Below are 57,671 nucleotides of genomic sequence, written 5' to 3'. Positions count from 1 at the left end.
GACGGCAGGCTGATACCGGCGATCGAGAAGTTCAACGAAGCCTTGGCGTTAAATCCAAACCATGCAGATGTAGCTGCACGATTGTCCCTTACACTGGCTTTTAACGGTCAAGCGGACAAAGCCATAAAAGTTGCACAGCAAGCTATTACGCTGAACCCTCATTATCCGGGCTGGTATGCTGGCGTTCTGGGATTGGCCCTTCGGCTTGATGGTCGTTATGAGGAGGCCAAAGCCGCATTCACAGAATATGGCCAAAGGGTAGAAGGCTTCGGGCACCTCGACCTCGTGATCGTCCACGTGGAAATGGAAAATGTTGAGGCCGCGCGAGACGAAGCACGTTACGTGATGAAATACCGTCCGAAGTTTTCCATCTCAGAGTGGGCCAAAACCCAACTTTTCTCTAACAACGAACAATTGGAAAAAGACTGCGCATCATTGCGTTTAGCCGGCTTGCCCGAATAGGTAAAACGCTTATCTAAGACATGGTCATTTGCATAGAGAGCCGACCTTCGTAGTGTTCGATTGGCGCTGCTTACAGTGAATAACACCAGACTGCCCTGTGGACAGAGCTGGCTTTGGCTGCGTAAGTTCGAACGTTGTGGCGGTCACGGTACCCTCGTTTACTTGTCCGTTCGACCGTTTCTTGCTTAGCTTTTGCAGAGCCGGTAATTTTTGACCGGGATCAAAGCATCAACCCCGTCAGAGCGATTACTTTAAAACATGAATCAAAGGAACATTGTCGCAAATGAAGCTTTATCTGGCCTTGCTCCCACTTATTTTTCTTGGTTCTTCCCTTGCAGCACAAAGTGTTGGTCAATCGCTGTATTCGTCAAACTGCGTCCCGTGCCACGGCATAGACGGAAAAGGTGACGGTCCCCTCGCAGCGCAGCTGGGGACACCGCCAGCAGACCTGACGACGATAGCAGAGCGTCGCGACGGCGTATGGCCTATGCTTGAGATCATGGCGATACTGGATGGGTACTCTCGGAATACCCTACCCCGTGAGGATATGCCGGTGTTCGAGAACTTTTTGGACAATGAGATGAGCGAATTCGATACCGGAAATGGTCAAATGGTATTGGTGCCCACCAAGCTCATTGAAATCGTCAAATATCTTGAAGAAATACAGGATCCCGAGCCTACGTCCTATGTTCCATGACGCGGCCAGCTAATAAGATAAAACTCCAAGGATGCTGAATATCAAGTGCGTGGATACAGCCCTTGACAACCAGTGTATTGCCAAGGTGTTAACCGCCTGTGTCGGTACTGCAACCAGCCGCCAGGTTTAATTTACGCGATAAATGTTTTTCCCGCGCCTGCTTTGGATGCGGCGCAGTATCTGCTCCGGGCCTCACCGACCGAATATTTCAAGCCCCCGCACACGAAACCGGCTTAGCGAAACCGCGACACAGTCCGCCAACCCGGTTTTCACGTCGGGCTTGCCCGACCCCAACAGGGTTCTCTATTCACTCACGCCACGCGCAGCCTGAGGGTGCTCAGCCAGAAACCCCCGCAAAACAGCAAACAAAGCCTGCGCATGTTGAGCATCATCCGCATGCAAAGCGGCGCGAATATCGTCGCAGATCATTTCGTGTACTTTTTGTGGCCCGTGGTGAACCTGCATCAGGTAATTTCCCATCAGCGCAGCGTCATATGTGGTTAAATGCTCGTGCTCAGCGAGCGCATCAATCTCTGCCCGCGTGAGCGCGGACATGTCTTCGATATCTTCTACCGAAATCATGGTTCTCAGCCTCCTCACCCGTGAACACTAACCATCAAAACGGCATAGTACCTTGATTTCGCTCAAGCGCCGGCCAGCCCGATTTTTCATGCGAGATTAGTTTTGGCCTCTCCGCCAAAAGCGGTTAGCTAGGGTTACACTTTGTGACAAAGCACCTTTTAACGAAGCCAAGCTCGGAGGCATTACCATGCAAACAGCAGTTGTGACCGGGGCTGCAGGAGGGATGGGGCAGGCTATTAGCCGCCATCTACATGCAGATGGAATGCATTTGATCGGACTGGACCTTGACGCAGAAGGGTTGGGGGAACTGGCGGCTGAACTGGGTGGAAATTTCACGCCTATCTCTGTTGACCTGACTGATCCTGAGGCCATTTCCCGCACGTTTGCTGACATCAAGACAGAGCATGGCGGATTGGATGCTTTGGTAAACAATGCAGGAACCTGCCTCATGTCAGATTTCCCGCACATTCCCGCTGAGGAATTAGACAGACAGATGGCGATTAATTTTACCTCTGCGTTCCATTGCTGCCAGCAGGCGGTTCAATTGATGCTGGACCGTGACGGCATCAAGAAAATCGTCAATATTTCGTCGAACGGAGCCTATAATTTTGATGTTTTTGACCCGCCACACTACCGCGCGTCCAAAGCGGCGTTGGACACACTGACCAAAGACCTTGCCCGGCGCTATGCACGCGACAAGATCTGCGTGAATTCTCTGGCTCCGGCCATGACCGAGACACCGCTTTTTGGCGTCCTTACCGAAGATGTTTTGCAGTCAGCCATTGATGCCATGCCGCATGGCAAAGCGATGCGGCCTGAACAAATCGCATCTTGGGTCAGCTTTCTTATCTCGCCAGCGGGCGATGTTTCCAGCGGTAACGTGATTATCCTGAATCAGGGGCGCGATGTCAGATAAGCCGTTTGCACTAGGCACGCTTACTGAGACAGGAGCGCCTAATTCTATGGGTTCAGCTATAGACCTCTGGTGCTTTTCTCAATTCGGGCCACTGCCTTGGACAATGCCCATAGATCACAAAAGCATCTCGCTTGGATGCCAGACGCATGAGCCGGTCCGCGCTGGCAATTGCGGCGTCTTCGTCCCAGGATCCGGCAAATTTCTCGTCGATTTCTTCCGGTCGAGAGATCGCATCACTGGTTAGCAAAAAGGTGCCAGACGGAAGATCCACCATCACTGCGATCTGGCCTGGCGCGTGGCCAGGTGCCATCAGGACCGTAAGGCCCGGTCCGATCTCTACATCGCCTTCAATTTCCAGATAGTCCTGATCAGGCCATTCCAGTGGTTGTACGTCACCCCAATATAACGGGCGCGGCAAAGCGCGCTCCGTGGCCGAGATCAATATGGGTGAGGCAGGAAAAGCGCCCAATGCACCGATATGGTCGATATGGGTATGCGTACAAACCTGCAGTGTGATGTCCGACGAATCCAGCCCCAGCTTTGCCAATTGTGATTGTGGTAGATTTTCGGGGCCGCAGTGCAAGACCTCACCAAACTCAAACAGACGATCCTCCTGAACCGCAGCTTCGGTGTCGGTTGCGTATTTTTCGGGGAAACCCGTGTCGACCAGAATCGCCTCTCCGGCATCGGTGCGGATCAAAAACCCGCAAATCCCGATGATGCGGCCATTGGAATTGACCTTGAACAGCCCATAGTTCAGCACGGCCAGATCGCGTGGACGCCCTTTGACAAATCCTTTTGCTTTCACACACTCTCTCCTTGTTTGGTCACAAGGATTTCGAGCGCGGCATGAAAGTCAAGATACACACGCTTTTTCAGTACCTGCTGGATACAACAGAAGCGGACCCCGAAGCCTTCGTCGGGTTTTCTTTGTCCGAGTCTCCGCGTCTGGGCGAGTTTTGGGATGCGCTGGACCCAGCGCTGCCGCTGGATTGGAACCAGAAAAGCTTTCGCGGCTTACCTGCCCTTAGGAACCATGTATTGGATAGGGCTGGTCTTGCCGGCATATGTCAACCAGACGATGTTCTTATCACGGCAGGCGCGGCTGAGGCCAATTACCTTGCATTCATGCAATTGGTCCAGCCAGGTGACGAAGTGGTGACTGAACGTCCGGGCTGGCCGCAAGCGGGTGTGCTGGCTGAAGCAGTCGGCGCAACTCTCAAAGTGGTGGATCGGGATGAGGCCTCGGGCTGGTCCTTGCCACTAGATGCTGTTGAGGCCGCAGTGACCCAACGAACGCGTCTTATCTTTCTCACCAACCCAAACAATCCGACCGGACGCCTGATGACCCGCGGCGAACTTGAAAGACTGGTGCAAATCGCGGATCGCGTTGGCGCGTGGCTGGTTGTGGACGAGGTGTATGCAGATTTGGAATGGGAAGGTGCGCGTGCGCCTTCGATTGCCGGGATGTATCCGCGCGGCATCACAACAGGAAGCGTATCCAAAGCGCTTGGTCTGCAAGGATTACGCACCGGTTGGATGATTTGCCGTGACCCGGATTTGATCTGGGATGCAATCATTCTGCGGGAAAACTCCAGCGAGATTATGAATATTCTTGGCGAAGTCATTGCTGAAATTGCGCTGAGGCCCGACAGGTATGATCAGGCGATACAGACGGCGCGGGCAGCGGGGTTAAGAACGCTTGAGCGACTTGATGAATTTGTCTTGAGTCAACCGCGCCTGGAATGGGTTAAACCGCAGGCCGGGTTGATTGGCCTGGCACGGCTCGACGGGATTGATGGCAACGCGTTTGCCAAACGTTTGCTGGCCGATCCCTACCGCACGTTCCTTTTGCCGGGCTCCTCTTACGGCATGCCCAACCACATCCGACTGGGCGTCGGAGGAGGCACCGCAGCCAACCTGGATCTCGGGTTGGAACGTATGGGCGAACTTTTGGCGAACTGGCAGAGTTGTTAAACTCAGGCTTTGTGATGAAGCTGGGAAAACAAAGCAGAAGTACGCAACCTGAACTCCGTTTGGTGCGGGAGATATATTGCCCCCCAGCCCCGACCGCACGCTATCAAACAGCGGGTTAAAGTTCTGGGAAGGTCCGCTGCTGTGCAGGATTTCCGATCGGTCAGGAACCCAGATGAATCTCATTCATCCATGCCGTGAGAAATTCGCCTTCGCCATGGGATTGGCCGCTTGATAGGCAAAAACCTGCAGTGCAGAAACTCAGGAGATTTCCCATGCCCACTCTGTTGCGAATTGACGCAAGCGCCCAGCTTGAAGACCGTTCCCTGACCCGCCATTTGACCGGGCTGTTCACCCAAAGCTTTCTGGCTGAAGCTCCGGAAACCAAAGTGGTTACCCGCGATGTTGGGTTGAACCCTATTCCCGCAATTGACCATAAATTCATCCATGCCGCCTTTACCCCGCCCGAAGAGCGTGAGGCCTGGATGGACGAGCGTCTGGCCCTGTCGGACGAGCTGGTCGACGAAGTGATCGCGGCGGATATCGTCGTTCTGGGGGCGCCGATGTACAACTACGGTATGCCGACCGCTTTGAAAGGCTGGATCGACCACATCGCGCGGATCGGTCGGACCTTTTCCTTTGATCTGGCGCGCGGCGATACGCCGATCGAGCCGATCCTGTCGGGAAAACAGCTGGTGGTGCTGTCGTCGCGCGGTGAATTCGGATTTGAGCCGGGTGGTGTGCGGGCTCACCTCAACGCGCTTGATCCGGCGCTGGCGGCCTGTGCGCATTACTTCGGTGTAGCGCAGGCGGGTATCGATACGATCGCTATCGAATATCAGGAGTTCAAGGACGCGCGTCACGATGCGTCGGTTGAATCGGCTGAGACCCGCACCCGCGAACTGGCCGCGAAACTGGCCGGTGCGGCGGCGCAGGCAGCCTGAAACACACGTTTGAAACGGTAAAACCTGGGGGCGCGGATCGAAATCCGCGCCCCCATGGTCGAGGCTGCTGGCCGCCACTCCATTGCTCCTCCTTCAATAACCGGAGGGTTTATCCAGAGGTTCCGCGGGCACAGAACGGGTGAAGGGCGCAAACCGATTGCCGCCAGCGCATTAGCAGATTGTCGGTGCAATTGTCGTGATATCCCTGATGCCCAAATTGGGCATACCGGTGAATATCGCATGTCGTGAACACCGGGTGAGGTATCCTCGACCAAAGTCAGGATCGGGCGGCGCCTGTTAATCCACCCGTTGCCTGCCTGATCGCAGGCCTTCGAGGTCCCGCGGGGACGTGGGTCCGATAATGCCGTGGTCTAGACCGTCGCTGAAACCAATCAAGCACGGCAATGAGATGGGCAGATCGGAACTATATCATGTTGGCAGGCAAGGCGCTGAGCACGAACCGAAGCATGGACCCGAAGGACCCCAATCGAAGGCCGCGACAGAAAGCAGGGCGGGCACGAATTGATACAGCGACACCGCCATCGCGGATAAATCATGCTGCGCAAAACAGCTCGACCGAGACAGCCCCGCTTCCGAAGTCCGGGACCTAAGTCTTTGTCTTCTACAGGAGACTAAGCTGGCACCTGACAAAATCATTCAAATGACCGCCTCGAGCCCAAACCGGAAGCAGTCCGACTAAAATGTCCGCAAATGCAGCAACCTAATTGATCAAAACTCTGTCTGCGATGAAAAAACAACAGCGGCCGTGCGTTCACAGAGCAGGGAGTTTTTAGAAGCTTACGACCAAATTTCCTGCGAAACTGTCCATCGCGGCAGCGTCGCGTCGGACCGACACATCACTCCATGTATTGCATCTTCAGGTTTCGGGCATGTTGATGAGCAAGTAATCTGAATTCAGAGCTTTTTTCCTGCTGCGCAAAAGATTCGCGCTGCGAAGACAAGTTTGCAAACCAAAACACTTGTCTTAAGATTGACATATTCTAAGATATCGATGGGAGAAACGCTATTCAGCATGCGACAGGACTATGTCTGACGCAGCAGTGTAGGCTGTACTCCTTAAAATACACCCGCTCGTACAAGATCAAACAATCGAGGGATAATCCAAGTACTTTTAGGGAGGAAACATGACCGAACACTATAACCGCAGGAATTTCCTGCGCGGCTCTGCTGTTGCAGGCGCGGCAGCACTGGCGACACCCGCGATAGCGCAAGACAGTGGTGAAACATTGAAGATGCAAGCGGCCTGGGGCGGCGGTATCTTTCTGGAAAATGCGCAGTCCTTTGCTGCCCGGGTCAACGAAATGTCCGGCGGTTCGCTCACGATCGAAGTGTTGTCGGTCGACGCAGTTGTAAAAACCAGTCAGATGCAGGACGCTGTGCATCGCGGCGTTCTCGATGCAGCTCACTACGTTCCGGCGTATTGGTACGGCAAGTCGAAGGCAGCATCACTCTTTGGCACGGGTCCATGCTTTGGCTGGTCGAGCCAGGAAGTACTTGGGTGGGTCTATGCCGGCGGTGGTCAGGAACTCTTCGACGAGTTAATGGAAAACCTGCAGCTCAACGTTGTGTCCTTTTTCAACTCGCCGATGCCAGCGCAGCCGATGGGCTGGTTCAAGGAACACATTACCGATGCGTCGCAGATGCAAGGTCTGAAATACCGCACGGTTGGTTTGGCTGCAGATGTTCTGCTCGAGATGGGGATGTCGGTCGTTCAGCTGCCCGGCGGTGAAATTCAACCGGCGATGAAGTCCGGCCTTATCGATGCGGCGGAATTCAACAACCCGACATCGGACCGCGACTTCGGAATGCAAGACGTTTCGAAACACTACCACCTCGCGTCGTTCCACCAGAGCCAGGAGTTCTTTGAAGTCACGATCAACAAAGACCGTTTCAATGCCCTGAGTGATGAACACAAAGCGATTATCAAAAACGCTTCCATGGCCGAAAACTCCGGCTTCTACTGGGGCAACACCAAGCGTTACTCTGACGACCTTGTGAAACTGCAAGAAGCAGACGGAGTGAATGTCTATCGGACGCCGGATTCGGTAATGGCGGCTCAACTCGAAGCTTGGGATGTGGTGACGGCGCGGATCGCAGAAGAAGATCCATTCTTTGCCAAGGTGATGGAGTCACAGAAGGCTTACGCCAAAGATGTGATGAACTACCTCAACCTGAATCAGCCAGATTACAAACTGGCATATAACCACTACTTTGGTTGATCGCGGCTGAATGAAAAGGGGACTGAGCGCCATCTTGGCGCTCAACCTCCCTTTGAAATCAGAGGCACCTCTGGCGAGAGAGGCTGGGGCGACGAGGGAAAAAAACAAGATGAAATTCGTACACGCTATAGAAGGTCTGAGCCTCTGGGTTGGACGGGCCTTCGGTTGGTGCATTCTGATATTGACGCTGTCGGTATCCTACGAGGTGTTCGTGCGTTACGTGCTCAACGCCCCAACGGTGTGGGCGTTTGACATGATGATCCAGATGTACGGTGCGCTGTTTTTGATGTGCGGAGCATACGCCTTGGCGCAGGACACGCATGTGAGGGCAGATGTTGTCTATCGCTTGCTACCCGTCAAGGTTCAGGCAGGGATGGATTTTCTGCTGTATTTCCTGTTTTTCTTCCCGGGTGTGCTTGCGCTGGTCTGGTTTGGGTACGAGATCGCCGCAGACAGTTGGCGCTACAAGGAAGTTAGCTTCAACAGCCCCGCCAGCATTCAGATCTACTTCTTCAAATCGTTGATCCCGGTGGCTGGGGCCTTGCTGCTCATCCAGGGTGCCGCAGAACTGGTGCGTTGCGTCATGACGATGCGTACCGGCATTTGGCCAGAGCGATTGGCCGATGTCAAAGAAACCGAAGATTTGCTGTCGGAGGCCGATCTCAATGAGATCGCCGCCATTCACAGCGACGAAAATCAGTCCCGCTGACGCACTAGGAAAGATCAAGAGATGACGAACCCCGAAGTCGCCCTTCTGATGCTGGGCCTGTTTATTGTGCTTGTGCTGCTGGGCTTCCCGATTGCTTTCACGTTGCTCGCCATGGGCGTCGCGTTTGGCTATTACGCATATTTCCGCGGCCCGATCGATGGCATCAGTGATATATTCAACAACAACATCTTCTATCTGCTGAACCAGAACACCTATTCAGTGATGGAGAACCCGACGCTTGTAGCCATTCCGCTGTTTTTGTTCATGGGCTATGTCGTCGAGAGAGCAAACATCGTCGACAAGCTGTTTTTCTCGCTCTACCAGGCTGCTCGCAATCTGCCCGGCAGCCTTGCGATCGCTGCGCTGATCACCTGTGCAGTTTTCTCGACAGCATCGGGCATTGTTGGTGCGGTCGTGACCCTGATGGGTCTTCTCGCATTTCCCGCGATGGCAAATGCAAACTACAACAAGAGCTTCGCGTCCGGCGTTATCTGTGCGGGAGGCACGCTGGGTATCCTGATCCCGCCATCCATCATGTTGATCGTCTATTCCGCGATCGCTGATCTCTCTCCTTTGCGGCTCTACGCAGCTGCGGTTTTCCCGGGCCTGTTACTGGCGGGGCTCTACATCGTTTACGTGATCGTGCGAGTCTACCTGAACCCTGCGCTCGCGCCGCGGCCCAAGATGGAAGACGTGCCGCCGCCGCGGGAGATTTACTGGAACCTGCTTGTGAGTTTCGTACCGCTTACGGTGCTTATCATGCTGGTCCTTGGCTCAATCCTTGGCGGTCTTGCGACACCGGCTGAGGCTGCTGCCATGGGTGCACTTGGTGGCATGGTGCTGGCGGTGCTTTACCGATCCATGACATGGAAAAAGCTGAAGGAAAGCGTTTTCCTTACCGCCAAGGCAACGGCCATGGTCTGCTGGCTCTTCGTCGGATCATGGACCTTCGCATCCGTCTTCTCTTATCTCGGCGGCCATGACATCATCGCCGACTGGGTTGGCGGAATGGCTCTCGAGCCGTGGCAATTCCTCATACTGGCGCAGCTTATTATCTTTCTGCTGGGCTGGCCCTTGGAATGGTCCGAAATCCTTATCATCTTCGTGCCCATCTTCTTGCCCCTACTCGATGTTTTCGGAGTGAACCCTTACTTTTTCGCGATGCTCGTGGCGCTGAATCTGCAAACCTCATTCCTCACGCCGCCAATGGCGATGTCGGCGTATTACCTGAAAGGAGTGTTGAAAAAACAGATCGAGCTGATGCAGATCTTCCGCGGCATCATGCCGTACCTTGGGATTGTCATTCTGACGATGGTGCTGATGTATCAGTTCCCGGGCATCGCGCTGTGGTTCCCTGATTATCTTTTCGGACCCTACATCCCATGAAGATCAAGCCTCATGATCTCAGCGCGGTGCAGGCGGCGGGTTTCATCGCTTCGGGTCAGTTAAAGTCTGTTCAACTGGTGCAGTCCTGTCTCGACAGAATCGCCGAGACGGACGGCACCATCAAAGCCTGGGCCTACCTCGACCCGGAATACGCGTTGGAGCAAGCGGCGGCGCTTGATCGAAGGCGTCAAGCAGGTCTACCGACAGGTCCGCTGCATGGATTGCCTGTGGGCCTGAAAGACATAATCGACACGCGGGACATGCCCACTCAGCGCGGAACGCCAATCTTCGAGGGCCGCCAGACCGCAGAGGACGCGCGTATTGTGGAGATGTTGCGCGAAGCCGGTGCGGTTATAATGGGCAAGACGGTCACGACCGAGCTCGCCTTCGTGCATGCCAACGAGACGCGTAACCCGCACAACGCGGATCGAACGCCCGGTGGGTCCTCCAGTGGCTCGGCCGCTGCGGTCGCTGCCGGTCATGTGCCGCTTGCAATCGGAACACAGACAAACGGATCGGTGATCCGTCCGGCCTCATTCTGCGGGACATTCGGCTTCAAACCAACGCGCGGCACGATCCCTCGCACAGGTGTTCTTCAGACGTCCAAATCGCTCGACCAGATCGGCACATTTGCTCGCAGGCTGGAAGATGTCGCCCTGTTGGCCGACGCCATCAGCGGCTACGATCAACGCGACCCTGAGAGTTACCCGCATGCACGACCCTCGACCGTCGAAGGCGCGCGTCAGGAGGTGCCGGTCGATCCGGAACTCGCCTGGTTCAACCTGCCGTTCAATGACCGTCTTTCAGAAGCTGCTGCGGAAGGTCTTGAAAGCGTGATCGAAGTTCTCGGATCCCGCGTGACCCGCATGGACCCGGCCGATCAGCTGGGCGAGTTGGTGGCGGTTCAGGCCCGCATCCATGAATATGAAATCGCCCGCCATCAGGCCGAGGTGTTCGACGCGCACTGGGACCAGATCAGCAATACGCTGAAACCGATCATCGAAAGGGCGCGCAAGATCGGAGAGGCCGAGTATCAGGACGCGCTGGCCGTGAAAGCGTCAGCCGAAAGCTTCTTTGCAGAGTTCTTTCAGGATTATGACGCTATCCTCGCGCCCTCTGCTGCCGGAGAAGCAGTGCCATTCGGCTCAAACACGGGCGATCCAATCTTTTGCACTCTGTGGACGCTCGTAGGGTTGCCTTGTGTTACGCTGCCGCTTTTGGTGGGTGAAACAGGATTGCCCATCGGCGTGCAGCTGATCGGCCCCGCACAGAAGGATGATCGGTTGTTACGCACAGCGCGCTGGTGCCAGAACCATATCGCGGCGAAGGCCGCGTAACCGAAGGGATACCCCATGTCTTACATCACGAAACTCATCGTCGGCTTTATCGGCACAGCCCTGCTTGTGATCTTCGTGGGCGAGCTCTCGCACAGCATTTCTACCGGTTTTGCAGGGTTCTGGGGCGGCTTCCCATTCATGGTGATCGTGATCGTGGTTTGCGCACTAGCGATCTATGATTACTGGGATGAGTGCATTCGAAAGAGGGACTGACGATGCCCAAACCCCGCCTTTGGATCACCCGCCGTCTGTCTGATGCCACGATCGAACGGGCGATGCGGGACTATGACACCGATGTAAACTATGAAGATACGCCCGGCACGGCGGAGGATCTTATTGCTGCCAGCGCGGAATACGATGCGATCATTCCCTGTCATTCAGAGCATTTCAGCGCGGATGTGGTGCGGCGCTTTGCACCGCGGCTCAAGATCGTCGCGAACCACTCCGTCGGCGTGGATCACTGTGACCTGCCCGCGCTGGCTGCGCGCGGTATTGCTGTGACCAACACGCCGGACGTGCTGTCCGACGCAACGGCAGAGCTTGCTATGCTGCTGATGCTTGGCGCTGCGCGCCATGCGGTTGCCGGTGACAGGATCGTGCGGACCGGAGCCTGGGATTTCTGGTCACCTTCCTTCATGGTCGGCAAGCAAGTCACCGGGTCCAGGCTGGGCATCGTCGGCATGGGGCGCGTGGGCCGGGCTTTTGCCGCCAAGGCCAAAGGGTTCGACATGGAGATCCATTACTTCAACCGTTCCGAATTGCCGCCTGATCAGGCCTTTGGCGCAACCTACCACGACAGTATCGAGTCCCTTCTCAAAGTCGCGGATTTCCTTTCACTACATTGCCCTGCCACGCCCCAAACAACCAACCTTATGAATCGGGAACGGTTCGACCTCTTGCCAAAGGGGGCCGTCCTCGTGAATGCCGCACGTGGCGCGCTGGTGGATGAGACCGCCTTGCTCGACGCGCTCGCTAAAGGGCAGATAAGTGCTGCGGGCCTCGATTGCTTTCAGGTCGAACCGGGTGGCAACCCTGCCTTTGCGGACCACGAAAATATCTTCATGCTGCCGCATATTGGCAGCGCCACGACCCGCACACGGGACGCAATGGGATTTCGGGCGCTCGACAACCTCGATGCCTTTTTCGCCGGACAAACGCCGCGCGACCTCCTCTGACTTCGAAGGACAGTACCAATGACAAAAGTAGCATTCCTCGGCCTCGGCGTAATGGGTTATCCGATGGCCGGCCATCTCAAGTCCGCCGGACACGATGTGACCGTTTTCAACCGTACGATGGCCAAGGCGGAAAAATGGGTGTCGGAACATGGCGGACGTGCGGCTAAAACGCCAGCCGAAGCCGCAGACGGTGCAGAAATGGTCATGGCCTGCGTTGGCAACGACGACGATCTGCGTGCCGTTTGTCTTGGCGACACGGGCGCATTTTCAACCATGTCAAGCGGCGCGTTGTTCGTGGACCACACGACCGTATCCGCAAAAGTCACGTCAGAGCTTTACGCAGAGGCGAAATCGAAAGGCGTCGCTTTCGTCGATGCGCCCGTGTCCGGCGGGCAGGCCGGTGCGGAAAACGGGCAGCTGTCGATCATGTGCGGTGGGGACGAACCGGACTACGCGCGTGCCGAACCCGTGATGGCAAGCTATGCCAAGCTTTGCCGTCGTCTTGGCGAAAGCGGCGCGGGGCAATTGACGAAGATGGCGAACCAGATCGCGATTGCCGGTCTCGTCCAGGGCCTCTCGGAAGCGCTGCATTTTTCCAGCAAAGCGGGGCTCGACGGGCGCGCGGTGGTCGAGGTCATTAGCCAGGGCGCCGCTGGCAGCTGGCAGATGAGCAACCGGTACGAGACGATGCTCGACGACCACTTTGAACATGGGTTCGCTGTCGACTGGATGCGGAAAGACCTCGGGATCTGCCTGAACACTGCGAATGAAAACGGCGCGAGTCTTCCCGTTACCGCGCTTGTGGATCAATTCTACAAGGACGTTCAGAAGATGGGCGGCGGACGCTGGGACACCTCCAGCCTTTTCAAACGTTTGCAACAACTCTGAAACGCATATCGCAGGTCTGCAATCGGCCACTTGAGGAAGCGGTATGAAATCCATTTTGATTACAGGAGCAAGCTCCGGTATCGGTGCAGCGACATCAGACGTGTTTCTCGATTATGGTAAGCAGGACCGCGTTTGCCTGCGCGCCGCGCCGCACTGCTAGAGAATCTGGCGGCTCGATATCGGCACATGCGTCACCGAAGAAGCCGCGCAGAGACAAACATGAACTGCGTAAAACAGCTTGGCCAAGGTCTCATGGCATGCGACTACGACCAGCAAGTCGCTGGGTTTCAGGTTCGGATCGCGGTGCTCAACCGCCCCACAACTCTTGGCATGCCAGTCACAGAGCCCGCAGGATAAGTCCCTCCGGGCAAAAGAGAGGTCTGCCCTTCAACCGATTTGTGCAACAAAGCCACTACCAGACTGTGAACTGAGTTGTCCACCGCTAGCGATGGAAATAATTCACACCATGTTTCACTGCCGACGTCCTCTACAACTCGTGACAGCATCGGTTCACAGTCCGATGCAAACCTTTCTTCCATTCGCTTCACGGGCTCAATTTAGGCGGGACGCTTAAAGCGACTCTGAAGGAAAGGCGCGAAGCGGTCGTTGCGCTTTGCAGTACAGTGATATGGATGTCGACCAGATTACTTCCGCCACTCACGCCTTGCAAAAGGGGCAAGTCCATTCGGCCATCTTTCCGCTTGGTAGTTCACTCCATTCGACATCAAACAAACGTCACTACGCGGCACGCTTCGGTTTGACGCTGCCAATACGGTTTACATCGGTGTGAGGAAAAAACTCCGCCCAGACATGCCAGAACAGGCCTGCCCGCAAAGTTTCAACCCGGGTGAGTTGTCCTTGATCGCTATTTCCCCGGAAATCACAGCGCTCAACTGGTTTACCACTGTCGTTGTACCAGACACCGAGGCTTTCAAAGTGTGGATCAATTTGCACTACAAGGTCGCGCCCGCCAACGCGCGTGTTCAGCAACCAGTTTTGGTCAACCACGAAATCATCGGTCCAACAGGCGGCATCTGACCCGATGGTCACGCCCCAAACGAGTGCCTTGTTGGGCAAGCGTGTGTCAGGCGGGCGCTCCATGTTGTCCATGACAGGATCAGCCTCTTGATGCTGCCTGGCGATACCCCATCCAAAAATCATCTCCAGCGCCATGTCGAGCAGTCTCAGAACCGGGTTCTTCGACGGTTTGTTCAGAAAGACCTCACCGTTCGGATAGGCTTTCTTGAAGCCACGGAATGTCATACGGAAGGTTGGCCATGGCTTCATCTGGGCTTCTGGGCGCAATGGATAGGCGGGTCCGTCCGACGCGGTGTCCCGGTCTGCTTCGCGGAACCCATAAATGTGTTGAATAGGTTCCCCTGTGTCGTTGTCGCGCAAGATCAGGTTGTTGCCATGCTGAGCAAGAACTTCAAGATTCAACCGTCTTCCTTCGATTGAGGGCGCGTATCCCTGACCAAGATTGGCCATTGCGCAGTAGGTCATGACCACGTCTTCGCCCCCAAGCCCCTTGGCGTCGCCAGCCAAATGGGGCCGCATGATCTGAGCGTCAGGATGCGCACGGGCATGATCGCCGTTTACCATTACGATCACGGGTGCATTGGGGCCGACATACTGCTCCGCTTCAGCAATGCTGTAATACTGCGCGGTGTTCAGCTGGTTTCTCAACCCTAAATGGACCCAGACATAGGGAAAGCCATATAGAACCAACGCCAAGACAAAGCCCAACCACCATATCGCACGCACGCCGCCTCCAAACGCAAAGTGGGCGATTGTGGCAATTGCAAAAGCCGCCAGGCCAATCCCAATCAGCCGAAATTCGTTGCGAATAAAGCGGATCATGTTTTCGCGCTTTACCTTCAACAGCATCTGAGACACGTCGCCGAGGTCTCGAAAGTAGACGAAGCCGATTCCCAAAGAGATAACGAGGCCGGTATAGAAGATCAGGGTAGCAAGCATGGAAGTGCCTCTCGAATGCGGGAAGCCGAGGTGAGGTCAGGACGCAGCTAGCGTTCGATTGCAGCTTGTTTGGTCAAAAAGGCTTTGACAGCGGCAACGGTTTCCGGGCGCAGGTTTTCGACGCCTTCATACGGCACGCCACGCGCTGGCTCGGTGTCAGGATAAAGCTCTTTTCGGGCAAGATGCCGGCCAAGGATGCGTTGGAACTCCTGGCCACCCCATGCGCCAACTTCGGTCGAAACCGGATACTTTTCATGCGTATCCCTATATATGTCAAAGAAATCTGCCAGAATTGCACTTTCTCCAGCACCCGGAAGGTTCAGTTTCAGTTGGTCCTTCACGATCGCCTTCGGAGACGCCACTGAATAGATGATTACGTGATCACGACGCGTTTTCGATTCATCGGCGAACAAGATTGATGCGGATTGGTCCACCCCATCCACCAGCCTGTCCCTTGGAATGAACGCGTCGGCGCCAGCCATGCGCGATAGGGTCGTATACAAATCCGATACATGGATGATGTTGTTCACGATCGAGTCTGCCTCGATCATTCCGGGCCAGCGAATGAAGGCATCCACACGTACGCCGCCTTCTGTCGTATCGCCCTTGCCGCCGCGGAAAATCATCGGGGTGAAACCCGATTGCGGGGAATATTTCGTGAAGTGCCCGTTGTCGCCCATAAGGACCACTATGGTGTTTTCGGCGACGCTCAGCCTTTCCATCTCGTCAAAAAGAACACCAAGATATTCGTCCAGCAGTTGCAGCTTGTCGGCATAGAGGCCGCCGTTCACGCTCTCGGGGCCCTCGCGCCCGGCTCGCGTGTTGTCCAGCGGGATCATCGGCCAGTACTGCAGAAAGAAGGGTGCGTCGCCGCCGGCCAGCCGTTGCAGCTCGGACAGCGCCTTAAGCTGGAACTGTTCGTTCATCTCATCGTATTTTTCGGCGTCCCACCGCTCGCCGGGCTGCATACGAATTTCGCGAATTGGACCGCCGGCCTCTCCTTCGATGACGGTGGCCATGGCGGCAGGGTCGGGGCGGAACCAATTGTCCACGATATAGTCTTCCTCAAAATCCTGTATGCCGACTGAGACCTGCTCGCGGATTGCATCATCGTTGAAGATGGTGAGTTGCCCCTGCTGATGCACGGCATGCTGCGCATAGTCGAAACCTTGGTTCATCGCCCAGCTTTCTGCGATATCGCCCATATGCCATTTGCCCACATGGCTGGTGGCATAGCCGGCCTGTTTCAAAACCTCTGCGAGGGTGACCTCGGCTCCGGGAAGGCCAAAGCCTGCAATGTCGACCGTGGTGTCCCCCATACCCATGCGGACGGGTAGGCGCCCCGTCATCTGGGCTACGCGCGTCGGCGTGCAGGACGGTTCGGTATACATTCGAACCATGCGCATGGCTTCGTCCGAGAACGCATTGATGTTGGGGGTTTCAATCCCGCGCACGGCATTCAGTTCGGGAATACCCATATCCCCAAAACCCAGGTCGTCGATCAGGATGGACACGATATTGGGGGGGTTGCCAGCATTCCCCTCACGAAACTCGGAAAGCGACGCATCCACAGCAGCATCATCTTCGACCCACTGCTCGCCATTTTGTGCTTCCAGTATGTAATACTGTGCGTCGTGAATAATTGGCGTGTCCTGCGCATAAAGCGGGGAAGACAACAGGATCGAAATGGCGGGTGCCAAACAAAAGAGTCTCGTGAACATAAAGGTTTCCCCGCTGCAGGATGGTTGCGATTGCGACAAGTCTAATTATTTCGGCCTCTAAATCAAATTCAGGGGCGGTGGCATGAGGGCCGGTCGCCCCGTTTGAGGGCGAACCACCGGCGTGATCGCTAGGCCGTTTCGAACAGGGCGTCGGTGAGCACGTGTTCCGAAAGCGCACCGGGCGCACCGATCGCTACAAGCCGCGTCTCGGGTTTTCGATCACCCCAGGCCCCGTCCCGCGAGATGTCCATGCGTTTTCCGACGACCTGCACAAGAATACGATGATCCGGGTCCTCCTCGCTGAAAACAAAGCCTTTGAGGCGATAGACGTCACCCGGAAGCTTTCGGATTGCGCTTCTGAGCGACGACAGGCTGATGGGTTGCTCGGCCTTCATCATCGTTGTTGAAAAGCCGTCCGAATGATCAGCGTGTTGGCACCCGCAGTCAGGCCCATGCTCATGATGCTCCGGCACTTCTGTCTCAAGCTGTTCGGCGGCAAACCGTCCGACTGACAGCAATATGTCCAGCGGGACATCTGCATTGACGGCTTCGACCAGGCGATATCGGCGGAAACGCGAGCCGAGCCAGTCGTGCACTTTCTGAACCGTATCCCGGTTTACGAGGTCTACTTTGTTCAGGATGACCATGTCAGAAAACGCGATTTGCCTGAGCTTCAATTCCATCTGTTCCGGCGCGGCAAACAGCTGTTCCGCGTCGACAAGGCACATGAGGCTGTCCAGGCGGATCATGTCCCGAAACTTCTGATCCGTGAAGGTCATCGCGATCGAGGACGGGTCCGACACGCCGCTGGCTTCAAGGACGATGTATTCCGGTTTTTCCGGCCGGGCGAGAACCGCTTCAACCGTTTCGATCAGGTCATCCCGGATCGAACAGCACACACACCCATTCGCCAGGCTCATCACATCGTCTTCCAAGCCAACCACAAGATCAGCATCCACATTGATCGAGCCGAAATCGTTGACCAGCACGGCAACCCGCAGACCATGATTGCCGGTCAGGATGCGGTTTAGAAGGGTTGTTTTACCGGCTCCGAGAAAGCCGGTAAGGATCGTGACGGGGATAGCGGAGGTCGAACCAAACTCGATCATATTGTCACTCCGTTTTCTTTTTGCGGTTCGGAATGACATCGTCGGTTTTAATCACGAAATCGCTGGGCCACTCGGGACTGGGGGCTCGGAATACATCGGCCGGGTAGTATTCCTTGGGGTCAATCTCCATGTCCCGGTATTTTTGGTCCTGTTGTTCGGCACGCGATGACCGCGGTGCAGGCGGTTTGATTTCATCAGGTAACGTGATCTTGCCTTCGGCTTCCATCTTGCCCAATTCGCGGAACGGGGCGACGGATCCCGATTTCCCGGGCAACGTTGCCTTTCGATACCAGATTGCATCTTTTGTGACGTTGACGACAGCGACGTCCAAACCCCAGGCGAACAACCCATCATAGTGGGCCCGGATACCCGCCAACATCTCGGCATCAATGTCTTCGTCCTGCGTGTAATGGGTCACCATTGCAAGCCGCGGGCGTGCTTCGGCCATCATCTTGCCAACCGCATAGTGTGACGTATGGTGCGTATCGATTGTATAGTTGAACAGCTCCTGCGGCAGACCGTATTTGTAGGTCATCAGCTGACCAATATCCTGGCCGGACATTTCGGTGACAAACACATCGACACCTTTTCCGTATTCAAGGCTTAGCTCATCGGGACGGCCATCGCCGGTCCAAACAAAGCTCAGGCCATTCCAATCCAGCCGATACCCCACAGCTCCGTCCTTGGCGTGGCTACGAGGCCAGGACCGAATAGTCACGCCATCTTCGTCGTAAACGATTCCGCCTTCCTGACGGAAATCGAATTCATTGACTTCGATCTCGTAACCATCCCCGATTGGGAACACATCGAAGGCTTCCAAATGCCATTTCAGCATTTGCTTCATGCCCTCCACCATACCCGCCGTTCCAAGCTCGGGTGTCCGACCGGACGGGCCGTGAATCCGCAGCGGAGTATATCCACCCGACCAAGCCCTGAACGGGTAGATGTAAGGAATGTCGGCGTAATGATCCACATGCAGATGCGTGATGAAGATATCGTTGATCAATTGAGCCGGAACCTGCATCCCGATGATGTTGCGCACGCACCCTGACCCGAAATCGAAGAAGAACCGTTTTCCATTGCCCAGCTCGACCATCACGCAGGTGCCTGCCTGATCCTCACGCGGAGGAAACGGTGTGGACCCGCAGAATGATATGCGCATTTCGTCGGGTCCAAGCTCCTCGGAAAGCGGGAAGTAGTTTGCGTTAGACCCGGTCATGTATTTCGTCGGCCGGAAGTATTCCGGCAGAGTGATGCCACCGGCAGGCCTGCCGCCATAGGGGTTCTTCAGGCTTTCACCCAAAGGGCCGTCCCCCTCGTGCGCCTGTGCTGCGCCGGAGCCGTAGCTGACAGCCCCCGTTGCCACCGCACCTGCCGCCAGCCCCTGCATAAGATGCCGGCGCGAAGGGTTTTCGATTTCATCCGGTTGCTGGTTTTGCTGGTTCTCACGGTCTTTGCTCTGGTCTTTGTCGGTCATTGCGATACCCTCAATCAGATGTGTTTCGGAGTTTGCGCTTCGCCAGCCGACGAAGCTCATTCAAGAGTTCAGTTTTGATGTGGGCCCATTCTTCGCGCTCGGACGCGGTGATTGACGTGTCTTTCAACTTTGCACAGACTTTGCCGAGGTCCTCGATGGCCTCGCTTAGAAACGCATGCGGTTCAATCTGGCTGGAAAGCGCATTCAAAAGCTCGGGTAGCTCGTCTTTCAGGTCGTTCGCCACTGGAAAAAGCCCGGTTCCCACTATCTATTCGCAGATAACGATGCGTGCTGTTGACCGGGGCAGCCAAGTGAGTCACCGTGAGTTGGGGGTGAGTTTGCTGTGAACCAAGCCAATGATTTATTGATAGATCAAAATGTTGAGCAGCCATCACCGGAACTGGTCCGACAGGCACTGCGGGGCGTGGTTTCCAGCGTCGAGTTCCGAACTTCGCCCCGCCTCCAGCAGTTTCTCACCTATATCGTCGAGGAAACTCTCGCCGGTCGCGGTGCCCAGATCCGCGGCAAGGCCATCGCGGTCGAAGTGTACGGGCGCAGCATTGATGGCAGCGGTGGACGGAACCTGGTTCGTGTCGAAGCCAGGCGACTTCGCCGCCTGTTGCGTGAGTTTTACGAAGAACACTGGGACGGCAAAGGTGTTCGGATTTTCGTCGATCCCGGCGGATACAAGCCGCGGTTTTCATACGAACCATCGGGGGAAGACCCAAATTCAGACCCGCGAACCCGCAGCCATACACGTGAAAGCAGGCACCTGCGTCAACTGCTGTTGATTGGGCTGGCCGTTTTAGCGGTGATCGCTGTGCTTGGCACATGGTTGATAACCGGCAACAGGGAGGTCCAGGAGCCTTCAAACAGCACCCAGCAGGCTAAACGAGCGGCTCTTGGTCAGCATTCACTTGCAAGATTGCAGGCAGCTAACCTGGCGGACCAGGCCCGGGGCATGTTCTTCCCTGTATTTGATGTCAAACGCCAGCAAATCGCGCTGGGAATGTTCCAGCATGCCACGGAGCTCGACCCGGCGCTGCCGGATGGCTATGCCGGATCAGCTCAGGTTCTGGCCACTCTGGCTCTGTTGTCCCGAGATGAAGAAAATCGGGACGATCTCTTGCGTCAAGCACTCGAGATGTCTGGAATGGCGCTTGATTTGTCCCCATCGGGTGCATGGGCAAACGCCTCGAATGGTTGGCGGTTGGCGGTGTCAAATGAACCAGATGAGGCCTTAAAATACGCGAGACTGTCAGCTGAACTTGCGCCGAAAGATGGCCATGTTCTGGATCTGGTCGGGATCACAGCTCTCATTGCAAACATGCCCGCTCTGGCAGCGGAAGTCAGTAACCCAGCAAGGTCCAGAGCCGGATCTGGCCGATTTGGCGCAAGAAACATTTGGGGGGTATCGCAACTCATGCTCGGGAACTACGAGAACGTTGTCGAAGCGTTTCAGGGCGCGCCGGCAGCTGGTGCGCCTGTAAGCGCGCCTTCTCTCATTTTCCAAGCAGCAGCACATGATCAGCTGGGCAATTTCAACGAGGCACAAAGACTTATCGGCGAACTGCAAAAGACGTGGCCCGAGTTTCCATCTGAGTTTCTTGTGGAACGAATCTTTCCTAGCGACCAAAAGACACGAGAAACGGTACTTGATGCCTTGAGTAGATATTGACGAGACTTGCCGCAACAACTGCTTGAATGAAGCGTTCAAGTTTCGCAGGGCGATGCCTTGCCCAGATTGCAGCAGCTACGCTGAACTCGACAGTCTTTTCAGAATGACCGCTTAGCGGCATCGCCATCCGACTATGAAGTACGGTTTTGGATCGTTCGCGCGATGGCACTTTTTCTGCTCACGCGGGTGCTGTCAGACGGGTTCGAACCAGTCTCAGTTTGCCACTAATAGCGTGAACCTGTGCGGAACAAAGTTGACACCACTCGGCAAGAGCGGCGCTTCGGTTCAGCTTAAAGTTTTGACGTCAGTTGAGATGGCGTTTCTGGTTGAAATGATTGTGCGCAGAGGAAGGAACGGAGGCGAATTGCTGCAGACTTCGCACGCGCCGGACGCGGGGCATCGCACGCTCTCGTCGTCTGAATGGCAGGTTTGAGTTCTCCGCACGGTTGATCTTCCATCGGCCGGTTTCCTGTCGATCCGCGCTACCGATTTCCTTCAACGCGGCCCCGTAGGATCGCAGTTTTTCGTTTCAAAATATGGTTTCATGGCTGATTTCGACAACGCGCTCGTGCATCAAATCCTCAACGGTGCGGAGCGACAAAGGAAATCGGACGTACAACATTACCGCCAGGCGAATGATTTTCGGGCTGCTTTGAAAGCCCTTAAAAGGGTTGGATTTGGTCATGTTCAAACGCTACGAGGCCGCCCGGGCGATCCAACCCATGTCGAAATATCGCTTGAATCGCTGTGGCGTCGTGTTTTCCACGAGCCGTTTCAAAACGCGAAAACGGCCTGAAGATTGTTGAGCGCTGAATTAATTTACGGCATGCTTAATTCATGGGCTTTTTGAAAACTATATCCCTGAGCCTCGTAGCCGTAGTTGTTGTCATACCATCTGCGCGCGCCGATGCCGGACTCGTCGCGGAAACGGCGACATGCGCGGGGCGCTTGTCCGCTGAGGTGCAGCACAAGTGGCTCATGCAGGCGGAAGACGCGATTGACACACAACGGGCGCTCGAAGCTATGCTCCTGCGCCTGGAGGCGCTGACGGGCGCACAAGACACGGCAGCTCTATCGCTGCGGATCAAGGCGAAACATGCCCATGCCATGTTGTTGCAGCGGGCAAGCTTTTCGCACGATGTCGCGCAGGCCAGCCGCGCAGCGAGTCATGCGCGACATCTCATCACACAGTGTGAACGGCTTGTTCAAGGCTACCTGCAAGCGACCTCATCCTGATGCGCGACACGCCCTTATCGGGGCGCAACCGTCCGCAAATTACGTTGCGCAGGAAACACCAAACGGACGTCGCACAATAAAACGGCAGCGCCCTCTTGGGTGATCAAAATTCGGGCGAACTTTCCAAAGTCTGCCGTCGAAAACTCTCAAAGTTATTTCGCACCCGCAGAAAGACTGCATCACTTCTGAAGTGCCAGCTTACCCGGTTGGCGAGAAAAATGCAGTGGTGCTGGCCTTCACTCCAAAACACCACCGCACGACGCAACGTGAATTGCGCAGAAACCAAAATGGGTGCCGGGGCTGCTCTTGGCAAGGTGTAATGCGCGACATCTACGAAGGATTAAGAAATGTCGACAAGGTTCCTGACTACGACAGCCGCTGCCGCGCTGTTTGCCACCACCCTGCCCGCGATGGCAGAGGTGAGCTGCCCGATCAAGGTGGGCGTGCTGCACTCCCTCTCCGGAACGATGGCGATTTCCGAAACCACGCTCAAGGACACCATGGAAATGCTGGTCGAGCAGCAGAACGAAAAAGGCGGTGTCATGGGCTGTGAGCTGGAGGCCGTGGTGGTCGACCCGGCGTCGGACTGGCCGCTCTTCGCTGAAAAAGCGCGTGAACTTCTGACCGTGCACGAGGTCGACGTGATCTTCGGTAACTGGACCAGCGTGAGCCGCAAATCGGTGCTGCCGGTGATCGAGGAACTCAACGGCCTGCTGTTCTACCCGGTTCAGTACGAGGGCGAGGAAAGCTCAAAGAATGTGTTTTACACTGGTGCCGCTCCAAACCAGCAAGCTATCCCGGCGACGGACTACTTTCTCGAGGAACTGGGCGTTGAGAAATTCGCGCTTCTGGGCACCGACTATGTCTATCCGCGCACCACGAACAACATTCTCGAAAGCTATCTCAAGGACAAGGGCGTCGCTGAAGACGACATATTCGTGAACTACACGCCCTTCGGCCATTCCGACTGGTCCAAGATCGTCTCGGATGTCGTGGCACTTGGCGCGGACGGCAAGAAGGTCGGCGTGATTTCCACAATAAACGGCGACGCAAACGTGGGCTTTTACAAGGAGCTCGCCGCTGCGGGTATCTCGGCCGACGACATTCCCGTCGTCGCCTTCTCGGTTGGCGAAGAAGAGCTGTCGGGCCTCGACACCACAAACCTTGTCGGCCACTTGGCCGCATGGAACTACTTTCAGTCCGCCGACACCGAGGCGAACGAGGCCTGGGTCGCAGCATGGAAAGCACGCATGGGCGAAGACCGTGTAACCAACGACCCGATGGAGGCACACTACATCGGCTTCAACATGTGGGTGAACGCCGTGGAACAGGCGGAATCGACAGACGTAGATGCGGTCCGCGTAGCCATGTACGGGCAGGAATTCCCGAACCTCACCGGTGGCACCGCCGTCATGCTCCCCAACCATCACCTCGCGAAGCCCGTTCTGATCGGTGAAATCCAGGAAGACGGTCAGTTCGACATCATCAGCCAGACCGAGGAAGTGCCCGGAGATGCATGGACGGATTTCCTGCCAGAATCCGCGGTGCTGATCTCGGATTGGAAAGATCTCGAGTGCGGCATGTACAACACCGAGACCGAGACCTGCGTGCAAATCAAGTCCAACTACTGATCTGGACCTGACTGCAGAACCAAATCACCGGAGGGCGTTCGCGCGCCCTCCGGCCAGCAGGAAAAGTGGTATGCTCAATATTCTTCGCCTTTTGACGTTCGCGCTTGCAGTAGCTGCGCCGGCCTCCGCGCAGCAGGCCGATGCGCCGATCCAGAAGGTTCTTCAGGAACATGGGGATATCATCTCCAAGAGTTCCCGCCGCACGATCGGGCCGGCCATCGACGCGCTGGCCGACAGCGGCCTTCCGGCAGCTCGCGAGGTGTTGAATCGTTGGCAGGCCAAGCAGATGTGGCGGAACGAGGAAACTGGGCTATACGTGTTCGCCGAGGAGGTGGACAGCGACACGCTGCGCATCTTCGACGTGGCCGACGGGATGGAAATCGGAACGGTGCCCGACGACGACTACGATCAACTCAAACCTAATTCCGGCATTCGCGGCATGATCGGCGCCGCACTGGTGCGGTTCCAATTGACCGACCCTGATCCCGCCATGCGTCTGCAGGCGCTGGAGACCATCGCTCGTGACGCCGAGGCCGCGCATCTGCAGACATTGCGCGGCGCGATCGAAACCGAACAGGACAAGGCCATCGCGGCGGCGATGGTCCGGCTCGAGCGTCTTCTCACCATCCAGTTCGCCGAAGACGACGCCGACCGCATCAAGGCCATCGAGAGTTTCGCCGGTGATTTGGGCGTGGATGTGCGCGCCACGCTTAATCCGCTGGTGCGTACTCGGCTGGAGACGACCGACGCGGTGCCCGAGACCAAGGACGTCGCCCGTGTGCTCAGCCCAGCCAGCGACGCCCTGCCCCGCGAGGACGCCTATGACCTGCTGGTCTCGGCCGACTTCGCCAAACCGCGCATAAGTCGCGAAGACAAGCGCGCCGCGCTGGTGGCCAACCTTGAAAACGGGGCGGTGGCCGGCGTGCAGGTTGCCACGTTGGATACCGAGGCCGCGCGCGACATCGCATATGCCGTCTTAGCCCAGCAGGGAAAGGTCGAGCCCGTCGCCACCGAGGCCGAGATCGATGCGACACTGGACAAGTTCGTTTTCTTCGAACGCTACATCGCGGCCCCGCCGGCCGTGGCGCTGGCCGCGGCAAGTGCCCTCAAGAGTATCGAGAACAAGGTGGCGGTGAACCAGGGTCTTGATCTCGGGCTTGATGCGCTTTCGCTGGCCTCGATCTACTTTCTCGCGGCGATCGGGCTGGCCATTACATTTGGCGTGATGCGCGTGATCAATATGGCGCATGGCGAATTCATAATGATGGGGGCCTACACGGGTTACGTCGTCCAGCAGATCGTGCCGGACTACACCCTGTCGATCATCATCGCGCTGCCGCTTGCGTTTGCCGTGACCTTTGGCGCAGGCGTCGCGATGGAGCGACTGGTGATCCGTTGGCTTTATCACCGTCCGCTCGAGACTTTGCTGGCCACGTTCGGCATATCGATCGCTCTACAGCAGATAGCCAAAAACATCTTCGGCACGCAGGCGCGGCCGCTGACCTCTCCGGACTGGCTCGATGGGTCGCTCATCATCAACGACATCGTCTCGATCAGTTACATCCGCATCGCGATCTTCGTGCTTGCGTTACTGTTCCTTGGCCTCATCCTGCTGGTGATGAACCGCACCCGGCTGGGGCTGGAGGTGAGGGCAGTGACGCAGAATCCGCGCATGGCGGCCTCGATGGGGATCAATCCCGACCGAATCAACATGCTGACCTTCGGGTTCGGATCGGGCATCGCGGGGATCGCAGGGGTAGCAATCGGTCTATACGCCAAGGTCACCTCCGAGATGGGGTCTGACTACATAGTGCAATCCTTCATGACCGTCGTGGTGGGTGGCGTGGGCAATATCTGGGGCACCCTACTGGGCGCGACACTGGTCGGCACACTGCAAAAGGGGATCGAGTTCCTCAACCCGTCCAACACGCTGGCGGCGCAGACCTACATGATTTTGTTCATCATCCTGTTCATCCAGTTCAGACCGCGGGGAATTATCGCCCTCAAGGGTCGCGCAGCGGAGGCCTAGAATGAGTGAGACAAGCCTCACCGGCAGCCACACTCGCACGCCGCTGGCCCTGCGCTTTCCGTCGGCGCTGATCTTCCTTGCCGTGCTGGGGCTGTTCACGCTTGGCGTGACGATCTTGTCCGAGGGCTTCGGGATCGGGGTCATTTCCACCAGTTTCGTCAAGACGCTGGGCAAGACGCTTTGCCTGTGCCTCGTGGCGCTGGCGATGGACCTTGTCTGGGGCTACTGCGGGATCCTGTCGCTGGGTCACATGGCGTTTTTCGGGCTTGGTGGCTACGCCATCGGTATGTGGCTGATGTACGAGCGCACCCGCCTGATTGTGGTCGACAGCCTCGTCGCCTCGGAGTTGCCGCCAACGGCACAGGAAATCTCGGACGGGATCGCGACGCAAATATTTGGCGTGGTGGGCGCATCGGAGTTTCCGCCGGTCTGGGCCTTCGCCCATTCCCTGCCCATTCAACTTGCCTTCGTGGTGCTGATCCCGGGGCTTTTCGCACTTATCTTTGGTTGGCTGGCCTTCCGCAGTCGCGTTACGGGGGTGTACCTGTCGATCCTGACACAGGCGATGACGCTTGCACTGTCACTGTACCTGTTCCAGAACGACAGCGGGCTGCGCGGCAATAACGGCCTATCGGGCCTGCAGAATCTGCCGAGCCTTGATGCCGTGCCGCAGGCCACGGTGTCGCTGTGGTTCTTCTGGGGGTCGGCCTTCGCACTTGGGGCGGGGTACCTGCTGTGCGCCTGGATCGTTTCGGGCAAATTCGGCTCTGTCATACGGGCCATTCGCGATGACGAGGCGCGCGTACGCTTCCTCGGCTACCCGGTCGAGGCGTTTAAGCTGTTCATTTTCACACTCACCGCCGTAATCGCTGGGATCGCGGGCGCGCTCTACTACCCGCAGGCGGGGATCATCAACCCGACCGAGATCGCGCCTATCGCCTCGATCTACCTTGCCGTCTGGGTGGCAATCGGTGGGCGCGGCCGGCTTTATGGCGCGGTGATCGGCGCGGCCTTCGTTTCGTTGCTGTCGACATGGTTCACCGGCGGGCAGGCCCCCGACATCAACATTGGCTTCTACACGATCCAATGGGTGAACTGGTGGACCGTGCTGCTTGGTCTGTCTTTCGTGGCCGTGACGCTGTTCGCGCCCAAGGGGCTCGGTGGGCTGGTAGACCTGATCGTGGACCGAACGTCGCCCAACCGCCACGGCGCGGACCTTGGACCCGACCCTGGCGCCCTGCGCGAAAAGGAGGCCGAGAAATGAGTACCCTTCTCGAAGTGTCGGGCGTTTCCGTTTCCTTTGATGGCTTCAAGGCGATCAACAACCTATCGTTCCAGATCGGCACACAGGAGTTGCGCGCGGTGATCGGCCCCAACGGCGCGGGCAAAACGACGTTCATGGACATCATCACCGGCAAGACCCGCCCCGACGAGGGCCGGATCAGTTACGGCGAAAAGGGGCTGTCACTGCTGTCCATGTCCGAAAGCCGCATCGCGCAGGCCGGCATCGGGCGCAAGTTTCAACGCCCCACGGTCTTCGAGGATCAGTCCGTGGCTGACAACCTGATGATGGCGCTGAGAAAGGCGCGCGGCCCGCTCAGCGTGCTGATGTTCCGCCCTACTGCGGCAGATCACGGCAGGATCGCCGAACTGGCCGGAGAAATCGGGCTGTCGCGCAAACTGCACAGCAAATCAGGCGAGCTCAGCCACGGGCAGAAACAATGGCTGGAAATCGGGATGTTGCTGGCGCAGGAGCCGCGGCTTCTGCTGGTGGATGAACCGGCCGCCGGGATGACCCCCGCCGAGCGTGAGCACACAACCGATATCCTGCGCGAGGCCGCCCGCACCCGCGCGGTGGTCGTGGTCGAACATGACATGGAATTCGTCCGCAGGCTGGGTTGCAAGGTCACCGTGCTGCACGAAGGCTCGGTCCTGGCCGAGGGCTCGATCGACCATGTGACGCAGAACGAAAGGGTGATCGATGTCTATCTCGGGCGATGAGGTTCTGAAAACCGAAGGGCTGACCCTGCATTACGGGGGCAGCCAGATCCTGAACGGGATCGACATGACGGCACGGCGCGGGGAGGTGACCTGCGTGATGGGCACCAACGGCGTGGGCAAGACCAGCCTTTTGAAGGCGATTTCCGGCACGCACCCCGTGTCCGGCGGGCAAGTCACGCTGGAGGGCAAGCCCGTGTCGAGCGCAAGCGCGCACGCGCTCGCGCGGCGCGGTGTGGCTTATGTTCCGCAGGGGCGCGATATCTTTCCGTTGCTGAGTGTGCGAGAGAATCTGGAGACAGGATTTGCCTGCCTGCCACGGGCTGAGCATCGCATTCCAAACGAGGTGTTCGACCTATTCCCGATCCTCAAGGATTTTCTCAACCGGCGCGGCGGCGACCTGTCAGGCGGGCAGCAACAGCAACTCGCCATCGCGCGGGCGATGATCACGCGGCCGCGGCTCTTGCTGCTGGATGAGCCGACAGAAGGCATCCAGCCCAACATCATCCAGCAGATAGGACGCGTGATCGAACACCTGCGGGCGCAGGCCCAGATGGCCATCGTTCTGGTGGAGCAGTATTTCAACTTTGCCTATGACCTCGGCGACGCATTTTACGTGCTGGAACGCGGTGCGGTGCGGATGAACGGAAGAAAGGGAACGATCGACCGTGCCGAGTTGCTGTCCGGCGTGTCGGTATGAGGTTAAGGGCCGAGGCAACCCGTGGCGTCTCAGGCCCGCTCAAGCACGAAAAGCGCATGTTCTCGGGGCCTTCCTCATCATTACCCAGATACCCGCCCAGAGAAGACAAGCCGTCCGGCCCGATCGCAATGAACCCGGCTTTGGCAAAACGCCGGACGACGTCGCGGATGTATCAATTGAGCCCGCAGTTTTCGTGAATCACCAAGATGACTGCCGACAGACGGTCTGGATCGATTTCTAGTGGCTGGACGAGGTAAGACGAACTATCTCCGGTTCCATTTGGGCTGCTACAGGTGATTTCTTCAGCTTGAATTCCCGGATCATTTTCAGCAACTTGCTGTGCCAGAGCATAGTTGGGAGCAAGTGAACCTAGGATTGCCGCCGCGGTTAATCCGCCTAACGCCCATTTGCCAGCACGTTCCAGGAACTCACGCTAGGAAATCTTTCCGTGCGAATAATAGTCATAGAGATCCAGAAGCTCTTGATCGAAGTCTGCTGCTGTCAGACGGCGTGACGGGGTCTGATCATTCAATGCGTATTCCTCAAAAAATCCGTGACATGTCGTATAGTATTCCTCGATAGTGGCACATAGGCGCAAGTTTGACTGCGATTTTCTGAAAGCTACACTCGGGTCCCACCTGCTTTGGCATGAACCAACGGAACTGCGACTTTTTTCGACTAGTGCAACGGCAGAAGGGTTTCGTCGGCTTCTTTTACTGAGCTTAAACGAGGACACGATGGCAGCTCCTTCGATCCAGAACTTTGAGATGACCGCAGCCTTGAAAGACTTGGCCGATTGGCTGGTTCAACAGGGCTTGGAGAATGCTCCGGTTGAAATCTGGCTTGAAGAATTCTGCAATCGACTTCTCACCGCAGGCATTCCCATTCAGAGAGCGAATATTACTTTACGCGCTCATCACCCTGAGATTGGGACAGTTGCGTTTCGATGGCACAGAGAAGGCGGAAACGAGCGCCAAGACTTCGTCCGGCGAACAAGCGCCCCCGAAGAGTATATTCTGAGCCCGATTTATTATCTCTTGGCAAACAATGTTGAAGAGATCAGGCAAAACCTGACTGTCGACGACCCAGAACTCAACTTTCCGATTTTTGATGAACTTCGCGAGCGCGGCGCCACAGACTATTTTGCTGTAAAACGGTTCTTCCTTCGCCAAAATCACGCAGCGCCGGTTGACCCCATGCATGCCGAAGAAGGGGCTATTATCTCTTTGGCGACTGACGCAGTTGGCGGCTTTACGGACCCACAATTGGATGGTCTACGACAATTGATACCGCCTCTTTGCCTGACCCTCAAATGCGGGGCAAACAGGTTGATGGCAGAAGATATCACTGCCGCATATCTAGGCCGAGATGCCAGCAAACGCGTTCTGTCCGGGGACATCACCCGCGGTTCGTCTGAAACCATTTCAGCCGTCATATGGTATTTTGATCTACAGAATTTCACCAAGCTGTCTGAAGCGCTGCCTGGTCATTCAATTATCGAGTTGCTGAACGCCTACTTTGCGGAGGTCGTTGAAATTGTTGAGCGCAATGGCGGTAACGTTCTGAAGTTTATGGGCGATGGCATGCTTGCCATTTTTGACATTAACCAGATCCCTGACGCGCATCGCGTCGCAATTGAGGCAGCCATTGAACTACGTGCCGCATTTACAGATCAGAACCAACGCAGAGTTACAGACGGCTTACCGACTACCGGCTTCACACTGTCCCTGCATGCAGGGGACGTTCTCTACGGTAATATTGGCGGCAGATCACGCCTCGACTTCACAGTTGTCGGGCCGGCAGTAAACACAACGTCTCGTATTCTGGGAATGTGCAACGCTCTTGATCAAAACATCCTGCTTTCTAGTAAAGTTGCCGGTGAACTGGTCGAAGAGGTGCCGAGTCTGGTTTCACTTGGGCAATACAGGCTGCGGGGTGTTGCTGAACGGCAAGAGCTGTTTACACTGGATTAATCGGCAAACAAAAAGCGTTTTTTGTAACTCCAAGACTACTTTTTATGGATACGTCTAAAACCATTTGCCCGACGTACCATCCGGGCAACGAAAAGCGTTAAACTACTTGATCAAGAGGACCCAACATGGCTCATCCAGCACTGAAATCTGACTCTGTTGCAGTCGTCACCGGTGGTGCGTCCGGGATTGGGTACGCATCTGCCGCCAAGTTCGCTCAAATGGGCATGCGCATTGTCATTGTCGATTTGGACGAAGGTAAGCTGGAAGAAGCCGCGGCTGCGCTGCGTGAGGTCGGATCACCTGAAACTATGACTTCGGTTACCGACGTGTCTGATCTTGAACAAGTATTAGCGTTAGAAGCAGAAGTCGCGACCCGTTTCGGCGGTACTGACATTCTTATGAACAATGCCGGCGTTGGTATTCGCTCGTCCTGCTTGGGTCCACGAGATGCGTGGGAAAAAATGCTGAATGTAAACCTTTGGGGCGCAATCAACGGATGCCAAGCATTCTTGCCAGGAATGATTTCACGAGAGCGTCCGGGCGCCGTCATAAATACAGGTTCAAAACAGGGTATTACCACTCCTCCCGGCAATCCGGGTTACAACGTGTCAAAAGCAGCGCTAAAAGCCTTTACTGAGGCCCTTTCACACGAACTTCGCAACACCGCGGGCGCAAATCTCACGGCCCATCTGCTGGTGCCTGGGTTCGTCCATACGAACATGATCGGTGCCAAGGACAAGCCTCCTTCCGCCTGGACCGCTGAACAAACCGCAGATTTCTTTATCGACAGTGTGGATCGCGGTGATTTCTATGTGATTTGCCCAGACAACGACGTTTCGCGGGACATAGACGAAAAACGTATTTCCTGGGCAGCGGGGGACATTATCTACAATCGCCCCGCGCTCAGCCGCTGGCATCCAGATTACGAAAAGGCGTTCGCAGATCATATGTCGAAAGACTAACTCTGAAGCCTCAGAGGAATTGTGGGTCGCACAAAAACTTGAACCCAATTGCCTACTTTATTCATTCTTGCGATAGCTGCTTTGGGCTCGGAGCGATCATTTGCTCAATCGCGACAAATGTCTGCTCTGCGGACAAAATGAGCTTTCGCTGTGGTGGGGCCAATGGCCGCTTTCGTATAACGGACAAAACGACTGTTTTTGACCGCCACACGTCTAGTTCTTCACCTTTTTGATATCACTCGCGATTTGATCAAAAATTATGGGAAAGCGTTCTCCAACGGGAACTGGATCGCTAAATGGATTCTTTGTATCAAAACGACCATTCTCCGCCTTTAATGTGGTTACTTTTCCTCTGATGATGTGTTCCGCAGCGTCTACTCTTCCATCGAAGTTCGCATCGTATAGCCAAACCGTCTTGCCTTGTTCGATCATGCCGTTGCCATCTTGATCGATATTATTAACGACCAGAGTATCGAATGCCCCATCATTGTTCCGGTCGATAAGGTGGCGATGCCAGAATGCCATCTTTGTACCTTCAGCGATACTCAGCCCACCATAGAACACCAACCAATCCGGCGTTCCATCTCCCGCTAGATCCCAGAAAGCGCCGAACTCTTGGGTATCTTGATTGCTCTTATTTTGAAGGTAGGCATAAAAGTCCGCCACTCCATCGCGATCGCGGTCTTCCAAAAGAAGATACGGAAAGCCTCCAAAAGTACGTGTGTTGGCTGTAGCTGCCACGGGATTGGCAGGTTTATCCCAAAGACGACTAAACTCCTTGTCCAGTTTTTTGTAAATTTGCCACCGGCGTTTGTCGGAATAGGGTCCTACTTTCGAAGCCACGCGTGACTTTTTGTTTTCAGAAACAAAAAAAGGTTCGTCTCGATCTCAGCAGATAAAGCATTTTTTGGAAAATAAATAGAAGCGAGAGCCAGAGTAAAAACTAGTACGATAAGAGATCGCAGTTTTTGGAGCCGGTCGACCACCCCAATTTTTTCTGTTGATTTTGCTGAATTTGTTTTTTTGTCAAGGACTGCAACGCGCATATTCCATTCCTCCCCAAAAGGGCTCTAACCCTGCCATAGAACTAATGGTCGAGCGTTGACCTAAATCAACAGGAAGCGACTGTGCCATCGGGATTTGTACAGCGTCTGGCGGAGCGCTTCAGTACCATCAGGTTGAACAGTTTGTGCAAAGGACTTCGGTTCATTCACAAAAGAACAATCAGATAGCCCGGTTTAGGCTCAAAGCAGTTCTTTGCTGCAGCGCCGCGACGTGATCGCCAGAACGACCGCTGTGCGGACAAACCCGGCCTACTCGTACTTGAAGCGAACGACCGCTATTCAGAAAAGGTCGCGCCCACCGGGCCTGGCAGGCGCGACTTTTCCGATCAAGCAAGATAGGTGCGGAACCAGGCGACCATTCGCTGCTCTGCAAGCATCGCTGCTGCCTCGTCATAGCGCGGTGTCGTGTCATTGTGGAAGCCATGGTTCACGCCCGGGTATATGTGCGTTTCATAGATCTTGTCGTTTGCCTCCATGGCCCTCTGAAACGGCGGCCACATGGCATTGATGCGCTGATCGAGCGCCGCGAGCTGGACCATAAGCGGTGCCTCAATGCCCGGGACCTGTTCCGCATCCGGGAATGAACCGTAGAACGGAACGCCTGCCGCCATCTCAGGATAGGCAGCGGCCAGCCTGCTGACGACCCCACCACCATAGCAGAAGCCTGTCGCGCCAACCTTGCCATTCGTCCCCTCGAGTGCCTGAAGGTATTCAAAGCCGGCAAAGAAGTCATTGAGCAGTTGGCCTTGATCGAGGGTGCGCTGCATTTCGCGACCTTCATCATCAGTACCCGGGTAACCCCCGAGCGAGGACAGTCCGTCAGGCCCCATGGCAATGAAACCGGCCTTGCCGAGACGACGCACCACGTCGCGGATGTACGGATTGAGACCTCGGTTTTCATGAACCACAAGGACCGCCGCAGGCGGATTGTCGGGATCGATCTCGGATGGACGGACAAGATAGGCCGTGATGTTGCCGGTGCCGTTCGGACTGGAATAGACGATGTCTTCGCCGGCGATGTCTGGATCGTCCTCGGCAACCTGTTGGGCCAGCGCATAGTTCGGTGAGAGGGTGCTGAGGATCGCAACAGCGGTCAGACCGCCGACCGCCCATTTTCCGGCGCGGTCGAGGAACTCTCGTTTCGAGATTTTTCCGTGAGCGTAGTAGTCGTAGAGATCGAGAAGATCCTGATCAAAATCTGCTGCGGTCAATCGACGGGCTGGTGTCTGGTCGGTCATTTTGTGTTCTCCCTGATGCCTCAAAAGATAGTGGCAAACCTTGCGGCGACCAGATTCTTTTCTGGGTGTTTCAGGCTTACGGTTGATGTACAAGTACCCATGTTCGCCGCAAAGCGAAGCTGACATCCGAGCAAGCTGCGGCATCGGTCACTCTGGGCTCGAAGCAGTCGTTTGCTGCACTTTGCGCGAGTGTCTGTTATTACGTCTTACCGGTCGTTCTGTCATACTCGAACCTGAGGCTTTAAAGCGCCAGATCCTATGTTCAGTGTGGTATATTTAGTGGTATGGGAATCATGGCTAATTATTTTTTTAAAATTTAACAAATAATTACGAAAAATATATAGTTGCTCCTCGGTCCGCCACTTGGTAAGTCCAACATCATGTAAAATAAGGCAAAACTGGGACTTTGAGTTCTTCTGCTCCACATTTTGCCCAACATATGGTGTATCTCCGACGTCTTTTCTTTTTCGTTTCTGAACTCGAACTACCCGTGCGCTGTCCTGCCAGTGTCAGGTTCTCAAACACCATATTAGAAAGGAAACGAGATGGTGAAAGAATCTCCCAAAGACATCTGCGACGACATTCTTGGCCTCGCAATGGAAGCGAACGCGCTAGCGATCTGTTTGGACAACATGCTCCATCACGCTGTGGGCGGTATCGGTGACTTAAGCTTGGAAACCCGAAACTCCTTGGATGGTACTGCTAAAGCTCTTCGAAGATCAACGGACGGCGTTGCCGAAGGCATAGAACAAATCGACTTAGCGACTGATTGGAGGCAAACAGATACCCTACCAGAGAGATGCGCTATCGGGTGCGCCTGACAGGCGATACCACAGAAGCCTAAGAACCGACTGCGCGGTCCGCTCCGGTGACCTAATCTTATTGCATTAAAAAGATCGAACTGAGGCTTGGGATCGAACGTACCACCAATCGAATTGGGTTGGTCAAATTAGCTCGGACGTCAGCAGTGCGGACAAACCTGATGGGGTGGATGGCTCCTGCTTCAACCGGCGTCGCAATGCGCCATAGTGCAGGTGTCAAAGTCTGGTTATGAGAGGAGCCACCCCATGCAAGTCACCACAATTGGCGTTGATCTGGCCCAGAACGTTTTCCAAGTCCATGGGATCACCTCTCCGGAAGACGTGGTGTTCAACAAGCCGCTAAGGAGGGCGCAGTTTCTGCCGTTCTTTGCGAAGTTGGAGCCCTGTCTAATCGGCATGGAATCCTGCAGCAGCGCACATCATTGGGCCCGCGAAGTCACGGATCTGGGCCATGAGGTTCGGTTGATTCGTCCGATGTATGTGAAGCCCTACGTCAAACGCGGAAAGCCAGATGCCATTGATGCCGAGGCGATTTACGAGGCCGTGACCCGATCAACCATGCGTTTCGTGTCGATTAAGACCGTCGAACAACAGTCTCTTCTGTCGCTGCATCGGGCGCGCGATCTTTTGGTCCGTCAAAGGACGCAGTTGATAAAACGGCCTGCGTGGCTTGGTTGCTGAGTTCGGTATTTACATCCCAAGAGGGCTGGCGCGCGTCATTGGTTTTGCAGAAAATATCACTCTTGGCGAAGTGCTCGACTTGCCAGACATCGCCAACGATGTGATCCGTAACCTGTCCGAATAACTCATGGCTCTGCATAGGCGGGTCCAATGGTACGAGGAACGTCTGAAGCAAGTGGGCAAAGAAGATGAACGGGTGCGCTTGTTGCGCACGATCCCGGGCGTGGGTGCCGTAACGGCGTCTGCGATCATCGCCAGCATCGGCGATGGGCACTAGTTCAGAGACGGCAGGGAGTTTGCTGCCTGGCTGGGTCTGACCCCTGAAAACAAACCCAGCGGCGGCAAGGAGAAGCTGGGGCGGATCACCAAGATGAGTGATCAATATTTGCGCTTTCCGCTTGTCGTCGGCATGACATCACTCGTTCGACAAACACGGTCTCACCCCGAACGTGCCAGCAAGTGGCTGACATCACTGCTCGAACGCAAGACCGCGCGGGTTGCAACTGTCGCTATGGCCAATAAGACCGCCCGGATCGTCTGGGCGGTGCTCACCCGAAACGAACCTTACAACCCACGCGCCGTTGTCTAAAACGAAAGGAACATCGAGTTAGCAAGACCCGCGAGATGATGGTGCCTAAGTCTACCGCCAAAACCAGGACACTCCGCCGAATGGCGCGGGCATGACAGCCCGCAAAGCTGATAGGAGCTTGGTTTGCGGAACCCATCAGGGCCAGCGGTCAAACCCGCGCAAACAGGCCGGACACATGACTGCTTCTGACAAGTGCACAAATCAGATCAAAAATGTCTTGCTATGCAGGAGCCATCCACAAACGCCGTTCGCTCCTTCGTGGCACGATTAGTCGAAGTGAACGAACACTGTGCGGGCTGAACGGTCATTGGTAAGTGCGACCATTTCATGAATGCCGTCACTTCTGGGCACCTCTCGTATTTCCACTGACCTAGAACCTTGTAGTCTCGCGGGCAGTGCCAAATCTGGGTTGAGAAGAAGTGTGCGTCGCCTTTCTGACTTCTGGCACCGGCATCAATTGCCTCAGTCCGCAGGCTCCAAAGAGAGCGGCACCAAACATTTCAAACGTTTCCTCAAGCAGTGTCACGTAACGGCCGTTGTCCATTTCGTGAAACCACATAAAGGCTGAAACCATCTCTAGTCCAAGTGCAGCGCCAAAATAGACGAGTGCACCAAGGACTAGATATCGCCTTGGCGCAGCATCCATGCCGTACACCACAAAACGAAATCCAAGCAGCACGAGTATCGCAACAACCGCGAAACCGTAGTAGACCCACTCCCACGCGAACAACCCGCTCCCTTCAATACCCTTTGTTAGGTATGTACCAACTGGCTCATGTACCTGAGCAGCATCGTCGAACGCCGCGAGAAGAACCACAACCGCAAGACCAAGCCAATGCCAGCGCCACGGATCCCTATCGGAAAATGCCTGCGCGGCCGCCAAAGCAATGAAGCCGCTGGATACAATAAGGAGCAAAAAATTAATGAATGTTGGCACGTTTGATTCTTCACCAACCCAAAACACCTCGAAGGCAAGTCGCCCGATTTCACTTTCGGTGGTATTCGATAAAACAAGAGAAAAGCCAGCCAGCGCCGATGTAGGAATAATAACTGCGGCTGCCAAAAAAAGGTATTGGAAAGGAGTTGGTAAATTCGGCACTCTAGACTTTGCTCTCCTAGTTTCAAAACGGACTATTAGCTTAGAGGCAGTTTTTTGAAGGTAAATTGCATTGCCGAAATTACATGATTTGTAAGAAGCTTTTGGCTATTTGATCGCATCAATTCAGTTTACAACAGTCTTATTGTTTCCGAAAAATTACTAAAAAACTTGGGGTCAGGAGTCATAGACAGTAGATGACTGTTGCTGAGAGGAAGATCTTGGAGCAGCGGTCATAGCGGATGGCCACGCGCCTCCAACCCTTAAGCCTGCCAAACAATATCTCTATGCTGTTTCGACGTATGTATTTGCGCTCGTCGTATTTGACCGACGTCTTGCGCTGCTTTCGGCCTTCGCTGAATGGAAACATTTAGCAGCTTCGTTTATGGCAGCTTGGGACTCAAAGCGGATAATTGAAGTTCAACAATAGGGGGCATCCGTGGCCAGAAGCTTCGAGCATACCAACCCGAGGTCCCGCAAGCCGGATGAGTTCAAGGGCACGTGGAAGGGGCGGAATTACCGCCGTGGTGTATTCAGGACCTTGGCTGTGAACTTGCTGATCTTCTGCGCGATCTTTGGCTGTGCGATCTATGTTGTTCACGTCAAGGATGAGGCGAGGCAGAATCCCAGAGTTTGGACTCTGGGTTCACAATAAGGGGCAACGTCCGCCATGCGGGACATACCAGTAACTCGCTTTCACCGCTGAAATAACCGCATCCAGCCAAGCCGGACATTCGATACCAAGCTTCACAAACTCCGCAGTACACAACGGCACCGCCAGTTGCAGCAGTTGTTTCGACGGTCGTAACCGACCCCTTTAAGCCGTTGCCTGTTTTGTTTAAATTCGCACCGCGAGTTCTGCAAGCTGGTACCAATAGAGCAACCTCTTTTAAGCACTCGTTTTTTGTTTTAGCACATTTGTTTGTTTCGGAACTTGGTCGGTGTCATTCCGGTCTGACCTCGGAAGAAGCGAGTGAAATGGGACTTGTCAGAATAACCGAGCAACAGACCAATCTCCGCAATTGTCATCTGGTCTTCTATGAGGTGCTCTTTGGCGACATCGACACGCAGCCGTTTGATTTCGCGGGGTAGCGTTGTGCCTTGTTGCTGAAGTGCTTTGAGAAACCGTTCAGGTTGTATTCCCAACAAACCGGCCACTACCTCCGGCCCCAAATCGGTTTCATCCAGTTTGTCGCGTAAGACAGATCGCAAGGCCGCCACCACGGTTACGTCTTGATCTCGTCGCGGTGAGGTTATGTGTTTGGCAGAGCCCTCAGAAACAAGGCGCAAAAACAACCATTCCACTGGAAAACTAATTTGCATTCCGGGATCAGTCCCAAGGCCAACCTCGATCCCTTTGTAGTCGATAGGCAGGCCATTGATATATCTGCTTTCCCATCGCACACGAGAAGCATCCCATGAATCTCCGACGACGGTTTGTAATAGGCGTACGTAGATTGCGGCACCAAAACCGGTCACCTGAATGGGTGGGACAGTTGGTTCCTGTTGCCTCTTGATACGATAAGTCGCTTTGTCCGCTTCGATAACAAGGCTGTGCCGCACAGAATTGGACTCCTGCGGTACAAGCCCAACGAAGCGCGTAAAAAACTCGAACAGCGTTTTTGTAGACTGCAGGGCTTGAGCGAACGGTGGCCATTCTTGCAGGTCAAACGTCTCTCCGACATTCAGTCCAAGGTATCGATCCCCCGACAAGTCCGAGAAGGCATTTAACAGGCCGTAGACCAACTCCGAATGGACGTAGACCGATGGGTCGGACAGCAGTTCGGCTTTTAAACCGACCTGATCCAAGGCGGGTTGAGGATTGATGTCCCGGTCAGTGAGATGCCGCAGAAACGGAGCAGCCAATGAGAGGCGAACAAAGCCCTCGCTATGTTCTTGGGAGGTGGCGTTGAATGGCATTCTCGTCACCCTTTCAGGATCAAATGCTGTGCTCAGTGGCCATTTTTGTGGTCACATTCGAACATCCTAATGCGAAACTGGCAACCGAGGCAAAACTTTCCGGGCTACAGTTGGCAAAACATGAATATGAAGGGAGTACTTATGTCCGGTCTACGAATGTCGCTTTGCTCGACGGCTATTGTCGCTGCAGGTCTTTCTTTGTCAACGTCCGCGCAGGCTCAGGATCAAGAAGAACCCCTAACGCTGTTTACCAACGTGCATGTTTTCGATGGCGTGAATGAACAGCGTATCGAGAATGCAAGCGTATTGGTCGAGGGCAACCTGATTAAGGCCGTATCAACCGATGCGATCGATGCCCCCAATGCCACGGTTATTGACGGAGAGGGGCGGACACTGACCCCCGGGTTTATCGAACTGCACGCCCACCTGATGCTGATGGGACCGACCTTGCCCGCGATGGAGGCCAACACAACGTGGGAAGACTTTGCCATACACGGTGCGCGGATGGCCGAGATGTATTTGATGCAGGGCTTCACCACAGTCAGGGATGCGGGTGGGGCCAATGGCGGGTTGCGCCGCGCAATTGACGCAGGACAAATTGACGGCCCGCGTTACTTTCCGTCCGGTGCATTTATCGGAACGCGCGGCGGTCATGCTGACTTCGCGAATTTCACCGCTCCACCGGATTCAGAGACCAACATGAGCCGTCTGAACATGGCGCAGGAAGTTAGCGGGGTGGACGACGTTTACAGGTTTGCACGCAACAACTTCCGCATGGGCGCGACACAGTTGAAATTCATGCAATCCGGGGGCGTGGTTTCAGCCTTTGATCCATGGCAACTACTGGCCGGATCGCCCGAGGAAATCAGGGCCGCAGTGCAAGTCGCCAATGAGTATGGCAGCTATGTCATGGCGCATTCGTACCGCAAGGAAGCGATCCTGAGTGCGCTTGATGCAGGCGTCATGTCCATCGAGCACGGCTTTTCGTTTGACTGTGAAATTGCCCAGGTCATGAACGAAAAAGGCGCATACATTACCACCAACCTGACGGCCTTCGATCCCGGGCTGCTCGATATTCCGGCAGTGGCAAACGTCCCGTCGAGCCTTGCCAAAGCCAAGTCTGCATCGGCAACATTTGCAGGCTACATCGACAATATGAAGGAATGTCCGGTGAAGCGAGGGTTCCAGACTGACTGTGTTGGTTCGGTTGAGGCCTGCAATATCCAGATTGCCTACGAAAAGCACCTGAACAACGAGTTTTTCGGGCCCTACACATCCATGGTCACGCTGACATCGACGGGTGGCGAGGTGGTCGCTTTGTCAGGTGACTTCATGAACCCGTATACCGCTGGGAAACTGGGTGTGATTGAAGAAGGCGCCTATGCGGATATCCTGCTGATCGACGGTAACCCGCTCGAGGATTTCTCGGTCGTTGGTACGGGCGATCAGTGGTTCGGTGCCGACCCGAGGCCCGAAAGCCCCGAGACGATCCGACTGATCATGAAGGACGGTGTGATCTACAAAAACACACTGGATTGACCAGATAAAGCAGCCGGAGAGCATTCATGCGAAATTGGTTTTGCTCCGCAGTATTCGCAGGGTTGGTTTTGTGCGGTCATGTTGCCACGGCCACGCCTGGAACCGCGATGGACTGGGCAGACCTGCCAGATCCGTCTGCGCAGGTCTTTGATGACCCCTATCGTGATCTCAGCCCTGAACAGTTCGACGATGTGCTTTTCGTTGTGCGTATACGCGGCAGGTTGCAGCAGGAGGTTGGCAGCGCCGAAGAACGGCAGAAATGGCAAGCGCTTTTAGCCGAGACTGAGGATGCCTTGGCAGCTGATGGAATTGATGTCGACTGGCTACTCGATCAGCGCGAGGTCGTAACGGAACGTCGAAGAAAGGCTGGAACGAACGGAAATCCGGAATTTGACGGACAAACAATTACACTGGCGGGCTTTGCCATACCTGCTCCGAGTGATCCGGACGGTCGACCTGTGGCTTATCTGGTGCCAGAAAGAGGGATGTGCAGTCACATGCCCCCACCTCCGCCCAACCAGATGATCCGTGTGCGGTTGAACGGGGACTGGACGCCCAGCTATTTCCATGAACCCGTTCGGCTGACGGGCATGCTGACTATCGACCCTTCTATTCAAAATATGATGGTTGTGGATGGCCTGATGCCTATGAATGCGACCTTCCAGTTGGAAACGGAACGTGTCGAAACGCTCGAAACCGAAGCAGACAGGCTGGAATGGAAGCAGCGCGCCGCTGATCGCATCCGGGCGGCAGGCAACCGCAAGACCAGCGGGGCAAAGGCGTCTGAATGATAAGACTTCTGGTTGCTACACTGAGTATTGCTGTCACTGGCACGGCCTCGGCTCAGGGACTATCCGGTCCATCTTCGGTCGAAGCTGATCTAGAGCCCGGAGATGGCCTGACCGATCCGCAATATCGTTCCGATTTTCCACGCAATATCGCTCCGGGTTGGTTCGGGTGGAAAGACCGGCTGGCTGAGGGTGGGTTTCGGTTCAACATTGATTACTTGGCATTGGGCCAAACCACGAATGCTGATTTAGGAGCCGGTAAAGCCGCAAGTGGAATCGCTCGTTTCTACGGCAGTTGGCAGGCAACTGAACGGGGTTCTCTGACATTCAAGATCGAAGACAGGCACAGTTACACCGATGTTGCTCCGCAATTCCTTGGGCTGGATGGCGGAGCCCTTTCGATCACAGGGACAGCCTTCAACGATAATGGTTTGTTATTGACCAACCTGTTCTGGACCCAAAGGGCCGAGAACGGTTCGTGGACGCTGCAAGTCGGACAGATTGATGTAACGGATTTCGTGGATATCTACGGGTTGGTAAGCCCCTACAGTGGTTTCCAAAACCTGTCATTCAATACCAACCCGACAATTAACGCGCCCAACCAAGGACTTGGCATTGCCGGTGGAATAAAGCTGAGCGAGAACCTCTACGCCGTTGCGAGCGTCTCAGACGCAAACGCCGACCCGTCTGATCCAAATTTCGATGTGTTTAGCGATGGCAATCTCTTCAAATCACTCGAACTTGGTTACACCTCCGGCTTTGATCGCATCTACTTCGACAATATCCATTTGACCTTTTGGCATGCGGATGCCGCTGACGATGGTAGCCGAGCAGAGGACTACGGTGCTGCTTTTTCTGCTGCATGGTTTGTTGACAATAAGTGGATGCCGTTTTTCCGCGCAGGGGCTTCAAAGGGGACCGCAGCGCTTTATGAGCGGTCGGTTTCTGCCGGTCTGGGCTATTATGGTCGCAACACCGATCTGGCCGGTGTGGGCCTGAACTGGGCCGAGGCAAGAGGCATAGACGGCGATCAATTCACGCTCGAGGCATTCTACCGTTTTTCGATCTCACCTGGGCTGCAGATCACGCCGTCACTGCAGTTCATTTCTGACCCGCTTCTGAACCCTGATCAGGACCAAATTACCTTGTTCGGCCTAAGAACACGGATCGTTTTCTAATATGGGGTAATCGCACTCGGAAAAAGGGTTGCGTCAATAGGTGAATGAGGTAGGAGACAGGACTTTGCAAAGTCCGCTTTATCTGCGCCTTGCCGTCATTGGGACATAGCGCAGTATACGTCAAACTGGGCTCGCTGCGGACCCTAGCCGCAGCGTTGATGAATGGCAGCTTTCTTTACTGGGTCAGAATTGCTTGATGTTTGGGTCAGAATTGAATGACGCGATTTACCGATTTGTTGAGGTTTTGGAAGTCGATTGTGTCAGAAATCAGTGACATTTCACTCATAATGCTGAACGTCACACGAACCTGACCCAACCGTCATAGTTGGACCAGAAACTAGGTGAACGTTCGACATCAGATGGCACGCCCGATGTTGGATATCAGTTGAATTTGACCTTTGCGTCATCAACTAACACGCCGCCCCTATTTCATACTCCCGCAGGCAGTTTGGTTTGATCTGACTTCCCTTTCGGAAGATCAGAGCTGATTTGTAGGTCAGGAAGCGAAGCTGCCTGTTCCTGCTAAGCTGCCACAAGGCGAACGCGGGAGTGGGCGAGGCAACGCTATTCGACAGGGGTGGTGCGGCCCGCAGGCAAATCCGAGGACACGGCCCTGTCTAAAAGAGTTGCCCGAGGGGGAGAGCAACGTCCTCACCCTGACGGCCAGGGGCGTTTGGCTTGTCCAAGTCCCGCTGGCCCACGAAAGGAAAGCGGCAGGGACAATGCCCTCCACCATTGGCGATTTCTACATTCTGTCATAGCGCAAAAGTGACAGTCCGGCCCATTCCTGCCATTCGACCCTGTTCACCGTCGCTGCGATGTGGCTCGTTAGAAGAAACATTCGCTGCTCCCGCGAGATAGTTGCGTGACCTGAGGTCGGGAGAGCGGACGAAGCGGACGTTTACACAAAGGATTGTTTATCTTTCTGACGCTGGCTTAGACCGAGCAGGTCACTCGGCTTTTATGATTGGAAGGACAGTAACACGCATACCGGGACGTAGTATGAAGTTTGGGTTGGACAGTTCCGCCCAGACTGTCAGGTTGCCGGTTGAATAATCCACCCGTGACGAAACATTGTCCGGTTTGGTTGCTTTCGAATACATCCAAGTTTCTGATATCTTCACCCGAAGCGTCACATTCTCGAGTAATTCCTTTGGCGAGCTCAGGTCGTCGATAGCCAATTGTTCTATGCGCTCCACATATGGAATATCGTAAGACAACCGTACCGGGTCCATTTGATCTATCCTGGCAAGGGGCGCACGGCCTTTTTCCACATAAGCCCCGGGATTAACTTCAGACCGGCTGATAATTCCACGGATTGGCGAGCGAATAAGTGTGTTTTCAAGGTCGGATTCTGCTGCCGTCAATTCGGCTTTGGCTTGCTCCAATAGCGCATCGCCCAGAGCAAGCGCTACCTCGGCTTTGAGCAATTGAACTTCTGTGGCCGAACCGCGCTCCTTCAGTTTGCGGATTCGATCCAGGTCCTGGCGGGCCGAGGTCAGAGTGGCCTCTGCTCGAACAGTGTTGAGTCTCTGAGTCTTTACTAAAAGTTCAAAAGGCCCCGCGTCGATGGAATACAATAAATCCCCTGCGTCGACGAACTGACCAGGTTTGAAATGAACAGCAGCGATAACCCCCTCAATGAGGTTTGATACGTCGTGGCTGTTTAACGCTTCGATACGCCCAGAAAATTCTGCTTGTTTCTCGGGTTGGCTATCGGCCACTGCCGTTTTGGGTGCCAGCCCGGATATCAAAAGCCCACCTAGAGTGAGGCCAACACAAAGGTAGAATGCGGCGCAATGTGTCGATATTCGATCAGACCTCCTGTCGTCCATAACATACCTTTCGATCATTCAGGGTTGATGCTTAGAACCTCTGCCCAATAAAAATATAAACATACTCCTCTTGATCGTTATTTGTTGTGAAATCTAATGAAAAATCGAGAGGGTATTGTTTCGACACGCGGTACCTGACACCGGCGCCAACCGCAATTCGATCACCGTTGTCTAACAAATCCGCGAAGCTTGATGCAGTATAGCCAAGGCCTCCAAATGCGACCACACCAAATCGCTTTCCAAGCCGCTGACGGTACTCGAGTTGAGCTGACAAAAGACGTGTGTCGAGATACTGCAATGGGTCAAATCCGCGAAAGCTATCTGAAAAGCCTATTGAACACTTGTCAAAAAAGGGTGTGTCGGAAGACGCAGCGCAAGCTGATACCCGACCTGCAAACATCCCGGTCTCACTGATTGATCGATAGAAATCGAAGTTGGCACTGCCAAAACCATACTGACGGTCTCCAGCGCCTAAAGTTTCTCCGACATTCGCTGAAACACTGAAACGTTTGCCGTCCGTCGGGTAGGTTTTGTCATTCCTTTCGTCCCATAAAATTCGAAGTTCAATTGTTGCAACCTCTAGATTCAGATCCGGAACAAGATCTCCTGGAATGGGCGTGTTGCTGGAAGCAAGACTGATGCTTGAATCAAGATATCGGAGTCCTGCTCCAATGGAGAAATTGTTAGACAGTTTGTAGTCCGAACCTGCATTGAACAACGTCCCGTCCTGATCAATCGAAATTGGCTGAGAGCCAAAGAAAAGATCATAGCTGAGTTGCGCTTCAGCCAATGCAAAGTCGAAACTCCAACCATTTTGGAAACTTACATCCGCGCCAATGCCGTAAGCTTGGCTACCATTACTAGATGCCATGGCACCAAGCGCAAAGAAAGAAGGATCGGCGTCCGGTGCGGTGACAAAAAGATATCCCACACCTAACGTCAAGCCGGTTCCAATCACCGGATTAGAAAATGGAACTGGCGCAACGATAGTTGAACCGTTCCGAATACCAAACTTTTGTTCTTCAACTGCCACGTCAACAGATTTTCGGGTTTTGTTTATTATGTTCGGGTTCGCATTCGCCGTCCCAATGCTCAACATGGTAGATACCAGCAGACTAAAGACTGTTGGTGCCAGGAAACTAATATTAAGCAGATTTCGCATTGCGTTTCAGTGCTTCCAAACTACCATTTCCGAAAAAAGTCGGTGAACTTTTATTGTCAAGTTTCAAGGATCAAACACTGTCGATCCTGAATAGGTGCAATCCTTGGGTAGAACATCTGACAAACTCATAACTTCCGCCCGCGACGCAAAATCAAGTTGTTCCCGAATGCCTCTTAGTTGTACTGTTGCTGAATACTAGCGAGTATCTGGACGCCGGGCACAACGTAAGCTTAGTGGCCGCATGATCCGGCAAACTTGATTCAGCTCAAAGTCCGATTGATATCCCAGCATAGACTAACCGATATCTTTCAGCCTTAGTGGATTGCCCCGCTTGATACTCGTCCGGATGCGCGGTCCACAACTGGCCCGTTCTCTGTAGCGGTCGGCGGTTACACCGAATAAGTCGTTTTCGTCGATCAGGTCTCTGATCACTCCCGCGATTGCGGTCCGAATTTCAGACATTGAACAGCCCTTTCATTTACCTTGGTTAAACTTCGCCGTTGGTCAAATTTGTCGAGCCCAGGGATTATTTGCCAGGCGTACCGATGTACGCAAGCGCCGAAGCCTATTGTGAGAGGGTGAAAACGAAAGCCAGTGTAGTCTTGGTTTTAACGAGCAAAGCTTTCATAATCACACCGTCTGTATGTCGCCACCATGCGTTCGCAACATGGCGCGGGTCGTCTGTAATCACACCCTAGGCTTCCCTGACCGCATGATCGACATCAGGACTTTGGAAACAGGAACTGGATCGTGAACCCAGCCGTCCATTTTGGCGCCGTCGCCGGTCGCTCGACATTGTAATAGGCTTCGGCCCGGAGATTGACTGGCTGGTTCCCCCATTTCGTGATCTTGCCGAAACCGCCGCCAACAGGAAACAGAAGCTTGTCGCCGGAAGAGGCCGCCCAATCATAGGTGATCACCATGTCGCTGATCAGGTACCAGCCGTTGTCGAGATTGTAGTTGACGAAGGGTTCGAACAGCGTCTGGTTGACGTCCCTGCGGGCACTGTCCCCAGCAAAGGACCAGAGATGGCGGACCAAGGCACCGTAGGTTCCCCAACCAGGTTGGTTCAAGGCTACTGCCGACACCCCAGCACTCCACTTGCCGCTACCAAGCCTATCGTCCGTTGCGGAATCTGCGGTTATCGATGGACCGACTCCCCAGATCCAACCGTTGACCGGTTTTACAGGGCTGAAGAACAGCGTGTAGTTTATGTCACCCAAACCGGTTGTGCGTCCAGTTGTAGTCGGGTCGCCAATCCCCGGATTCCCTGGCAGCCCGGCAACGCCCCCGGGGGCGTCATAAAGAGGGATAATGAACCTGCTGACAAGGTTCCAATCTCCGATAGTAATTGGAATTACCGGATTAATACTCAGAACATTTGCCTTCCCGTTCGGCGCGCCATTGTCAAAGGTGAACTTCAACGGAACGCTGATGAGTGAGCTAATCGGGTTTTGAACGGCTGAACTCAAATCGGATTCAGCCATTGCATTACCAGAAAGACCTAGCGCCAGTCCCAAGGACAGAACCGCGGATTTGATTGTTAGGCGCATTTTGTCCTCCTTAGGGCAAACGCATTTAAAGAGCTCGTACTGTATCCGCCTCATTGATCCGCCTTCTCGATATCGGGCAGAACCCAAGTTTGATCGAGGAACGCCTTCTTCGGTGAATATAGGCGGAAATACGGGAACCAAGCGCGCCCGGGCTCGGTCGGGATCCAGTTCTTGCGGGCATCGCCTGCCGGCTCGTTTGGTCCGATATGAAGCGACACCGAGCCGTCGTCGTTGTAGGCTAAGTCCATCCGTGACGAGCGGTCCGCGATCTCATAGTCGTTCTGAACCAGTGTTCGGGTGCTGACCTCGTAGACCGTTAGTGACCAGAAGGCCTCGGCCGGTACATCCGGCGGAACGCGGAGCACATAGTCAGTACCGCCATCCAGCCAATCGCCGTCGGCATCCTTGTAGGTCGCCATATAGACCTGCCCCTTGCCCGTCTTCTGGCCATGCATCGCAACGTCGTTGGTCACGGCCTCGTAGAACCATGCGGCACGTTCATCGAGGTGATCATAGTTTTCGTCACGCTGGTCTGGGTTTGCCGTCGTCGCGTACTCCCATTGAACGTCGTCGCGGTAGTGGCTCGTCTCGACGCGTTTGGAGAAATCATTGGCCTTGGCCATCGCTTCTCCGACAACGGCAGCCTCCATCAGAATGCGCTGTTCGCGCCAGCCCGGCGTGAACGGCTTGCCTTTCTCGATCCCGAGCGGCTTGAGCATGGCCATAAAAAAGCGGTCGCGCTCAAAGACCGGTTCGCGCTGGATCGTGTCGTTCAGTAACTCCCAGTATTCCAACCCGACGGGCTGTGCGCCCATCCAGGGCTTTCCATCGGGCGTGATGTATCCGCGGGGCTTGGGATCGTCGCGTTCGGACCAGGGATAGACCTTGATCTGTTCCAGCAGCGCCATGCGTTCGTCGCGATCCTCCGGCATCAACCGGATGCCCATGAGCACGCCGTTGGTCGGCGAAGAAAAGACTTTATAGCCCTCCGCCTCGGGCGCGTTCTGTCCGGGGCCGACGAACACGTACTTGCCGGGCTCGGTTATCTGGGTGATCCCGATCTGCCACATGTCATGGGCAGCCCCCCGCACCGATCCTTGTGGTTCCGGCATCTCGACAACCCAAGGGCCATCAGCGAGATCGATGAAGGGTAGCACGTAGGGGGTTGTGGCGTTGAAGGTCAGGCCACCGATCTTGTCGGCATAGGACTCCACGAAGACGATCTGGCCGTTCTCGGCGCCAAGCTCGTCTTCATGCGCGCGACGCCATTGCGCCATTCCCATTAGGGGGATCGACCAGATATAGGCCTGCACCGCCCTCTGAAAATCCATTTCCTCGTAGAGCTTGGCGATGGTCTCATCGGTCGGGTAGCCGGTTGTGAACCCATGGGTGAAGCTCAAGGGGCCGATCCTTGTGTCGACCGTCTCCTGGGCCGGGGCGGCCAGCGAGAAGGCGAGCAATAGCGCGAGGGCTGACGAACTGCGTGCGGCGAATTTCATTTCCAACTATCCTCCGTCAATTCGAAAAAGAACCGCTCCGCGATTTACGCGGGGCGGCGAGATATCAGTTCAGCTTCACGACGTCGTCCGGGCGCCATGCCTGGTCGAAGAAATCAAGATCCGCGCCATAGAGGCGGATCACGGCCATGAAGGCACGTCCGTCGATCGACTGGATCCAGTTCTGTTCTGGCGCATCCGCCGGTTTCTCGGGGCCGAACCAGAGATCGACCGATCCATCGTCATTCTTGACGATCGAGGCGTCGAGGCTGTTCTTTGATGGCAACAATTGCGGCGTTTCCGGCATTGTCCCATCGGTGACGTTGTAAAGCGTCACCGCCCAGAACGCCTTGGCCGGAATGCCAGCCGGCAGATGCAACTTGTAGCCGTTGGTACCGTTCAGCAACTCACCCTCGGAATCCAGGAAGGCCACCGGATACTTGGAGCCGGCACCGATTGTGCGCATCACCATCGCCGGGGCAGAGGAATATGCGTATTGGAAGAACGTCGCCCGCTGATTCACATCGAGATAGCTATTCTGCATCCAGTCGGCAGTCGCCCCGGCCCATGCCCGGACGTAGTTCCGGTCATCGTAGTAGAGGTCCCGGCCGTCCGCGCGGGGCGCCATGCGCAGCGCCATGATCATGCGCGGCGCGACATCCACCGCCTTTTCCAGCAACTCGCGCTCCCGATCGGTGGGCTCGAATGGTTCGCCCTTGACGATGCCGATAGAGGCAAGGACGCCTCGCAATTCTGGGCTGATCGCCCCGACGGGTTCGTAGTCCACGAATTCCTTCAGCTTGGTCCAGTAGGCGAAATCGACTGGATACATCATGTCGACCCGCTTGCCGGATCCGTTCGGGAACTCCATCGGTTTGACGCGTTTCTCGACCTCGTAGAGCGGGTAGATCCTGGTCCGCTCGGCCAAAGCCACGGCAGGCTTGGGATCCGGGCCCGGTTCCATCACTGTGCGGAAGAACAGGAAGACATTGTAGGTCGAGGACTCGAAGGCGAAATAACCGCCTGGCACTTCGCCGTCATAGCCCGGTGGTAGCAGCAGATAGAGTCCGCCACGCGCCCGATCCGGACCAATGGCGCCGACGTCGGTGATGGTTCGCTGGAAGAAATCCGTGAACATGCCGATGACGCCGGGTGGCGCGGCAACAACGAGCGGACCTGTCTCCTTTAAATCGAGATAGCTCATCGAGTAGATGACATCGGCATTCGGCGTGGGCACCCATGCTCGCGCATCCATGCGATCCTTCCAAATCGGCAGAACGTTGTAACCCTTGCCGAACGCCGCTTCGGATCCGTCTCGCATACCGATCACGTTGAGCGCCGGAATCATAGTCATATACGCATGAATAGCCCGCTGGTAGTAAAGCTCGTCGCGCAGTTGCTGTGCCTCTTCCGGCGGTGGCCAGTTGCCGTTGTAAAGCTGACGCACAAGCGGAGGCGTCGTTTCCTCCTGGGCCATGACGGGCGCGGCCCCTAAGGTTGTTGCGCCGAGGAGCATGGCACAAATCATCGACGACCCCGTAAGGCGTTTGATTTTCATGATTCTCTCTCCCTTTCGTTGTTTCTGTTACGATCCGTCAGACGGTGTACGCCCCAGTAGCCAGGGCTTCCGCAAACCGCTGGATGCGTGCTGGCTTGCTTCGCAACCTCCGATCTCAGCCGGTTCACTAACGGCTATCCTCCATTGCGGAGCTGTTTCCAGTGCTCCGGCTCGGCGAATGCTGCCAGAGATGCGATTGTGATTGCGGCGGATAGCAGTAGTTGCTTGATTTAGTTTTCACTCCTTTTCCAAATCCAAATCAGGCGCATGTCGACAGGCAGAAATCGCCGCTTCCAAAGCGGCAAAGAGTTCTTCGGCCTCGAATGGTTTGCGCAGGCAGCGGGTCGCGCCCGTGGTGTCCGCCTTGGCGAGCTTCTCTTCGTCGTCAGTCGCCGACATGAAAACGACGGGCACCATTTCGTTCCGGTCACTGAGCATGGCTGGCACATCGAGCCCGCTTTCTTGGTCGAGGACGACATCGACAAGCAGGCAGCTGTCAGGCGGCAGGGGCAAGGCTGCGCGCAACGACGCGAGACTGTCCAACTGCTGCTCGGCGAATCCCTTTGCCTTCAGCAGACGAGCGAGTGCCGAGCGAACGCTGCTGTCATCGTCGAGTACGAATATAGTGACGGGAGACGGTGTCACTGCGAAGCCTTTCTTTTTCCAAGGGATCATGCCGTGGCGTGGTGAACCCCGCTATTGTCCCCGAAGGACAATTGACAGGCTATTTGAGCAGCCGAATCAGCGACCTGAGCACTTCCTTGCCTTGTCACTGGGGCCGCGCTAGCGTCTCTGTGCCCAAAGCTGAAAGGACCAGATGCAACTTCTTGGCCAGATCTATTTCGTAACCGCCGGTTTCGGCATCATTCTCGGTGCGGTCTACCTGCTGATCTGGTTGAGGCTCCGGGATCAGCTGGCGTTTCTGTTTGCGAGCGTGATGAGTCTGGCAGGCAGTGCTGCGGCCCTGTGCGAAGTCTCCTATCTCGGGACGCCATCGACCGCAGATTTCGTGAATGCATTTCGGGCACAAAGTGTGTTTATCGGTGTTTCGCTGATTAGCATGGTCTGGTTTCTTCAATTTCGGCTGAACATCGGTCGCCGTTGGCTATGCTGGTTCATCACCGGTCTTTGGAGCTTTAGTATCATCGTCATTTTAACTAACCCGGGGCAGATTGTGACTGGTTGGCTCAAAGGGCTGGACTACCGAACCACGCCATGGAATGAGGCCTTCGCCTTGCCGGTTGGAGAAATGCACTGGTCCAAGTACCTCACGGATTTGGCCTCTCTGGTAATCGTAATTTATGTGATTGACGTGTTGCTTCGCGCCTTACGAACCGGCTCGGGTGCTCACGCGCTAAAGACGGCGGGACCGGTTCTGTTCTTCATATTGGTCGCGGGAATTCACACGCCGCTCGTGGACGCGTCGGTGATCCAGACACCGTACCTTATCGGCGTCATCTTCGTTGCAATCTCAGTCTCGCTCGCGTTTTCGTTGGTTGGCGAAGTCGCCAAAGGTGCTTGGTTGAACCGCGAGATCAAGATCGAACGGGAACGATGGCAAGGAGTGGTGGATGCGGTCGATTTGGCGCTGGTTCGGGTCGATGCCGGTGGCAGGATCGCCAGCGTCAATCCCTTCCTCGAACGTTTGATCGGCCGCAGCTCCGTCGACTTGGTGGGGCAAAAGGCAGATACCCTCTTTATGGAAACCGCCTTGAACTCAGATCAGTTGCCGACCACTGATCCGGAATTCTGGAAAAGTCAGGAGTCCGCGACCCGTTGCCTGCCCGCCGCGGATGGGACGCACAGAGAAATGGCCTGGCATTGCGTGGCGCTCTCCAAGGAAGCGGGGACCAGCGATGGGCTGATCGCCATTGGTAAGGATCAGACAGAACGTCTGAAGGCCGAGGCCGAACGTGATGAAACAAGGCGCGAGTTCGAGAAACTGTCGCGCGCGCTGACGCTTGGGGAGCTGGCTTCGACGATCGCCCATGAACTGAGCCAGCCGATTGCCGCTGTCCTCAGCAACGCGCAAACCTGCGAAATCCTTTTGGAGTCGGATTCTGCCGGCGAGGGCGACATAGAGGAAATCATTCGGGACATCCTCAGGGATACACGACGCGCCCGCGATCTCATGGGACACGTCCGCCGTTTCATGTACGACGGCGATCCGGAACGCCAATGGTTCGATCCGATGACAGCGCTGAGGGCCGTTCTGGAATGGCTCCAACCTGAGGCGAAGCGCCGACGAATTGCCATTCGGCTGATCACCGAAAAACCGCCGGGCAGCTTCTTTGGTGTCGAACTGGAACTGCAGGAGGCGATGGTCAATCTCGTCATGAACGCTATGCAGGCAACCGGTGAGACAGAGGGCGGCGAGGTAATTGTCACGATAGGTGGGGAATCCGATGGCGGCCTAAACCTCTCGGTTGAAGACAATGGCCCGGGCATTTCGGACGAAGCGGCCGACAAGTTGTTTGCGCCCTTCGTAACCTCTAAGAGCAAGGGCATGGGTGTAGGCCTCGCCGTCGTGCGCCGGGTGGTCGAGCGGCATAATGGCATGATCGAAGTGGGCGCAAGTGCTAGCGGCGGTGCCCGGTTCACCATCACACTGCCACCGGGCCAACAAACGGAGTTAAGGATCAGTGCCTGAGACCATTTGCGACGTCGTGATCGTGGACGACGATCGATCGCTCCTGCGCGCGCTGGACAAACAGGTTCGCGCGATGGGATATTCCACACAGGCTTTCGACGATCCCCTGTTGGCGCTCGAATTTCTGGAGCACGCGGACTGGAAATGCCTGCTTGCGGATCTCTCAATGCCGAAAATGAACGGGCTCGAATTGCAGTCACACCTAGAAACCCGGTCGGAACCATTTTCGGTCGTGTTTCTAAGCGGTGTTGCATCGGTGCGTTCGGTGACGAGGGCAATGCGCCATGGTGCGGTCAACTTTTTGGAGAAACCTGTTGAGCACGGCGATCTGCAAGCCGCCCTGAGCGAGGCCGTGGAGAACGTGGAAGGCGCACGTCGGAAGAAAAACGAAAGCGCAAGCGCCCGGGTGCGATTTGATCAATTGACCGACAGGCAAAAGGAGGTGTTCTGGCAACTGGTTGTTGGCGCCAGCAACAAGCAGATCGCGCGAAATCTCGATGTCAGCGAACGCACCGTCAAGGCACATCGAAGCGCTATTAGGGAGCGGCTTGGGCTTGAGACCCAGATGGATATGGTCGGTTTTTCGCAGACGCTCGATATGGAACGCGAAGGATCCGTCGAAGGTGCAAAGTAGTAAGAAAACATCTGCCATTCCGTCGGCATGAAAAATAGCTGCAGCCGAGGTGCGCGATCATGTGCAACGTCTGCAAACCACGCTTAGCACCAGTTCGAACCGCGTGCAGCATCGAGTGCTTTGGGCTCGCAGCGATCACCTGACTATTTTTGTCAGATGACCGCTTTGCGCTCTCAGAAGGCATTAAATAGCTCTGCGGCCTCGTGCTCACTCCGAACTGGGTTGCTCGACCACAGCCAAAGCGGTGCTGATCCGCTCGCACAGCTCTTCGCCTATCCTGATGTGGCGTTCGAGGTCTGCGATCTCATCTGGGTCGGTCTCGTGGACCATCGCCTCACGCAGACCGTCGATGTTGGCACGGAGGTCAGGAAGCTTTTTACGCCAATAGTCGAGTTCCTCTTTCTCTTCTTTGGTCATTGGTCCGACAATGCGCACCTTGCCAGTTCGCAAGTCGATCTTGATGTGATCCGGATGCGGAATGGGCTCATCCATGGTTTCTATCCCGGCTTCCGCACGCCTGCGCAGTTCCTTCTCCCATTCGATCTTATAGGTCAGCGCCTTGTCCAGATATTCAGCGTGAAGCATGTTGCGGGAGCTTTCCACCTCTGCCAGCAACTGTGAGAAGAGCCGCTGCGCGCGGTGCTGGCCCTTGGCGGCGTTCACAGCCAGAGAGCGCATGACCGCCTGCGCCATGGGAATGGTCACGCTGCGGTGCCCTTCCCGGATCGTGATGTCGCGGTATGCCTCATCGAGAATGATATCTTTCATGCGTTCCTCATGCATGCCCGGACGTTTGTTCTTTGATCCCCGGGGCCGCCCCTTCGGATTACCAGACTTGCCCGGTTTGAAGCGGGTGTCTTTCGGCGGTTTACCATATCCAACGTCATAGCCGGGTCGGGCCACGAGTGCGCGCTTGTCCTTGTCGCTGCTCATTCCGCCGCCTCCATCGCTTTGACGTCCACCGCTGGCGTCCAGCCGCAGAGAACCTGCGCCGCCTCGTCCCTGGCATAGGCCTCCCAGCGGGCAATGATGCGATCACAATAGATCTCGTCAAACTCGCAGAGATATGCGCGCCGGCCGGTTTTCTCAGCCGCGATCAAGGTTGAGCCGGAGCCACCAAAGACATCCAGCACAATGTCGCCGCGTCCCGAGACATCCCGGACGGCATCGGCGATCATCTGCACGGGCTTCACGGTCGGATGTAGCGCCAGTTCTTCCATCCGCCCTACCCGCATCGTATTGACGCCGCGATACTGCCAGACATTGGTCCTGTAGCGCCCATGCTGTCCCAACTCAAAAGTGTTGATATGCGGCGCGTCCCCCTTCTTGAAGGCAAAGATCAATTCGTGACGGGACCGGTAGAAGGTGCCCATACCGCCGTTGTCCTTGGCCCAGACAATCAGGTTCTTGAGGTCGTTATAGACCCCCTGCCCCGCTGCAAGTATCTCGCCCATATGACGCCAGTCCATGCAGATGAAGTGAATCGAGCCGTCGACACTGTGATCAACAAGGTTGCGGAAGGCGCGCCGCAAAAAGCGCGTGAACTCTGATGCCGACATCTCACCGGAAGCCATGGCAAACTCACGATGCTGCGTCTTGCCCGAGTTGCCGACGTGACCGTTGATTGGGACATTGTATGGCGGGTCCGTAAAAACCATCGTGGCGGTCTGGCCGTCCATCAATGAAGCGATGGTCTGTGCGTCCAGCGCATCGCCACAGATCAGCCGATGCCGACCGAGCTGCCAGATGTCGCCCGGGCGCACGCGGGCGGGCACCTCAGTCGGCACGGCTTCGTCGGCTGGGTCACCCTCTTCTTCCGGCTCTACAGCCTCCATCAGGCTATCGATTTCGGCAATAGTGAAGCCGGTGAGCCCGACATCAAACTCCAGATCGTCGGACATCAGCGCCCCGAGTTCCGCCGCCAGCAGGTCCTCGTCCCAGCCGGCATTCAGTGCCAGCTTGTTGTCCGCCAAGACATATGCGCGTTTCTCCGCCTCGGTCATATGATCAAAGCGCAGACAGGGAACGTCGTGCATGTCCAGCAATTGCGCCGCTGCTACCCGCCCGTGCCCGGCAAGGATGGTGCCACCCTCGTCGATCAACACCGGGTTGGTGAACCCGAACTGCTTTATACTGTCGGCAATCTGCCGCACCTGTTTCTTAGAATGTGTCCGAGCGTTGCGCGCCCAGGGTTTGAGGTTTTTGATTTGTACAGTCTCGATAGACGCCATGTTCAGGCCTCCTGTTGGCGCGTGCGCGCTTCGGTTATTGATGCCAGCCGCAAAACAGCCGACGAATTGTTTGGAAAAGCCCGCACTGACGAGACGGTCACGCAACCGCGATAACGTCCGCGGACAACGAAACCGCAAAGATGCGGCGGGCTCAGGCTCCCATCCGGGTGACGCGTCCTGTCGAAGGCATCGTGTCCGTCCGGGTTGGCCTCATCTTCTCATCGTTTCTCGAGCGACGGTGCATAGCGCAGAATCGCCCGATTGGAACATAACATGAACATGATCATTGGCAAAGGGTGTATTTGCAGGTTCGTATTTTGTCTGGCGTGGGCGCTACCCTGTTTTGCAGATACCAATCCCTGTTAATTCCTGGGGTTTCCCTGTTCGCGATGGCAAATTTCCCTGTTCCCTAAAGAACAGGGAATTGCTCCCTAAACCCCTGTAAACCGGCGCTAAATCAGGACAGAGATTGTCGAAACGGGCACCCCAGCGGCCAAAACCGCCGATTTTCCCTGTAAATTCCCTGTAAAAAGGGATTTTGAACCCAGACCGGATAGCCCGAGACTGGCAACACAGCCAACCACTCCCCTATATCCAGACCGTGCAAGGTGCACTTCGAATAGTCACGCGTTATCCGCGGGTTAGCGGCGTGGCGCAATCGCGCAGACCGTGGACCGTGCCGGTACAAGGCCGCAAATCTCCGAAAGTCTGCGCTCGGCCTTTTCGCGGTAGCAGGTGTGGGTTTGGTGGATCAGAGAGTCGCGAGAAGCGCGCGCTGGTCCGGCCAGTCTGATGGCAGGGTTCGCGATTTGCACCAGTCGGACGTAAAGCCGAGGGGCTGTTTACCTTCCAGTACATCCCGCACGAGATCCGGCGCGAGGAAGGCAAGATCGATCATGTGCTGCACGCGGCGTTTGGAGATATTGCTGGTTTCTGCAATGTCGCCGAAGGTTTCGCCCGCCTTGATCCGCTCCAGCCAGTGATGCGCAAGCGCGATGTTGCGGATGAGGGTTTCGTCTTTATTTCCGTTCGTTTCGGCCAGGATGATTTTCGTCTCTACGCCACGCTTCCGTAGCTGGAACGGCGCTTCGATCTGCAGGGCGTTTGCGTCCAAAGCATCGGCGTCGGTATCCAGCATCGCCGCCATGCCTTTGATATCTAGCTTGAGCAAAATCTTTCCCGGCGCAATCTCGATGCGTTCGACCAGCGAGAGGATGTCTTTGACATTCGGCCCACTGGTCAGATCCTTCAGCTTGCTTCGAACGCGGGCGATGTCACCGGCGTCGGACTGCTGGCAAACATGGCTCGCGAAGGTTGGTTCTGCGAGATGGCGACGGGTAAGAGTGCTGGTCTGTGCCTCAAGATGATCTGCAGGCAGGCGCCAGCCATCGAGGTTTTCCTCGCCGCTGCGCGCAATCAGCCGGTGCGAGACATAATAGCGCAACCGCGTCCCCGACTTCGTTTTCGAATGCGATGGCGTCAGTCGGTCTCCTGTCTCATCGAAGATTTTCCCGCACAGCAGCGACACGTGGCGTGGCGTCTTTCGATAGCGAAGACGCGAGGCCGTACCCTGCAGGCGCAGTTGGATGTCATCCCATCGGTCGGGCGCTATGATCGGGTCGTGCTGACCATCATGCACCTTGTCGCGATGCCGGATGCGCCCGGCATAGACCGGGTTCGTCAAAACGTGATGGATATGCCCTCTGTCGAAAGTGCCACCGCCGCGGGCCTCACCCGATGACAGTATTCTGCGCCGGGTGCGTAACCCCAGCGCATCGGCCTGCTCTTTTACCTCCCGGATAATACCATGCTGCTCGTATAGCGCATAAAGGGTCCG

The 57,671-nt window shown here is 55.6% G+C and carries 50 protein-coding genes and 4 pseudogenes (1 of these 54 running past the window's edge); 30 read left to right on the top strand and 24 right to left on the bottom strand.

The window, feature by feature from the left end; translation table 11 throughout:
• Positions 1-462, top strand: the final stretch of a protein-coding gene (locus LCM21_RS17035) for an adenylate/guanylate cyclase domain-containing protein (RefSeq protein ID WP_224891675.1). The gene continues 1,254 nt to the left of window position 1, outside the view; 462 of the gene's 1,716 nt are visible here — the last part of the coding sequence; its start codon lies beyond the left edge, outside the window; its stop codon occupies positions 460-462.
• A gap of 283 nt (positions 463-745) precedes the next feature.
• The gene (locus LCM21_RS17030; protein ID WP_224891674.1) at positions 746-1,159 is read left to right on the top strand and encodes a c-type cytochrome; all 414 of its coding nucleotides are present in this window, start codon (positions 746-748) and stop codon (positions 1,157-1,159) included.
• Positions 1,160-1,462: 303 nt separating this feature from the next.
• Here the strand turns inward: LCM21_RS17030 and LCM21_RS17025 are convergent, their stop codons facing one another.
• Positions 1,463-1,741 (bottom strand): hypothetical protein, encoded by a 279-nt coding sequence (locus LCM21_RS17025; protein ID WP_068339431.1) that lies wholly within the window; start codon positions 1,739-1,741, stop codon positions 1,463-1,465.
• 187 nt (positions 1,742-1,928) lie between these two features.
• On the opposite strand from LCM21_RS17025, the gene LCM21_RS17020 reads away from it, so the two are divergent.
• Entirely contained in the window at positions 1,929-2,657 is a 729-nt protein-coding gene (locus LCM21_RS17020) for an SDR family NAD(P)-dependent oxidoreductase (protein WP_224891673.1), read from the top strand.
• 52 nt (positions 2,658-2,709) lie between these two features.
• Here LCM21_RS17020 and LCM21_RS17015 read toward each other — a convergent pair whose 3' ends face one another.
• A complete protein-coding gene (locus tag LCM21_RS17015) occupies positions 2,710-3,465 on the bottom strand; it encodes an N-acyl homoserine lactonase family protein (RefSeq protein ID WP_224891672.1) in 756 nt (251 codons plus the stop codon).
• Between the two features lie 41 nt (positions 3,466-3,506).
• Between LCM21_RS17015 and LCM21_RS17010 the strand changes: the two genes are divergently transcribed.
• On the top strand, positions 3,507-4,634 hold the full coding sequence (locus tag LCM21_RS17010; RefSeq protein ID WP_224891671.1) for a pyridoxal phosphate-dependent aminotransferase: 1,128 nt from the start codon (positions 3,507-3,509) through the stop codon (positions 4,632-4,634).
• A 272-nt stretch (positions 4,635-4,906) separates the two neighbouring features.
• Positions 4,907-5,575 carry an FMN-dependent NADH-azoreductase gene (locus tag LCM21_RS17005; protein ID WP_224891670.1) on the top strand — a complete coding sequence of 223 codons (669 nt, stop codon included), beginning with the start codon at positions 4,907-4,909 and terminating at the stop codon, positions 5,573-5,575.
• On the opposite strand, the gene LCM21_RS20910 is transcribed toward LCM21_RS17005, so the two are convergent.
• Positions 5,491-5,877, bottom strand: a complete 387-nt coding sequence (locus tag LCM21_RS20910; RefSeq protein ID WP_224891831.1) for a DUF1989 domain-containing protein — start codon at positions 5,875-5,877, stop codon at positions 5,491-5,493. The genes LCM21_RS17005 and LCM21_RS20910 overlap by 85 nt on opposite strands.
• An 843-nt stretch (positions 5,878-6,720) precedes the next feature.
• Between LCM21_RS20910 and LCM21_RS16995 the strand changes: the two genes are divergently transcribed.
• From LCM21_RS16995 to LCM21_RS16960, 8 genes and pseudogenes are all read left to right on the top strand, one after another.
• Positions 6,721-7,815, top strand: coding sequence for a TRAP transporter substrate-binding protein (locus tag LCM21_RS16995; protein WP_068339457.1), 1,095 nt, complete (start codon positions 6,721-6,723; stop codon positions 7,813-7,815).
• A 109-nt stretch (positions 7,816-7,924) separates the two neighbouring features.
• Positions 7,925-8,524, top strand: coding sequence for a TRAP transporter small permease subunit (locus LCM21_RS16990; protein ID WP_224891669.1), 600 nt, complete (start codon positions 7,925-7,927; stop codon positions 8,522-8,524).
• 21 nt (positions 8,525-8,545) lie between these two features.
• Complete coding sequence (locus LCM21_RS16985; RefSeq protein WP_224891668.1) at positions 8,546-9,910, top strand: TRAP transporter large permease; 1,365 nt, start codon at positions 8,546-8,548, stop codon at positions 9,908-9,910.
• Positions 9,907-11,247 carry an amidase gene (locus LCM21_RS16980; RefSeq protein WP_224891667.1) on the top strand — a complete coding sequence of 447 codons (1,341 nt, stop codon included), beginning with the start codon at positions 9,907-9,909 and terminating at the stop codon, positions 11,245-11,247. Before LCM21_RS16985 ends, LCM21_RS16980 begins: the two co-directional genes overlap by 4 nt.
• Positions 11,248-11,262: 15 nt before the next feature.
• Positions 11,263-11,460 (top strand): amino acid permease, encoded by a 198-nt coding sequence (locus LCM21_RS16975; RefSeq protein ID WP_068339470.1) that lies wholly within the window; start codon positions 11,263-11,265, stop codon positions 11,458-11,460.
• A 2-nt stretch (positions 11,461-11,462) separates the two neighbouring features.
• Positions 11,463-12,422, top strand: a complete 960-nt coding sequence (locus tag LCM21_RS16970) for a 2-hydroxyacid dehydrogenase (protein ID WP_224891666.1) — start codon at positions 11,463-11,465, stop codon at positions 12,420-12,422.
• Between the two features lie 18 nt (positions 12,423-12,440).
• Complete coding sequence (locus LCM21_RS16965) at positions 12,441-13,310, top strand: NAD(P)-dependent oxidoreductase (protein WP_224891665.1); 870 nt, start codon at positions 12,441-12,443, stop codon at positions 13,308-13,310.
• A 192-nt stretch (positions 13,311-13,502) separates the two neighbouring features.
• Positions 13,503-13,667 (top strand): annotated as a pseudogene (locus LCM21_RS16960) (IS5/IS1182 family transposase); the annotation flags it as partial.
• Between the two features lie 381 nt (positions 13,668-14,048).
• On the opposite strand, the gene LCM21_RS16955 reads toward LCM21_RS16960, so the two are convergent.
• The 5 genes from LCM21_RS16955 to LCM21_RS16935 all read right to left on the bottom strand — a co-directional run bounded on the left by LCM21_RS16955 (position 14,049) and on the right by LCM21_RS16935 (position 19,838).
• Positions 14,049-15,287 (bottom strand): DUF3179 domain-containing (seleno)protein, encoded by a 1,239-nt coding sequence (locus tag LCM21_RS16955; RefSeq protein WP_224891664.1) that lies wholly within the window; start codon positions 15,285-15,287, stop codon positions 14,049-14,051.
• 47 nt (positions 15,288-15,334) lie between these two features.
• Positions 15,335-17,008, bottom strand: coding sequence for a sulfatase-like hydrolase/transferase (locus tag LCM21_RS16950; protein WP_224891663.1), 1,674 nt, complete (start codon positions 17,006-17,008; stop codon positions 15,335-15,337).
• A 128-nt stretch (positions 17,009-17,136) separates the two neighbouring features.
• Entirely contained in the window at positions 17,137-18,117 is a 981-nt protein-coding gene (locus LCM21_RS16945) for a CobW family GTP-binding protein (protein WP_224891662.1), read from the bottom strand.
• A 4-nt stretch (positions 18,118-18,121) separates the two neighbouring features.
• Positions 18,122-19,594, bottom strand: coding sequence for a guanitoxin biosynthesis MBL fold metallo-hydrolase GntH (gene gntH, locus LCM21_RS16940; RefSeq protein ID WP_224891661.1), 1,473 nt, complete (start codon positions 19,592-19,594; stop codon positions 18,122-18,124).
• Between the two features lie 10 nt (positions 19,595-19,604).
• Entirely contained in the window at positions 19,605-19,838 is a 234-nt protein-coding gene (locus tag LCM21_RS16935; protein ID WP_224891660.1) for a hypothetical protein, read from the bottom strand.
• A 99-nt stretch (positions 19,839-19,937) separates the two neighbouring features.
• On the opposite strand from LCM21_RS16935, the gene LCM21_RS16930 reads away from it, so the two are divergent.
• Positions 19,938-21,272 carry a tetratricopeptide repeat protein gene (locus tag LCM21_RS16930; RefSeq protein WP_224891659.1) on the top strand — a complete coding sequence of 445 codons (1,335 nt, stop codon included), beginning with the start codon at positions 19,938-19,940 and terminating at the stop codon, positions 21,270-21,272.
• A 241-nt stretch (positions 21,273-21,513) separates the two neighbouring features.
• On the opposite strand, the pseudogene LCM21_RS20905 reads toward LCM21_RS16930, so the two are convergent.
• A pseudogene (locus LCM21_RS20905) lies at positions 21,514-21,903 on the bottom strand (hypothetical protein); the annotation flags it as partial.
• On the opposite strand from LCM21_RS20905, the gene LCM21_RS20900 reads away from it, so the two are divergent.
• The 7 genes from LCM21_RS20900 to urtE all read left to right on the top strand — a co-directional run bounded on the left by LCM21_RS20900 (position 21,817) and on the right by urtE (position 28,866).
• Entirely contained in the window at positions 21,817-22,068 is a 252-nt protein-coding gene (locus LCM21_RS20900) for a hypothetical protein (RefSeq protein ID WP_404818134.1), read from the top strand. The pseudogene LCM21_RS20905 and the gene LCM21_RS20900 overlap by 87 nt on opposite strands.
• Positions 22,069-22,109: 41 nt before the next feature.
• Positions 22,110-22,508, top strand: a complete 399-nt coding sequence (locus tag LCM21_RS16920) for a hypothetical protein (protein WP_224891658.1) — start codon at positions 22,110-22,112, stop codon at positions 22,506-22,508.
• Positions 22,509-22,855: 347 nt separating this feature from the next.
• A complete protein-coding gene (gene urtA, locus LCM21_RS16915) occupies positions 22,856-24,139 on the top strand; it encodes an urea ABC transporter substrate-binding protein (RefSeq protein ID WP_224891657.1) in 1,284 nt (427 codons plus the stop codon).
• 70 nt (positions 24,140-24,209) lie between these two features.
• Complete coding sequence (gene urtB / locus LCM21_RS16910) at positions 24,210-26,168, top strand: urea ABC transporter permease subunit UrtB (RefSeq protein ID WP_224891656.1); 1,959 nt, start codon at positions 24,210-24,212, stop codon at positions 26,166-26,168.
• A gap of 1 nt (position 26,169) precedes the next feature.
• A complete protein-coding gene (urtC, locus tag LCM21_RS16905; RefSeq protein ID WP_224891655.1) occupies positions 26,170-27,432 on the top strand; it encodes an urea ABC transporter permease subunit UrtC in 1,263 nt (420 codons plus the stop codon).
• Positions 27,429-28,169 carry an urea ABC transporter ATP-binding protein UrtD gene (urtD, locus tag LCM21_RS16900; protein ID WP_068339509.1) on the top strand — a complete coding sequence of 247 codons (741 nt, stop codon included), beginning with the start codon at positions 27,429-27,431 and terminating at the stop codon, positions 28,167-28,169. The genes urtC and urtD overlap by 4 nt, the downstream gene beginning before the upstream one ends.
• Positions 28,150-28,866, top strand: a complete 717-nt coding sequence (urtE, locus tag LCM21_RS16895; protein ID WP_224891654.1) for an urea ABC transporter ATP-binding subunit UrtE — start codon at positions 28,150-28,152, stop codon at positions 28,864-28,866. The genes urtD and urtE overlap by 20 nt, the downstream gene beginning before the upstream one ends.
• A 433-nt stretch (positions 28,867-29,299) precedes the next feature.
• Here the strand turns inward: urtE and LCM21_RS20895 are convergent, their stop codons facing one another.
• The gene (locus LCM21_RS20895; RefSeq protein ID WP_420854636.1) at positions 29,300-29,398 is read right to left on the bottom strand and encodes a hypothetical protein; all 99 of its coding nucleotides are present in this window, start codon (positions 29,396-29,398) and stop codon (positions 29,300-29,302) included.
• A gap of 247 nt (positions 29,399-29,645) precedes the next feature.
• Here LCM21_RS20895 and LCM21_RS16890 point away from each other — a divergent pair, with 247 nt between their 5' ends.
• Both LCM21_RS16890 and LCM21_RS16885 read left to right on the top strand, forming a co-directional pair.
• A complete protein-coding gene (locus tag LCM21_RS16890; protein ID WP_224891653.1) occupies positions 29,646-30,839 on the top strand; it encodes an adenylate/guanylate cyclase domain-containing protein in 1,194 nt (397 codons plus the stop codon).
• A 125-nt stretch (positions 30,840-30,964) separates the two neighbouring features.
• The gene (locus tag LCM21_RS16885; protein ID WP_224891652.1) at positions 30,965-31,801 is read left to right on the top strand and encodes an SDR family NAD(P)-dependent oxidoreductase; all 837 of its coding nucleotides are present in this window, start codon (positions 30,965-30,967) and stop codon (positions 31,799-31,801) included.
• Between the two features lie 213 nt (positions 31,802-32,014).
• Here the strand turns inward: LCM21_RS16885 and LCM21_RS16880 are convergent, their stop codons facing one another.
• Positions 32,015-32,644, bottom strand: coding sequence for a hypothetical protein (locus LCM21_RS16880; protein WP_224891651.1), 630 nt, complete (start codon positions 32,642-32,644; stop codon positions 32,015-32,017).
• Between the two features lie 547 nt (positions 32,645-33,191).
• Positions 33,192-34,103, bottom strand: a complete 912-nt coding sequence (gene yghX / locus LCM21_RS16875) for a YghX family hydrolase (RefSeq protein ID WP_224891650.1) — start codon at positions 34,101-34,103, stop codon at positions 33,192-33,194.
• Positions 34,104-35,170: 1,067 nt separating this feature from the next.
• On the opposite strand from yghX, the pseudogene LCM21_RS16870 reads away from it, so the two are divergent.
• Positions 35,171-36,194, top strand: a pseudogene (locus tag LCM21_RS16870) (IS110 family RNA-guided transposase).
• Between the two features lie 370 nt (positions 36,195-36,564).
• On the opposite strand, the gene LCM21_RS16865 reads toward LCM21_RS16870, so the two are convergent.
• Together LCM21_RS16865 and LCM21_RS16860 are read right to left on the bottom strand one after the other, a co-directional pair.
• Positions 36,565-37,293 (bottom strand): hypothetical protein, encoded by a 729-nt coding sequence (locus tag LCM21_RS16865; protein ID WP_224891649.1) that lies wholly within the window; start codon positions 37,291-37,293, stop codon positions 36,565-36,567.
• Between the two features lie 181 nt (positions 37,294-37,474).
• A pseudogene (locus LCM21_RS16860) lies at positions 37,475-37,642 on the bottom strand (IS5/IS1182 family transposase); the annotation flags it as partial.
• Between the two features lie 87 nt (positions 37,643-37,729).
• Here LCM21_RS16860 and LCM21_RS16855 point away from each other — a divergent pair.
• On the top strand, positions 37,730-37,945 hold the full coding sequence (locus LCM21_RS16855) for a hypothetical protein (protein ID WP_224891648.1): 216 nt from the start codon (positions 37,730-37,732) through the stop codon (positions 37,943-37,945).
• A gap of 254 nt (positions 37,946-38,199) precedes the next feature.
• Here LCM21_RS16855 and LCM21_RS16850 read toward each other — a convergent pair whose 3' ends face one another.
• The gene (locus LCM21_RS16850; RefSeq protein ID WP_224891647.1) at positions 38,200-39,210 is read right to left on the bottom strand and encodes an AraC family transcriptional regulator; all 1,011 of its coding nucleotides are present in this window, start codon (positions 39,208-39,210) and stop codon (positions 38,200-38,202) included.
• A gap of 141 nt (positions 39,211-39,351) precedes the next feature.
• Here LCM21_RS16850 and LCM21_RS16845 point away from each other — a divergent pair, with 141 nt between their 5' ends.
• From LCM21_RS16845 to LCM21_RS16835, 3 genes are read left to right on the top strand one after another with little or no spacing between them, the layout of a single operon-like run.
• Positions 39,352-40,749, top strand: a complete 1,398-nt coding sequence (locus LCM21_RS16845; RefSeq protein ID WP_224891646.1) for an amidohydrolase family protein — start codon at positions 39,352-39,354, stop codon at positions 40,747-40,749.
• Between the two features lie 26 nt (positions 40,750-40,775).
• Positions 40,776-41,540 carry a DUF3299 domain-containing protein gene (locus LCM21_RS16840; protein ID WP_224891645.1) on the top strand — a complete coding sequence of 255 codons (765 nt, stop codon included), beginning with the start codon at positions 40,776-40,778 and terminating at the stop codon, positions 41,538-41,540.
• Positions 41,537-42,715: a carbohydrate porin gene (locus LCM21_RS16835; RefSeq protein WP_224891644.1), complete on the top strand. Its 1,179-nt coding sequence runs from the start codon at positions 41,537-41,539 to the stop codon at positions 42,713-42,715. The genes LCM21_RS16840 and LCM21_RS16835 overlap by 4 nt, the downstream gene beginning before the upstream one ends.
• 950 nt (positions 42,716-43,665) lie before the next feature.
• Here LCM21_RS16835 and LCM21_RS16830 read toward each other — a convergent pair.
• The 6 genes from LCM21_RS16830 to LCM21_RS16805 all read right to left on the bottom strand — a co-directional run bounded on the left by LCM21_RS16830 (position 43,666) and on the right by LCM21_RS16805 (position 50,994).
• Positions 43,666-44,568: an efflux RND transporter periplasmic adaptor subunit gene (locus LCM21_RS16830; protein WP_224891643.1), complete on the bottom strand. Its 903-nt coding sequence runs from the start codon at positions 44,566-44,568 to the stop codon at positions 43,666-43,668.
• Positions 44,569-44,581: 13 nt separating this feature from the next.
• Positions 44,582-45,712 (bottom strand): BamA/TamA family outer membrane protein, encoded by a 1,131-nt coding sequence (locus tag LCM21_RS16825; protein WP_224891642.1) that lies wholly within the window; start codon positions 45,710-45,712, stop codon positions 44,582-44,584.
• Positions 45,713-46,434: 722 nt separating this feature from the next.
• The gene (locus LCM21_RS16820) at positions 46,435-47,265 is read right to left on the bottom strand and encodes a transporter (RefSeq protein WP_224891641.1); all 831 of its coding nucleotides are present in this window, start codon (positions 47,263-47,265) and stop codon (positions 46,435-46,437) included.
• Between the two features lie 50 nt (positions 47,266-47,315).
• The gene (locus LCM21_RS16815; RefSeq protein ID WP_224891640.1) at positions 47,316-48,764 is read right to left on the bottom strand and encodes a DUF1254 domain-containing protein; all 1,449 of its coding nucleotides are present in this window, start codon (positions 48,762-48,764) and stop codon (positions 47,316-47,318) included.
• A 64-nt stretch (positions 48,765-48,828) separates the two neighbouring features.
• Entirely contained in the window at positions 48,829-50,319 is a 1,491-nt protein-coding gene (locus tag LCM21_RS16810) for a DUF1254 domain-containing protein (RefSeq protein WP_224891639.1), read from the bottom strand.
• A 237-nt stretch (positions 50,320-50,556) separates the two neighbouring features.
• Positions 50,557-50,994, bottom strand: a complete 438-nt coding sequence (locus LCM21_RS16805) for a response regulator (protein ID WP_224891638.1) — start codon at positions 50,992-50,994, stop codon at positions 50,557-50,559.
• Between the two features lie 142 nt (positions 50,995-51,136).
• Between LCM21_RS16805 and LCM21_RS16800 the strand changes: the two genes are divergently transcribed.
• Together LCM21_RS16800 and LCM21_RS20790 are read left to right on the top strand one after the other, a co-directional pair.
• Entirely contained in the window at positions 51,137-52,969 is a 1,833-nt protein-coding gene (locus tag LCM21_RS16800) for a sensor histidine kinase (RefSeq protein ID WP_224891637.1), read from the top strand.
• On the top strand, positions 52,962-53,603 hold the full coding sequence (locus LCM21_RS20790) for a response regulator transcription factor (protein WP_224891636.1): 642 nt from the start codon (positions 52,962-52,964) through the stop codon (positions 53,601-53,603). Before LCM21_RS16800 ends, LCM21_RS20790 begins: the two co-directional genes overlap by 8 nt.
• A gap of 207 nt (positions 53,604-53,810) precedes the next feature.
• On the opposite strand, the gene LCM21_RS16790 is transcribed toward LCM21_RS20790, so the two are convergent.
• The 3 genes from LCM21_RS16790 to LCM21_RS16780 form a co-directional block, all read right to left on the bottom strand.
• Positions 53,811-54,536 (bottom strand): DUF5681 domain-containing protein, encoded by a 726-nt coding sequence (locus tag LCM21_RS16790; protein WP_224891635.1) that lies wholly within the window; start codon positions 54,534-54,536, stop codon positions 53,811-53,813.
• The gene (locus LCM21_RS16785) at positions 54,533-55,834 is read right to left on the bottom strand and encodes a site-specific DNA-methyltransferase (RefSeq protein ID WP_224891634.1); all 1,302 of its coding nucleotides are present in this window, start codon (positions 55,832-55,834) and stop codon (positions 54,533-54,535) included. The genes LCM21_RS16790 and LCM21_RS16785 overlap by 4 nt, the downstream gene beginning before the upstream one ends.
• Before the next feature lie 751 nt (positions 55,835-56,585).
• Positions 56,586-57,671 (bottom strand): recombinase family protein (locus tag LCM21_RS16780; RefSeq protein WP_224891633.1); only part of this gene is annotated, 1,086 nt, incomplete at its 5' end.

The sequence above is a fragment of the Ruegeria profundi genome (genome assembly GCF_020171505.1).
Taxonomy (GTDB): Bacteria; Pseudomonadota; Alphaproteobacteria; order Rhodobacterales; family Rhodobacteraceae; genus Ruegeria; species Ruegeria profundi.
The sequence above is the reverse complement of the archived record's forward strand: the minus strand, read 5'-3'. Positions and strand labels throughout refer to the sequence as shown.

What these genes read in the sequence shown, in the direction of transcription:
- LCM21_RS17030 (WP_224891674.1), top strand. Translation starts at nt 746, where the DNA reads ATGAAGCTTTATCTGGCCTTGCTCCCACTTATTTTTCTTGGTTCTTCC.
- LCM21_RS17025 (WP_068339431.1), bottom strand. Translation starts at nt 1,741, where the DNA reads ATGATTTCGGTAGAAGATATCGAAGACATGTCCGCGCTCACGCGGGCA.
- LCM21_RS17020 (WP_224891673.1), top strand. Translation starts at nt 1,929, where the DNA reads ATGCAAACAGCAGTTGTGACCGGGGCTGCAGGAGGGATGGGGCAGGCT.
- LCM21_RS17010 (WP_224891671.1), top strand. Translation starts at nt 3,507, where the DNA reads ATGAAAGTCAAGATACACACGCTTTTTCAGTACCTGCTGGATACAACA.
- LCM21_RS17005 (WP_224891670.1), top strand. Translation starts at nt 4,907, where the DNA reads ATGCCCACTCTGTTGCGAATTGACGCAAGCGCCCAGCTTGAAGACCGT.
- LCM21_RS16995 (WP_068339457.1), top strand. Translation starts at nt 6,721, where the DNA reads ATGACCGAACACTATAACCGCAGGAATTTCCTGCGCGGCTCTGCTGTT.
- LCM21_RS16990 (WP_224891669.1), top strand. Translation starts at nt 7,925, where the DNA reads ATGAAATTCGTACACGCTATAGAAGGTCTGAGCCTCTGGGTTGGACGG.
- LCM21_RS16985 (WP_224891668.1), top strand. Translation starts at nt 8,546, where the DNA reads ATGACGAACCCCGAAGTCGCCCTTCTGATGCTGGGCCTGTTTATTGTG.
- LCM21_RS16980 (WP_224891667.1), top strand. Translation starts at nt 9,907, where the DNA reads ATGAAGATCAAGCCTCATGATCTCAGCGCGGTGCAGGCGGCGGGTTTC.
- LCM21_RS16975 (WP_068339470.1), top strand. Translation starts at nt 11,263, where the DNA reads ATGTCTTACATCACGAAACTCATCGTCGGCTTTATCGGCACAGCCCTG.
- LCM21_RS16970 (WP_224891666.1), top strand. Translation starts at nt 11,463, where the DNA reads ATGCCCAAACCCCGCCTTTGGATCACCCGCCGTCTGTCTGATGCCACG.
- LCM21_RS16965 (WP_224891665.1), top strand. Translation starts at nt 12,441, where the DNA reads ATGACAAAAGTAGCATTCCTCGGCCTCGGCGTAATGGGTTATCCGATG.
- LCM21_RS16955 (WP_224891664.1), bottom strand. Translation starts at nt 15,287, where the DNA reads ATGCTTGCTACCCTGATCTTCTATACCGGCCTCGTTATCTCTTTGGGA.
- LCM21_RS16950 (WP_224891663.1), bottom strand. Translation starts at nt 17,008, where the DNA reads ATGTTCACGAGACTCTTTTGTTTGGCACCCGCCATTTCGATCCTGTTG.
- LCM21_RS16945 (WP_224891662.1), bottom strand. Translation starts at nt 18,117, where the DNA reads ATGATCGAGTTTGGTTCGACCTCCGCTATCCCCGTCACGATCCTTACC.
- gntH (WP_224891661.1), bottom strand. Translation starts at nt 19,594, where the DNA reads ATGACCGACAAAGACCAGAGCAAAGACCGTGAGAACCAGCAAAACCAG.
- LCM21_RS20900 (WP_404818134.1), top strand. Translation starts at nt 21,817, where the DNA reads ATGGCTGATTTCGACAACGCGCTCGTGCATCAAATCCTCAACGGTGCG.
- LCM21_RS16920 (WP_224891658.1), top strand. Translation starts at nt 22,110, where the DNA reads ATGGGCTTTTTGAAAACTATATCCCTGAGCCTCGTAGCCGTAGTTGTT.
- urtA (WP_224891657.1), top strand. Translation starts at nt 22,856, where the DNA reads ATGTCGACAAGGTTCCTGACTACGACAGCCGCTGCCGCGCTGTTTGCC.
- urtB (WP_224891656.1), top strand. Translation starts at nt 24,210, where the DNA reads ATGCTCAATATTCTTCGCCTTTTGACGTTCGCGCTTGCAGTAGCTGCG.
- urtC (WP_224891655.1), top strand. Translation starts at nt 26,170, where the DNA reads ATGAGTGAGACAAGCCTCACCGGCAGCCACACTCGCACGCCGCTGGCC.
- urtD (WP_068339509.1), top strand. Translation starts at nt 27,429, where the DNA reads ATGAGTACCCTTCTCGAAGTGTCGGGCGTTTCCGTTTCCTTTGATGGC.
- urtE (WP_224891654.1), top strand. Translation starts at nt 28,150, where the DNA reads ATGTCTATCTCGGGCGATGAGGTTCTGAAAACCGAAGGGCTGACCCTG.
- LCM21_RS16885 (WP_224891652.1), top strand. Translation starts at nt 30,965, where the DNA reads ATGGCTCATCCAGCACTGAAATCTGACTCTGTTGCAGTCGTCACCGGT.
- yghX (WP_224891650.1), bottom strand. Translation starts at nt 34,103, where the DNA reads ATGACCGACCAGACACCAGCCCGTCGATTGACCGCAGCAGATTTTGAT.
- LCM21_RS16850 (WP_224891647.1), bottom strand. Translation starts at nt 39,210, where the DNA reads ATGCCATTCAACGCCACCTCCCAAGAACATAGCGAGGGCTTTGTTCGC.
- LCM21_RS16845 (WP_224891646.1), top strand. Translation starts at nt 39,352, where the DNA reads ATGTCCGGTCTACGAATGTCGCTTTGCTCGACGGCTATTGTCGCTGCA.
- LCM21_RS16840 (WP_224891645.1), top strand. Translation starts at nt 40,776, where the DNA reads ATGCGAAATTGGTTTTGCTCCGCAGTATTCGCAGGGTTGGTTTTGTGC.
- LCM21_RS16835 (WP_224891644.1), top strand. Translation starts at nt 41,537, where the DNA reads ATGATAAGACTTCTGGTTGCTACACTGAGTATTGCTGTCACTGGCACG.
- LCM21_RS16830 (WP_224891643.1), bottom strand. Translation starts at nt 44,568, where the DNA reads ATGATCGAAAGGTATGTTATGGACGACAGGAGGTCTGATCGAATATCG.
- LCM21_RS16825 (WP_224891642.1), bottom strand. Translation starts at nt 45,712, where the DNA reads ATGCGAAATCTGCTTAATATTAGTTTCCTGGCACCAACAGTCTTTAGT.
- LCM21_RS16820 (WP_224891641.1), bottom strand. Translation starts at nt 47,265, where the DNA reads ATGCGCCTAACAATCAAATCCGCGGTTCTGTCCTTGGGACTGGCGCTA.
- LCM21_RS16815 (WP_224891640.1), bottom strand. Translation starts at nt 48,764, where the DNA reads ATGAAATTCGCCGCACGCAGTTCGTCAGCCCTCGCGCTATTGCTCGCC.
- LCM21_RS16810 (WP_224891639.1), bottom strand. Translation starts at nt 50,319, where the DNA reads ATGAAAATCAAACGCCTTACGGGGTCGTCGATGATTTGTGCCATGCTC.
- LCM21_RS16805 (WP_224891638.1), bottom strand. Translation starts at nt 50,994, where the DNA reads ATGATCCCTTGGAAAAAGAAAGGCTTCGCAGTGACACCGTCTCCCGTC.
- LCM21_RS16800 (WP_224891637.1), top strand. Translation starts at nt 51,137, where the DNA reads ATGCAACTTCTTGGCCAGATCTATTTCGTAACCGCCGGTTTCGGCATC.
- LCM21_RS16790 (WP_224891635.1), bottom strand. Translation starts at nt 54,536, where the DNA reads ATGAGCAGCGACAAGGACAAGCGCGCACTCGTGGCCCGACCCGGCTAT.
- LCM21_RS16785 (WP_224891634.1), bottom strand. Translation starts at nt 55,834, where the DNA reads ATGGCGTCTATCGAGACTGTACAAATCAAAAACCTCAAACCCTGGGCG.